We start from the raw sequence: 55,226 nt of genomic DNA, 5'->3' as shown, positions 1-55,226 counted from the left end.
TCGGCGTCGACATTGCCGCCCGACAGCACGATCGCCACGGTCTTGCCGCGGGGCTCGATCGCCCCCGACAGCAGCGCCGCCAGCGCCACCGCGCCGCCCGGCTCGACCACCAGCTTCAATTCGCGGAACAGCAACGCCACCGCGGCGCCGACCTCGGCGTCCGAGGCGGTGACGCCGCGCGCCAGCAGCCGCTGGTTGATGGAAAACGTCAGCTGCCCCGGTATCGCCGCCATCAGCGCGTCGCAGATGGTGCGCTCGGTGGCGTGATGCGCCTGCCGCTGCCCGGCCTGCAACGAGCGGGCGAGATCGTCATAGCCTTCCGGCTCGGCGCAGATGATGGTGGCCTGCGGGCAACGCGCGCGCACCGCCACGGCAGTGCCCGCCATCAAGCCGCCGCCGGACGCCGGCGCCACCACGATATCGGGCACAAGCCCCAGCGCCGCCAGATCCTCGGCGATTTCGCGGCCCACCGTGCCCTGGCCGGCGATCACCTTGAGATCGTCATAGGGCGGCACCAGCGTGGCGCCGCGGCTTTCCGCGATGCCGCGGGCGATGGCTTCGCGATCCTCGCGGTCGCGATCGTACAGCACCACCTTAGCGCCGTAGGCCAACGTGCGTTCGCGCTTCGACAACGGCGCATCCGCCGGCATCACGATGGTGGCCTGCATGCCGAGGATCTGCGCCGCGGCGGCAACGCCCTGGGCATGATTGCCGGAGGAGAACGCCACCACGCCGCCGCTGCGCGCCTCCAGCGGGATCGACGACAGCTTGTTGAAGGCGCCGCGAAATTTGAACGAGCCGGTCCGCTGCAGCATCTCCGGCTTCAGAAACACCCGCGCCCCGGTGCGCTCGTCGAGCGCCGGCGATGATAGCAACGGGGTACGCACCGCATAGGGCGCAAGGACCACGGCGGCCGCGTCGATATCCGCGGAGCTGACCGGCAGTAGCTTCAGAACATCTGTCATCGGCGATGTGTATCGCGCCGCGCAAGGCGCGAGCAAGTCTCAATCGCGCCGCAGCATCGCGCGCCGCAACATCACGCCGAGACTTGCGGGCGCCGCCACGCTCTTGCCGCCCGCCCGCTTTCCATCAGTTGCGCGGTGGCGACGTTGTCGATGAAGGCGGCGGCCGAGGCTTCCCAGGTTTGCGTCAGCGCGAATTCCTGACAGGCCTGCCGCGACAATTGCAGCGCCGACAGGCAGGCGGTGCGCAGATCGTCGTTCAACGCCCCCACCGGCGCGGTTCCGATCACGTCGCGCGGCCCGGTCACCGGAAACGCCGCGACCGGCACGCCGCTGGCCAGCGCTTCGAGGATCACCAGCCCGAAGGTGTCGGTCTTGCTGGGAAACACGAACACGTCGGCCATCGCATAGGCTTGCGCCAAGGCTTCGCCCTGCAGCGCCCCGAGAAACACTGCGTCGGGATAGCTGCGCTGCAGCCCGGCGCGCGCCGGGCCGTCGCCGACCACCACCTTGGTGCCCGGCAATTGCAGGTCGAGAAACGCCTCGAGGTTCTTCTCCACCGCGACCCGGCCGACGCAGAGAAACAACGGCCGCGGCAGATCGCAGGACACCGTGCGCGGATGGAACAGCTTGGTATCGACGCCGCGCGGCCACAGCACCACATTGCGGAAGCCGCGGCCGCGCAACTCGTCGGCCAGCGCCGGCGTCGCCGCCATCACCGCTTGGCTCAGCCCATGGAAGCGGCGCAGCCAGGCCCAGATCCAGGACTCCGGAATCGGAAACCGCGCCGAGATGTATTCCGGAAAGCGGGTGTGGAAGCTGGTGGTGAAGCGCAGGCCGCGCTTGCGGCAATAGCGCCGCGCCGCGATGCCGATCGGGCCTTCGGTGGCGATGTGGATGAAATCGGCGTGCGCCTCGCCGATCAGCCGCGCGATCTTGCCCGGGCCCGGCAGGGCGACGCGCAGGTCCGGATAGCTCGGCAGCCCGATGGTTCGGAACGATTGCGGGGTGATGAAGCTGACGTCGACGCCGAGCGACTTCGCGGCCTCGGCCATCATCGTCAGCGTGCGCACCACGCCGTTGACCTGCGGATGCCAGGCGTCGGTGGCGACCAGAATACGCATTCAGGCGGCCTGCGCGGCGACCGGCGGCGCGAGCAACGCCCGCGTCGAGGTCTCATGCGTCCAGGTGATGATTTCGAAACGGCCGTCTTCGTTCTCGGCGAGCGCGGTGCAGCTTTCCACCCAGTCGCCGCAATTCATGTAGCGCACGCCGTGGTCGTCGCGGATCGCCGCGGTGTGGATGTGGCCGCAGATCACGCCGTCGGCGCCGTGACGCCGCGCCTCGCCGGCCAGCGTCTCTTCGAACGCGCCGATGTAGTTGACGGCGTTCTTGACCTTCAGCTTGGCCCATTTCGACAACGACCAGTACGGCACCCCGAACAAACGCCGGAACGCGTTGACCAGCCGGTTCATCTTGATGGCGAAGTCGTAGGCCTTGTCGCCGAGATGGGCGAGCCAGCGCGCGTTCTGCACCACGAGGTCGAACATATCGCCGTGGATTACCAGATAGCGGCGGCCGTCGGCGCCCTCGTGCACCGCGCTCTCCACCACCTCGATGCCGCCGAAATGCGTACCGTAATAGTTGCGCAGGAATTCGTCGTGATTGCCGGGCACGTAGATGATGCGAGCGCCCTTGCGCGCCTTGCGCAGCAGCTTCTGCACGAAGTCATTGTGCGACTGCGGCCAGTACCAGCTCGATTTCAACGCCCAGCCGTCGACGATATCGCCGACCAGGTAGATGGTGTCGGCATCGTGGACGCGGAAGAAATCCAGCAGTTTGGCGGCTTGGCAACCGCGCGCGCCGAGGTGGACATCGGAGATGAATAAGGTGCGAAAGCGCCGTTCCGGACCCTCGTCGCTCATGGCGTCACGTCCCATCTGCAGCTGCTGCCGCGGTCGGCAGCGGGATGACGCTCACGCCGCCAGCGGCGCAGGCGTCCGTTCAAAACACACCAGTGTGTAGATGCCGAACGGCGCGATCTTGCGCCGCTCGACCAGAATGGCGTCCTTGTTGGACTGCGCCCAGGCCTGCAGCCGGGCGAACGGGAATTCCGGGCGCAGGCCGAGCCCGCGGGTGCGTTGCGCGGTCCAGCGCTCCACCGCGGCAGCGACGCCGACCTCGGAATACAAATGGTTGACCAGGATGATGCGGCCGCCCGGCTTGACCACGCGGTGGCACTCCGACAGCACCTTCTCCGGGTTCGCCACCAGCGTGATGACGAACTGCGCCACCACGCAGTCGAAGGTCGCGTCGGGGAACGCCATGCGGTGCGCATCCATCACCTGGACGCCCTTAACCCACGGATAGCGCCCGGTCGCCATCTTGGCGCGGGCCTTTTCCAGCATCGGCTCGCACAGATCGATGCCGGTGATCTCGGTGGTTGAGTCGTAATCGTCGAACGACAGTCCGGTGCCGACGCCGACCTCCAAGATCTTGCCGCCGAGCGAGCGCGCCTCGGCCGCCGCGGCGCGGCGGCCCTTCAGCATCACCGGCCCGCAGATCGCGTCATAGATCGGCGCCCAGCGGGCATAAGCGGTCTCAACGATGGATTTATCGAGGTCGGGAGTCATCATTTCGCAAGATCTGCCGTCGAATCGAAGTTCATTTTCATGATTTTGGGATAGCAGCCCAGTGCGACGGACAGACGACAGCGGCCGGCGCCAAGCCGGTCGCCGCCGCCGTTCAGCTCAGCAATTCGGTGGATAACGCCTAAACTTGGTCGAAGGCGTGGAAGTGGTGGATCGGGCCATGACCGTGCCCGACCTGCAGCCGGTCTCCGGCGGCGATCGCCGCGCCGACGAAGGCCTTGGCGGTGCGCACCGCGGTTTCCAGATCGGCGCCCTTGGCGAGTTCCGCGGCGATCGCCGAGGACAACGAGCAGCCGGTGCCGTGGGTGTTGTTGGTCGCGATCCTTGGCGCCGGCAGCGCCAAGGTGCCTTTGGCGGTCACCAGATAGTCGGTGCTCGACGGCCCCTGGCCGTGGCCGCCCTTGATCAGCACCGCGCCGCAGCCCAGCGCCAACAGCCGGCGGCCCTGGCCCTCGATCTCGCCGACGCTGGTGGCGACCGCCTCGTCCAGCAAAGCCGCGGCTTCCGGCAGGTTCGGGGTGATGAGCTGCGCGCGGGGCAGCAACAGGCTGCGCAGCGCCTCGATGGCCTCCGCCGCCAGCAGGTGAGCGCCGGAGGTGGCGACCATCACCGGATCGAGCACGACGATGCGCGGCGACCAGCGCGCAAGGCCGGTGACGATCGCCTCGATCGCCCCGCGTTGCGACACCATGCCGATTTTCACCGCCTTGACGTCGAGATCGTCGAACACCGCGTTGATCTGCGCGGTGATGAAATCCGCCGGCACGTCGTGCACCGCGGTCACCCCCTTGGTGTTCTGCGCGGTCAAGGCGGCGATCACCGAGGCGCCGTAGACGCCGAGCGCCGCGAAGGTCTTCAGATCGGCCTGAATGCCGGCGCCGCCGCTACTGTCGGAACCGGCAATGGTGAGGGCGATCGGTTGGGTCATCATTGGCTCGTGCGACGCGGTGGCATCAAGGGTTCCGGGGGGTCGTATCCTGCCGCGTGGGCTGCGGCAAGCTCGCTTGCCACGGGGAGTGGATTTTGGCTTGATGCGGCGGCGTCACGCCCCGGAGAGACAACGATGATTCCCTTCTTTGTGCAGTTCAAATGCAAGCTCGGCCAATCCTATGCGGTCGCCAATGCGCTGGCGGAGGCCGAGATCGCATCTGAGATCTACTCCACCGCGGGCGATTACGATTTGCTGGTGAAGTTCTACGTCGATCGCGACACCGACATCGGCCATTTCATCGCCGAAAAGGTCCAGGTGATCCCCGGCATCCAGGACACCCACACCATCATCACCTTCAAGGCGTTCGGGGGGAAATAGCCGTAAATGCCGCGAAGCCGATATGGCACTTCGCTCACCACGTCATGGCCGGGCTCGTCCCGGCCATCCACGGAAACAGCCAGCGCGTCGCTCGTGGGCGTGGATGGCCGCGACGAGCGCGGCCATGACGCGGAGAGGCCTGCGAATCTTCGAGACGCCGCCAGCGTAGGAAGCACGATTGAATTTTCAGGCAGCTCTGCGGATGACGGCTGAGCATTGCGTTCGGCGCAGCGCGCCGCAGTCCTTGGCGCGCATCCGGCTCATTCCTTCTTGGTCCGCGGCGGCCGCGGCGGGCCGTCGACCGGCGGCAGCGATTTCAGATAGACCGCCATCGCCGCGCGATCCTCCGCGCTCAATTGCGAGGTGTTGCGGATCACCCGCGCCATCGAGCCGCCGGCGGTGTCGCCCTCCGGGGTCTGCCCGGTCTCGAGGAAATAGCCGATATCCTTGTCGCTCCAGTCGGCGAGGCCCTTTTGGGTGATGTTCGGCACGAAGCCTTGGCCCTCCGGATTGGGGCCGCCGGCGAAGCGCTGCGCCGCGACGATGCCGCCAAGAAAGTTCCGCGGGCTGTGGCATTCGGCGCAATGCCCGAGACCGTTGACCAGATAGGCGCCACGATTCCATTGCGCGCTCTGCGCCGGGTCCGGCGTGAACGGCTTGCCGTCGAGGAACAGCGCTTTCCAGATCCCGACGCCGCGGCGGATGTTGAACGGAAACGGCAGCTCATGCCCGGGTGCCCGGCCGGCGACCGCGGGCAGCGTTTTCAGATAGCCGAACAGGTCGCGGACGTCGTCGAGCCTGGCGCGCTGGTAGGAGCCGTAGGGAAACGCCGGATAGTAGTGCGTCCCCTCCGGCGAAGTGCCTTTCAGCACCGCGGTGGCGAAATCGGCCTCGTTCCAGCCGCCGATGCCGTCGGCCGGGTCCGGCGAGATGTTCGGCACGTGGAAGGTGCCGAACGGCGAGGGGATCGCCAGCCCGCCGCCGAGCTTGGTGCGATCCGACTGCCCGGGCGTGGCGTGGCACGACGCGCAGCCGCCGGCGTTGAATACGGTCTGGCCGTTGGCGAGGTCGGGGCTGCGCGGCGGCAATTCGCCGGCCGGTAGCCGCGCCGGGATGGTCAGCCACCAGAACGCCGCGACACCGATGATTGCGATCGCAAGCGCGCCGCGAACGATTGATTTCCGCACCGTCATTCCGTTTCAGGAGAAACCGATCTCAGGCCGTCATGAGGCAACGCCAGCGCGTCGCGCCATGACGGCCGAAAGGTTGCCCGCCGGGTTAAGTGTTCTTCAGCCGGAACGTTTCGTGGCAGCCGCTGCATTCCTTGCCGATCGCTTGAACCGAGACCTTCAGCGTGTCGACATCCTTGATCTTGGCCTTGGCGTCGGCGACCGCCTTGGTGAAGCTGGCGATATGGGCGTCGAAATCGGCGCGGCTGTCCCAGATCTTCGGCGACGACGAATAATCGCTGTCGGCCGGCTTCAGGCCCTTGACGCTGGCGGGAAACAGCGTCGGCAGTTTCTTGGCGGTGTCTTCGAACTGCGCCAGCGCCGCATTGACCGCGGCTTGATCGTAGGGCTTCTCACCCTTGGCGATCGGCGCCAGCACGGTGGCGAGATTCTTGCCGTTGCCTTTCATCAGCATCTGGGTCTGGTTGACCAGATCCTGCTGCGCGACGACCACGCTGGCGCCGAGGACCAAGCTCCCGATCACGATGGCGGTTCGTAACATTCAATCGCTCCCTGCTGATTCCGATCGGCGATCGGACAAATTCTCGACGCGACGGCTGCCGCTCGCGTGCTCACGCGGCGACACCGCTGCGGGCGCAAGCGCTACCAGAAAACGCTCGCTCCGCCACTGCGGCGAAATGCGCGGCAAATCCTTGTCGCCCCATGATCGTACCATTGCTGTGACGATCTCGTTCAATCGTGCGTGAGCGCGAACTACAGCCGATGCTGCCGTTCGTGGTCGCGGATCGCCATCCACACCCGCTCCGGGGTCGCCGGCATGTCGATCGAATCGATATGATAGTCCCGCCACAGGCCGTCGATGATGGCGTTGACCACCGCCGGGCATGAGCCGATCGCGCCGGCCTCGCCCGCGCCCTTGACCCCGAGCGGATTGGTCTTGCAGGGCACGTTGTGGGTTTCGAACGTGATCGGCGCGCCGTCGGCGGCGCGCGGCAGCGCGTAGTCCATGAAGCTGCCGGTGATCAGCTGGCCGTCCTGCGGATCGTACACCGCCTGCTCCATCAACGCCTGGCCGATGCCCTGCATGGTGCCGCCATGCACTTGGCCGGCGAGCAGCAGCGGATTCAGCGTGACGCCGAAATCGTCGACGATGACGTAGTTGACGATGGCGATCTTGCCGGTGGCGGGATCGATCTCGACCTCGACCAGATGCGTGCCGTTCGGATAGGTGCCGTCGGCGCTGGAGAACTTGTCGCTGGTGGCGAGCTTGGCCGGATCGACGCCCGGACGTTTGGCGAGGTCGGCGAACGAAATCGAGCGGTCGGTGCCGGCGACCCGCACCGTGCCGTCGCTGATCTCGAGGTCGGCGGCGCCGGCCTCCAGCGCGTCGGCGGCGATCTCGCGCAGGTTGGCGCCGAGTTTGCGGGTGGCGCGTTCGACGGCGACGCCGCCCGACGGAATCGAAGCCGAGCCGCCGGTGCCGAGCCCGGTGGCGATCTGGTCGGTGTCGCCCTGCACGATGTGGACGCGCTCCGGCTGAAGGCCGAATTGTTCGGCGACGATCTGCGCATAGGCGGTCTGATGGCCCTGGCCGCTGGATTGGGTGCCGATCAGGATGGTGACGTCGCCATTCGAGTCGAGCCGCAGATTGGCGGTCTCCTCGCCCATGGTGCCGCAGACCTCGACGTAGGACGCGAGCCCGATGCCGCGCACCAGGCCTTGCTTCTTGGCAGCCTTGGCGCGCCGCGGGAAATCCTTCCAGTTGCCGACCTCCATCGCGCGTTTCAGATGCGCGGCGAAGTCGCCGGAATCGTAAACCTTGCCGGTGGCGGTGGTGTAGGGCATCGCGCGGGGCGGGATGAAATTCTTGCGGCGGATCGCGTCCGGCGTCATCCCGAGCTTGCGCGCCGCGGCATCGACCAGCCGTTCGATCACATAGGCCGCCTCGGGGCGCCCGGCGCCGCGATAGGCGTCGACCGGCACGGTGTTGCTGAACACCGTACGCACCCGGCAGTGAAACGTCTTGATGTCGTACAATCCAGGCAACATCCCGGCGCCGCCGAACGGAACGTAGGGGCCGAAGGTCGACAGATAGGCGCCCATGTCGCCGATCAGGTCGACGTCCATGGCGAGAAACTTGCCGTCCTCGGAAAGCGCCATCCGGGCTTTGGTGACGTTGTCGCGGCCCTGCGCGTCGCCGACGAAATGATCGGCGCGGTCGGCGGCCCATTTCACGCTGCGGCGCAGTTTTCGCGCAGCGAAGCCAGCCAGCGCGTATTCGCGATAGGGAAACAGCTTGGTGCCGAAGCCGCCGCCGACGTCGGGGCAGATCACCCGCATCTTATCGACCGGGATCTTCAGCACGGTCTGGCACAGAATGTCGCGCAGCCGATGGCTGCCCTGGCTGCCGATGGTCAGCGTCAGGTGATCGCGCTTGGCATCGTATTCGGCGACCACCGCGCGGGTTTCCATGTAGTTGGTGATGATGCGCGGGTTGACGATGTTGATCTCGGCGATGGCATGCGCCTTGGCGAACACCGCATCGGTCGCGGCCTTGTCGCCGATCGGCACGTCGAACAGCACGTTGCCGGGAAATTGCGGCCAGACCTGCGGGGCGTCGGGCTTCACCGCGTTGACCACGCCGACCACGGCGGGCAGCGGCGTCCACTCCACCTCGATCGCCTCGAGCGCGTCGCGCGCCTGGGGCAAGGTTTCCGCCACCACGAACGCCACCGCGTCGCCGACGTGGCGCACCTCGCCTTGCGCCAGGATCGGATAGTCCGGCGCCTTGAACGGATTGTCCGGCAGATTGAACAAGCAGGGCAGACCGCCGAGTTCCTTGACGTCGTCCCCGGTCAGGATGGTCAGCACGCCGGGGCGCGTGCGGGCGCGGTCGGCATCGATGGTGAACGTGGCGTGGGCGTGCGGCGAGCGCAGCATCAGCGCATAAGCGGTGGCCTGCGGCGCATGATCGTCGGTGTAGCGGCCCTTGCCGCGAAGCAGCGCGTCATCCTCCTTGCGACGCACGCTGTGACCGACGCCGAATTTGATGGGAGCCATTGTTCCTCCGGTTGGCTGCGAGGCCTTTTCGACCATATTGCAGCGGATCGTCAGGCGGCGCAAACGGCATTCGCGCCCTAGCGCAGCCAAGGCAGCCGGCAAACAAAACGGGTGTGCCGACAGCGCCGGCACACCCGTTTGGGATTCTCAATCGGCGGATCGCCTTACGGCGATCAGGCCGGCATCAATAGGGGCAGATCACCCGGCCCCAACGGCGGCTGTAGTAACAGCCCGGCCTGACGATCGGCGCGCCGTAGAAGCCGTAACCGCGACCGCGGCCCCAGCCACGTCCGCCGCCACGATAGAAGCCGCCACCGCGATAGCCGCCGCCGCGATAGAAGCCACCGCCGCGACCGCGGCCGCGCTGGGCGGATGCAGAGCTGGTGCTGGCGGCCAGCAACACCGCCGAGGTGCCGACGATGCTGACGCAATAAATGCCGACGAGCGCGATCGCTGCGAGGCAGCGCGCGAGAATGCTGCGGGGGACATTCTGAGCCATTGTTAAAATCTCCGGTCGAGCACTGGAACCGTGGTCGTCGTCCCCAACGTGAAGGCGCGAGACAGGCCGTCCGTCAGTGCATTCCAAATCAGCCTTGGTGTGTCTGTAGCCTCGCCTACCAGAGTAAGATCAAGCCGCTCCGGTGGTCAAGCTTGGATTAGACGTGAACGTTCGTTCAGACAGTTGAGAACAGTGGAACGAACCGTATCGCGGCTCGCTGTGCTATGCAGCACGATGAATGCGGCGAAAAGATTTTTTGCGATCGAGCAACCGCTGCCCAGCTTCGCGCAACCAAAGATTGGTTAGAGCGTTGCGCCCGGCGCGCTATAAGCAACGCGACGGCGGTTTTCGTCGCGCCCTCCCCTGCCCTGCAGCGAGTATGGTACTTGGCTGCCGCGGCCTTTCCTCAGAAGACGGTTCATGGCCAAGCAGCACAACTACATTCTCGGGCTCAACACCTATGACCACGACGTCAGCGCATGCCTGTTGCGCGACGGCGAGATCGTGGTCGGCATCGCCAAAGAACGGATCACCCGCGAGAAGCACGCCAGCGGCTTCTACAAGCAGGCGATCGACTATTGCCTGGCCGCCGAGGGCATCGCGCTCGCCGACGTCGATCTGGTGGTGCGCAACTGCTACATCCTGCCGGTGCCGGAAATGGAGGAGCGGCTGGCCTATCAGGACATGCCGGGGTTCCTGCCGGAATATGAGCGGGCCGAGGCCGCGGCGCATCCGTGGTATCGCAGCAAGTCCGCCAAGGTGATGACGATCTCGCACCATCTGGCACACGCCTACAGCGCGTTCGCGGTGTCGCCGTTCGACGAGGGCGCGATCATGATCGTCGACGGCGTCGGCAGCTATCGCTCCGACGTCATGGAGCCGTTCCCCGCCGCCGACACCGCGACACCCTTGGCGCGCGAATCGGAAAGCTACTACACGTTCAGCGGTACCAGGCTGGACTGCGTGAAGAAGGTCTGGATGGAGCCCGACCGCGGCTTCTTCAGCGACGAATTCACCAACATGCCCGGGCTCGGCGCGCTGTACAGCCGGGCTTCAACCTACATCTTCGGCGACTGGAACAAATGCGGCGAGCTGATGGGGCTCGCGCCCTACGGCCGCCGCGATCAGGTCAAGCCGCTGCTGCAGATCGAGGACAACGTGCTGAGCGTGCCGCGCTGGACCGCCGAACTGAACCAGCCCTATGTCGTCGACCGCCCCGGCAAGTGGGAAGACAGCCCGTCGATGCGGCATTGGGAAGACCTCGCCTGGCGGGTGCAGGACGACACCGAAAAGGTGCTGCTGGCGCGGGCGCGCTGGCTGCGCGAAACCACCGGCGCCAAGAACCTGGTGATCGCCGGCGGCGTGGCGCTGAACTGCGTCGCCAACGGCCGGCTGGCGCGCGAGGCCGGCTTCGACAATGTCTGGATCCAGCCCGCCGCCGGCGACGACGGCATCGCCATCGGCTGCGCCTATTACGGCCTGCACGCGATCCAGCAACAGCCGCGCAGCTTCGAGATGAAGCACTCCTACATTGGAAAAACCTATCCCGAGGCCGAGGTCGCGGCTGCGACGCAGCGGCTGATGGTGCGGGCGCAGACCGAGGCGGTGCGCCACGACGACATCTGCGCAGTGACGGCGAAACTGCTCTCCGAGCAGAAGGTGATCGGCTGGTTTCAGGGCGGCTCGGAATTCGGCCCGCGCGCGCTCGGCAACCGCAGCCTGATCGCCGATCCGCGGCGGCCGGAGATGAAGGACATCCTCAACAGCCGGGTCAAGCACCGCCAGCCGTTCCGACCGTTCGCGCCGATCGTGCTGGAAGAGCGCGCCGACGAGATCTTCGAGGGCAAAGGCGATTCACCATTCATGCTGATGGCGAAAACGGTGCGGCCGGAATGGCGCGACAAGATCCCGGCGATCGTTCACGTCGACGGCACCGCGCGGATCCAGACCGTGGCGGAGGCGACCAACCCGAAGCTGTATCGGCTGTTGAAGGAATTCGAGGCGCTGACCGGGGTGCCGGTGCTGGTCAACACCTCGTTCAACGTCAAGGGCGAGCCGATCGTGGAGACGCCGCGCGACGCCGTGATCTGCTTCCTTACCACCGGGATCGATCATCTGGTGCTGCACGACACGCTGGTGTCGAAGACCAAGGCGCATCGCTTCGTGGCGCCGCTGGTCAAGGTCTATATGGACGCAGCCAGCATGGTGCTCGGCAATCTGAAATAGCCGCGGCCAAAGCCGTCAGCCGCGCAGCAGCGCGCGCAGCCAGCGGGTGCCGAACAGCAACAGAATCGCCGCGCCATAGACCAGCGCGCCGACGCCGATCAACAGCGCCAGCGCGGCCTCGTCGCGCAGCGCGCTGAGCTGCGCCAGATAAGGCGCGGCGTACCGCGCGGTCGCCCACAACGCGGCACCAAGCAGCAGGCCCACGGCGACAAACTTGGCGATCGCCAGCGTCAGCGCGCGGTCGATCTCGAGATAGCCGGCGCGCACCGCGAAGCCGATCACCAGCAACAGATTAATCCAGGCGCCGACCGCGGTGGCCAGCGCGAGGCCAACCTGCGCCAGCGCGCCGACCAGCGCCACCTTCAGCGCGACGTTGACTGCGATCCCGGTCAGCGCCGCCTTCATCGGGGTCGCGGTGTCCTTGCGGGCGTAGAACGGCGCCACCGCGCTGCGGATCAGCACGAACGGCACCAGCGCGATGGCATACGCAGCCAGCGTCGCGCCGGCCGCCACCGCGTCCGCCTTGGTAAAGGCGCCGCGCGCAAACATCGCCCGCATGATGACGTCCGGCACGGTGAGGAACGCCGCCACGAACGGCACCGAGAACAGCAGCGTGAATTCGAAGGCGCGGCGCTGCGACGCCTTGGCGCCGACGTCGTCGCCGGAGGTCAGCTGCCGCGACATTTCCGGCAGCAGCACGGTGCCGATGGCAATGCCGATCACCCCAATCGGCAGCTGATTGAGCCGGTCGGCGTAGTACAGCGCCGACAGCGCGCCGGCCGGTAGAAATGTGGCGATGATGGTGTCGGCGAACAGTGCGACTTGCGTGCCCATCGAGCCCAGCGTCGCCGGCCCCAGCGCGCGGAAAAAGCCGCGGACGTCGAGATCGAGCTTCGGCATCGCAAACCGCGGCAACCCGCCATGCCGCGACAGATCGCCGGCCAGCAGGACATATTGCAGGAAGCCGGAGATCAGCACGCCCCAGGCGGCGGCGTGGCCGGCGCTGGGAAATAACGCCGCCAGCGCCAGCGTCGCCATCATCGAGATGTTGAGAAAGATCGAGGCGGCGGCCGCGGAGGCAAAGCGCTGCATCACGTTGAGCATGCCGCCATACAGCGTCACCAGCGTGATCAGCAACAGATAGGGAAAGGTGATCCGGGTCAGATCGATCGCCAGTGCCCGCTGCGCCGGATCGTCGGAGAACCCCGGCGCCAGGATGCTCATCATCTGCGGCATAAAGAACAGCGCTATCACCAGCAGCAGCAACTGCGACGCGAACAGCAGCGTGAAGATGCGGTCGGCGAACAGCCGCGCCGAAATCTCGCCGCGTTCGCCGCGGACATGCGCATAGGCCGGCACGAAGGCGGCGTTGAAGGCGCCCTCGGCGAAGATCGCGCGGAAATGATTGGGCAGCCGCAGCGCCACGAAGAACGCGTCGGCGATCGGCCCGGCGCCGAGAATCGCCGCCAGCATGATATCGCGCGCGAAGCCGGTGAGCCGCGACAACAGGGTAAAGCCGCCGACGGTGAAGATACGCCTGAGCATCAGCCGCTTCTACAGCATCAAGGGAAGATGCAAAACCGCGATTTGGGGAATATTGGAAATCCGCCTGCCAACACCATTCCGCTCGGTCAACGGGATCGGCGGTCACGCTTTGAATGCCAAGCGGATCGACGCCCCCAATATCCCCGAAAACCCGCACCCTCTCCGCGTCATGGCCGGGCTTGTCCCGGCCATCCACGGATACGGGTTACGCCTCGCTCGTGGGCGTGGATGCCCGGAACAAGTCCGGGCATGACGGGGCTAATTGCGCGCCCAAATAACTCAGTGCGCGATCTTGGCAATCGGGACTCACCCTAACCGCGCACAGCACACCAGTGACGCTACGCCAGCGCGTCGCGCACCGCGGCGATCACCCGGTCCTGGGTCGGGGCGTCGAGATAGGCGTGCACCGGCAGGCTGATGACGTCGGCGGACAGTTCCTCGGCGACCGGCAGACCGCCATCGACGACCGGATACTTCGCGTAAGCCGTCTGCATATGCATCGACTTCACGTAATACACCGCGCTCGGCACGCCCTGCGCCTTGAGCTTCGCGGCGAAGCCGTCGCGGTCGGTGCCGTTCGGCAGCCGGATGGTGTAGCAGGCCCAGATCGAGTGATTGCCCTCGGTCACGCGCGGCACGGTGACGATGTTGCCGAGGCTTTGCGCGTAGCGCTCCGCGACCTTGTTGCGGGCTGCGATCTCGTCGTCGAAGATCTTCAGCTTCTCGATCAGCACCGCGGCCTGGATGGTGTCGAGCCGGCCGGTGAGGCCGAGCCGGACGTTGTCGTATTTGTCGCTGCCCTGGCCGTGCACCCGGATGCTGCGCAAGCGCTCGGCGAGCGCGTCGTCGTCGGTGAAGATCGCGCCGCCGTCGCCGTAGCAGCCGAGCGGCTTGGCCGGAAAGAAGCTGGTCGCGGTGGCGAGCGCCAATGTGCCGATCCGCCGGCCCTGGTAGGTGGCGCCGAAGCCTTGCGCGGCGTCGTCGAGCACGAACAGGCCTTCGGCCGCGGCGACCGCGGCGATCGCGTCATGATCGGCGGGCTGGCCGAACAGATCGACCGGGATGATCGCCTTCGGCTTCAGGCCGAGCCGCTTCGCGGTGGCGATGCCGCGCTTCAGCGATTCCACGTCCATGTTGTAGGTGACCGGATCGACGTCGACGAATACCGGCGACGCTCCGGTCAGCGCCGCGGCCTCGCCGGTAGCGCAGAAGGTGAAGGAGGGGCAGAACACCGCGTCGCCGGGGCCTATGCCCTGCGCCAACAGCACCATCAGCAGCGCATCGGTGCCGCTGGCGCAGCTGATGACGTGCTTGGCGCCGGTGTAGGCGGCGAGTTCGGTCTCGAGCTGGGTGACTTCCGGGCCGCTGACGAATTGGCAATGCGTCAACACCCGGCCGACCGCCTCGTCGATCGCGGTGCCTAGCCTTCGGCGCTGCGCGCCGATGTCGATGAAAGCCACGGGGTCGGGTCGGATATGCTGATTCATGACGCCCTATTACGATTGGGGTGGGATGATCCGCGCGCCGGCGCCGATGCTGAGCAAGGCCGGCGCGCGTGTTGGCCGGTGGCGGTTAGCCGGCGGCGCGGCGCGGCGCCTTGCGGAAGGTCGCAGCGGCAGGCACGGCGCGCGACTCCAGGCACTTGATCGCGATTTCCAGGCTGGCGACGCCCTCTTCGCCGGTCACCGCGGCGGGGCCGCCAGTCCGAACCGACTCGACGAAGGCGATCAGCTCGGCGCGCAGCGGTTCGTCGTGACCGACCGGCAGATGCCGCATCGAGTAGCTGCCGTCGGGCTGGAAGCCGAAGCATTCGGTGACCTGACGGGTCAACAGATCGCCCTGCACGTATTTGCCGCGGGTGGCGATGGTGACGTTGCGCGCCTTGAACGGCGTCAGCCAGTTGGTGTTGATATGCGCCAGCACGCCGGAGGCGGTGCGGAACTGCAACAGCGCGATATCTTCGCGCTCGGCGATGGCGCTGGACAGCTGCGGCTGCACGTCGATGATTTCGGATTCGGTGAACCAGCGGATCAGATCGATGTCGTGCACCGCAAGATCGATCACCACGCCGACATTGGACATCCGCGGCGGAAACGGCCCGACCCGGGTGATGCCGATCGACAGAATATCTTCGCCTTCGATGGCGTGCTTGATCGCGGCCACCGCCGGATTGAAGCGCTCGACATGGCCGACCATCAGCGTCACGCCGGCGCGCTTGGCGGCAGCAACGATCTCGCGGCCTTCCTGCACCGTCGACGCCACCGGCTTTTCGACCAGCACATGAATGCCGCGATTGATACAGGCGATGGCGACGTCATGATGCAGATGGGTCGGCGCCGCGATGGTCACCGCATCGACGCCGGCCTCGCATAGTTCATCGAGCGTGGCGAAGGTCGGACAGCCGATCAGCTGGCTGGCGCGGTCGCGATGATCGGGCAGCGGATCGACGATCCCGACCAGCACGATGCCGGGCAAGCCGGCCAGCACCCGGCCGTGATTGGTGCCCATCACACCGGCGCCGACGACGCCAACGCGCAACGCGCGTTCCTTGCCCAAGTCGAATTCGCGGGAAATCATATCAAGCCTCGAACTAATGTGGTCGGTTCCAACGGAACCCTGCGTCCTCCTAGCACGTCGCCCGGGGCCTGGCGAATGTCGCTCAATTGTTATCATACACGTTTTGATTCAAACAATTACACGCGCGAGGGACGGCAAAATGCAACCGAATCTCGGGAGCTTCTAATCTAGCGCCGGTCAAACCTGGTAGTGATACCGATACCAGGCCGCGAATTTGCCGATGCCGTGCTCGATCGCGGTGGCCGGACTGAAGCCGACATCGCGAATCAAATCGCTTACGTCGGCGAACGTTTCCGGAACGTCGCCGGGCTGCATCGGTAGCATGTCCTTCTTGGCCTCGCGGCCGAGTTCCTGCTCCAACAGCGCCACCACGCGCATCAAATCCTCGGGGTGATGATTGCCGACATTGTAGATCTTCGCCGGCGCGGTGCCGAACGCCTCGGCGCCGGCTTGCGGCACGCGATCGATCAGCCGCGAAACCACCGCGGTGACGTCGTCGATATAGGTAAAATCGCGGCGCATCTTGCCATGATTGAACAGCTTGATCGGCTGGCCCGCGACGATCGCCTTGGCGAACAGGAACAGCGCCATGTCGGGCCGATACCACGGCCCGTAGATGGTGAAGAAGCGCAACCCCGTGGTCGGCAGCCGATACAGATGGCTGTAGCTGTGCGCCATCACCTCGTTGGCCTTCTTGGTTGCGGCGTAGAGGCTGACCGGATGATCGGTGCGGTCGGCGACCGAGAACGGCAGTTTGGTGTTGGCGCCGTACACCGACGACGACGACGCATAGATCAGATGCTGGCAGCCGTTGTGGCGGCAGCCCTCCAGCACGTTGATGAAGCCCTGCAGATTGGCGTCGACATAGGCGTACGGATGGCTGATCGAGTAGCGCACCCCGGCCTGCGCCGCGAGATGGATCACCACCGGAAATTTTTCGCGCACGAACAAATCGGCGATCGCCGCGCGGTCGGCGAGATCGGCCTGCACGAACTCGAATTGCGCGTCGGCCTGCAACAGCGAGAGCCGGGCACGCTTCAGCGCCGGATCGTAGTAATCGTTGAGGCTGTCGAGCCCGACCACATGGTGGCCGGCCGCGAGCAGTTCGCGGGCGACATGGAAGCCGATGAAGCCGGCCGCTCCGGTGACCAGGATGCTCATGCGCTCACGCTTTGCCGTTCTGCGCGCGGGCCACCAGCGTTGTGGTGGAGTGGCCCGGCAGGATGTCGACCAGCACCACCTCGCCGCCTTGCGCCGCGACGATCTCATGACCGACCACCTGCTCGCGGGTGTAGTCGCCGCCTTTCACCAACACGCTCGGCACGATCCTGGTGATCAGTTGCAGCGGCGTGTCCTCCTCGAAGATCACCACAAGATCGACGGCTTCGAGCGCCGCCAGCACTTCGGCGCGGGCGCGCTCGTCCTGCACCGGACGGCTCTCGCCTTTCAGCCGCTTCACCGAGGCGTCGCTGTTGAGCCCGACGATCAGCCGGTCGCAGGCGCCGCGCGCCGCGGTCAGCACCTTGACGTGGCCGGGATGCAGAATGTCGAAGCAGCCATTGGTGAAGCCGATCCGCAGCCCCTCGGCGCGCCATTCCACGAGATGCGGTTCGAGGTCGCCGCCGGCCGCGACGATCTTCTCTTCAGCGGCGAGCGACGCCGGCGGCAGCACCTTGCGGCGCAATTCGCCGAGCGTGACGCTGGCGGTGCCGTTCTTACTGACCGCCACCGCGGCGCCGGCATTGGCGGCGCGCAACGCCACGTCCCAATCGGCGCCGGCCGCCAGCATCACCGCCAGCACCGCGGCCACGGTGTCGCCGGCGCCGGAGACGTCGCGCACCTTCACCGGATGCGCCGGCACGTGGATCGCTTCGCCGTCGCGCGGCACCAGCGTCATGCCCTGCTCGCTTTGCGTGACCAGGATCGCCTCGCAATCGGCCACCGCGATCGCCTCGCGCGCGCTTGCGGCGATTTCTGCCTGACTGTCGGCGCGGCTACGGGTCGCCTCGGCGAATTCCTTGCGGTTCGGCGTCAGCAGCGTGGCGCCGCGATACAGCGCGAAATTTGGGCTCTTCGGGTCGACGATCACCCGCTTGTTCAACTTGCGCGCGGCGTCGATCACCTCGCGGATCAGCCGCGCGGTCAATACGCCCTTGGCGTAGTCCGACAGCAGCACGATATCGGCTGCCGGCAATTGCTGCAGGATCGCGTCGATCAGTTGCTGTTCGACCATCAGCGAAGCAGGCGCGGCGATTTCCCAATCGGCGCGCAGCATGTGGGTGGAAAAATGCGCCGACACGAACCGCACCTTGCGGGTGGTCGGGCGGCTCTCGTCGCACACCAGCACCGGCTCGATCAGCGGCTCGGCCGCCAGCGCCGCGCTGAGCGTGCGGCCGGCGGCGTCGTCGCCGATCAGCCCGACGAAAATGCAGCGCGCCCCAAGCGCTGCGATATTGCGCGCGACGTTGCCGGCGCCGCCGACATTGATCTCGCTGCGCTGTACGGCGATCACCGGCGCCGGCGCTTCGGGCGAAATCCGCGACACCTCGCCATAGACGAATTCGTCGAGCATCAGGTCGCCGACGCACAGCACGGTCTGGCGGCCGATCGCAGGCAACACCGCTTCGAAGTCGAGCATCAGTGCAAATATCCCGTTGTGGTCACCGGAAGCGGTCCTCGGCGTCGAGGAAGCCTTTGACGTAGTGCGCGACCGCGTCTTCCAGCGCGGTGAAGCCGCCATTGTAGCCGGCGGCGCGCAACCGCTCGCCTTCGCTCTCGGTGAAGTATTGGTAGCTGCCGCGAATGCTTTCCGGCATGTCGATATATTCGATGTTCGGCTTGGCGCCGAGCGCCGCATAGGCCGACAGGATCAGGTCGCGGAAGCTGCGGGCATGCCCGGTGCCGACGTTGAAGATGCCGCTGACCGACGGCGTCGCCAACAGCCAGGTCATCACCCGCACCACGTCGTCGACATAGATGAAGTCGCGGCGCTGGTCGCCGTCTTCGATGCCGGCGCGGTGCGACTTGAACAACTGCACCACGCGGCCGGATTTGACGTCGTCGAACCGCTTGGCCAGCACGCTCATCATGCTGCCCTTGTGATATTCGTTGGGGCCGAACACGTTGAAAAACTTCAGCCCGGCCCATTGCGGCGGCAACTGGTCGCCGCGCGCGGCGCGTTCGGCGACCGCAAGATCGAACAGATGCTTGCTCCAGCCATACAGGTTCATCGGCCGCAGCTGTTTCAACGCGGCGACGGATTGATCGTCCTTGAAGCCCTGCTCGCCATCGCCATAGGTCGAGGCCGACGAGGCATAGATCAGCGGCACCTTGTTGGCGGTGCACCAGTCCAACAGCCGCATCGACAGCCGGAAATTGGTCTCGATCACCAGGTCGCCGTCGGTCGCGGTGGTCTCCGAGATCGCGCCCATGTGGATAATGGCGTCGAGCCTGCGGCCCTGCAGCCAGCCCATCAGCTCGCCCGGCGGCACGACATCCGCGAGCTGGCGCTTGGCCAGATTCTTCCATTTGCCGTCGTGGCCGAGCACGTCGCACACCGCGACGTCGGCGCGGCCGGCGTCGTTCAGCGCGGCCACGACGTTCGACCCGATAAAACCGGCCCCTCCGGTCACCAGCAGCATTCCATGTCCTGACTTGATTTCGGAACTCGAGCGCGGCCAGCTTTGCCCCACTCCGCCGCGGCAGGCAACCCGAGCGGGCGCACCCCGCCGCGGCATTCACATGACGAAATCCCGGCTGGACGCCCGGCGGCGGAGGCGCTATCGGGCTGGCCCTGCCACCCCCGTGCGCAGAACCGGATTTTTAAAATAATGAACTATGCTTCATTGTTATCGGGATTGGCGACGGCGCGGGACCGGACTGAGACCAGCCCGGTGCTGCTGATCCCCTATATGTGGATCGGCGATTTCGTCCGCTGCCATACCGTGGTGCGGGTCCTCAAGGACCGCTGGCCGGATCGTCCGGTCGACGTGCTGACCACCTCGCTGTGCGCGCCGCTGGTCGATTACATGCCCGGGGTGCGCCAGGGCATCGTCTGGGACCTGCCGCGCGGCCAGCTGGCGCTCGACCAGCAGCGGGCGCTGGCGGCCCGCTTCAGGGCGGAGCATTACGGCGCCGCGTTGGTGATGCCGCGGACCTTCAAATCCACCATCGCGCCATGGCTTGCCGGTATCCCGCAACGTACCGGCTTTATCGGCGAGGTCCGCTTCGGCCTGTTGAACGACTGGCGCCGCGGCGAACGCGCGCTGCCGCGGATGATCGACCGCTGCGCCGCGCTGGCGCTGCCCGCCGGTATCGAGCTGCCGATGGATTGGCCGGAGCCGCAATTGCAGGTGCCAGCCGACGAGATCGCCCGCTGGCGGCACGGCCGCGGGCTCGGCGAGCGCCCTGTGGTGGCGCTGGCGCCCGGCGCGGTCGGCCCCTCCAAGCGCTGGAGCTATTATCCCGACGCCGCGCAAGCGCTGACCGCGCAGGGCTATGAGGTCTGGGTCATCGGCGGCCCCGGCGAAACACCGGCGGCCGAGGCGATCGTCGCCGCCGCGGGCCCGCTCGCCCGCGACCTCACCGGCAAGGATTTGCGCGACGGCATTCTGGCGCTGGCCGCCGCCGATCTGGTGATTTCCAACGATTCGGGGCTGTTGCACGTGTCGGCCGCGATCGGCCAGCCGACCATCGGGATTTTCGGCCCGACCAGCGCCTGGCATTACGCGCCGCTCAACCCGATCACCGCGGTGATCGAGACCAAGACCGAGGTGCCGTGCCGGCCCTGCCACAAGCCGACCTGCCGCATGGTGCATCACAAATGCATGCGCGACATTGCGGCCGGCGACGTCACCGAGGCGGCGTTTGCCGCGCTTGCCGAGGCCGGGCTGCCGGCGGCGCAACCATGAATGGCGTCGCACGAAAACCTGCGGCGTTTCTCGATCGCGACGGCGTCATCAATTACAACGACCATTATATCGGAACCCGCGACCGCTTCCGCTGGATGCCCGGCGTCGCCGCGGCGATCCGCCGGCTCAACGACGCCGGCTATTTCGTTTTCCTGATCTCCAACCAGTCCGGCGTCGCCCGCGGGATGTTTTCCGAGGCCGACGTCGAAGCGCTGCATGGCTGGATGACCGCGGAATTGCGCGGCCAGAACGCCCGGATCGACGACATCCGCTACTGCCCGTATCATCCGGACGGCGTTGTCGCGGCCTATCGCCGCGTCAGCGAGCACCGCAAGCCGGCGCCCGGCATGATCCTCGACCTGATGGCGTCCTGGCCGGTGATCCGCGAGCGAAGCTTCGTGATCGGCGACAGCGCGATCGACATCGAGGCCGCAAACGCCGCCGGCCTGCCCGGCCATCTGTTCAAAGGCGGCGATCTCGACGGCTTCGTCGCTCAGCTGCTCGCCGAAGCGTCCACCGCCGGCTGATCCAGCAAACGTTCCGCCGCCTCGATCGCCTGCGGCGCCGATGGCGCGCCTATCTTGCCGCCGACCACCGTCATCGGCCCGGATCCGACCGGCCCGGTCAGGCCCGGATCGGTGCTGATGAAAATCGCCACCAGCGGCACCCGATAGGCCGCCGCGAGATGCAGCAAGCCGGTGTCGACGCCGACCACGATCGCGGCGCCCGCGATGACCTGCGCGGTGCCGTCGAGCGACTGCCGCGGCAACACGCGGCTGTTCGGGATCGCCGCCGCCAATCGCTCGCTGCGCAGCCGCTCGGCTTCCGAGCCCCACGGCAGCACCAGTTCGAGCCCGCGCCGCTGCAACGCCAGGCCCAGCGCGATCCAATCCGCCTCCGGCCATTCCTTCGCCGGCCGCGAAGTGCCGTGCAGCAGCACCGCATAGGGCGTGGCGTCGCTGCGCGGCGGTCGTTGCAAGCCGTAGTCGACCGCGCCCTGCGGCTGATAGCCCAGCGCCAGCCCGGTCAGCAGCCGATTGCGCGTCACCGCATGCTGCGCGCGGCTGACCGTATGCGTCACGTCGTAAAACCGCGCGGCGATCGGCTCGCGGATGCTCTGCGCGTCGTAGCCATGGCGCTCGCCGCTGGCGACCCGCGCCATCAGCGCCGAGCGGATCAGTCCCTGGGTATCGATCACCTTGTCGAAATCCGACTCGCGCAGCTGCGCGGCGAAATTCGCCACCTCGTTCCAGGTCGCGCGTCGGAACATCTGCTTGCGCCAGCGTCGCGTCGCAACCGGAATCACCTCGGCGATCGCCGGATGCAGCCGCGCCAGCGGCGCGAACGCCTCTTCGACCACCCACGCCATCCGCAGCCCGGGATCGTTGCGCGCGGCATCGCTGACCGCCGGCATCTGGTGCACCACGTCGCCGAGCGACGAGGTCTTGATCAAGAGAATGCCGGTCATTGACGCCATCGACTACACACTTGCAACGCAAATTCGGAACTTGGATTGCCCTGAAAGGGCATCGGTCCTCGTTACAGTTTGGCAACCATAAAGTCGATTGCCGAGAGTATTCACCGGCAAACGCGGCGATGATTGGCACCGATATACCGCAATTGCATGGTTTGGCGACAATTTGTCCCGGAACAGTGCGGCGTTCGCGGCTCCGAAATGTTCACGGGAGATCGATCTCATGACCGTGCTTGTCACCGGCGGCGCCGGCTACATCGGAAGTCACATGGTGCTCGCGCTGGTTGAGGCCGGCGAGACCGTCGTGGTGATCGACAATCTGTCCAGCGGCTTTTCCGCGATGCTGCCGCAGGGCGTGCCGCTGTTCATCGGCGACGCCGGCGACGAGAACCTGGTCGAGGGCGTGATCGCCGCCCATGGCGTCAGCGCCATCATCCATTTCGCCGGCTCCGTCGTTGTGCCGGCCTCGCTGCGCGATCCGCTCGGCTACTATCACAACAACACCATGACGACGCGCAACCTGCTCAGCGTCGCGGTGAAATGCGGCGTCCGCCGTTTCATCTTCTCGTCGACCGCGGCGGTGTACGGCAATCCCGATCAGGTGCCGGTGCCGGAGCACGCGCCGACCCGGCCGCTGTCGCCTTACGGCTCCTCGAAGCTGATGAGCGAGATCATGCTGCACGACACCGCCGCCGCGCACGGCATGAACTACGTGGTGCTGCGCTATTTCAACGTCGCCGGCGCCGATCCGCAGGCGCGCATCGGCCTCGCCACGGTCGGCGCCACGCACCTGTTGAAGATCGCGGTCGAAGCCGCCACCGGCCAGCGCGCCAAGATCGACGTGTTCGGCGCCGACTATCCGACGAAGGACGGCAGTTGCATCCGCGACTTCATCCACGTCAGCGATCTGGCGCAGGCGCACCGCGCGGCGCTGGCCTATCTGCGCCAGGGCGGCGCGCCGGTGACGCTGAATTGCGGCTACGGCCGCGGCACTTCGGTGCTCGAGACGATTGAGGCGGTGCGGCGGGTCTCAGGACGCAATTTCGCGGTGCAGACCGCCGCGCGCCGGCCCGGCGACATCATGACTATGGTGGCCGACACCACCCGGATTCGCGCCACGCTGGATTGGACGCCGCGTTACGACGACCTCGACACCATCGTCGCTCACGCGCTGGCCTGGGAAAAGAAACTGCTCCGCGAGCGGCAGGGGCCCCTGCAACACGCGCTGTCAGCCTGACAGTCAAACGAGAAGCGTGCTCTTTCTGCCGCGAGACGTGCCCTCACGCGGCGCAACGCTTCTCCCATCTTGGCCGTGCCCCGGACGCAGCGCGGCGCGCCGCCCTTGCGGCGTGGCGCGCTGCAGAGCCGGGGCCGTTACGGAACGCGGCCTTCCCAGCAATCCAATCGTGACGGTCCAGACGCCTGCCTCGTAACGGTCCCGGTTCAGCGAAGCGGCCCTGCGGGCCGCGTCGCCCCCGGAACACGATCACCTCAACCGTCGCGGCTGTGACGGCGTGAGCTCACAGCCGATTTTTCTTCGCAGCGGGTCCGCTCTGGCCCTGCCGACACCGGACAACACCCGGAAGTGGCTTGAAAAAACCCGCCATCGGGGGCAAGGAGACGAGCGTTTCGCGGCGACCGCCCGGGCGTTTGCTGCTTGGCCGTCAGATGGACCGCGGATGACCGAACCCCCACGCAAGATAACCGACGATCCCTATGGCGCGATGATTCTGGTCCGCCGCCTGGTGATGGAACAGGGCGCGGTGTATTGGCGCCGCTATCTGACGGCGTTCGCCATGATGGCGGTGGCGGCCGGCGCCACCGCGTTGTCGGCCTATCTGCTCGGCGAGGTCATCAACAAAGCCTATGTCGATCGGGACGTGCGCGGCATCGCCATCCTGTCGATCGTCACCATCGTGATCTTTTCGCTGAAGGGCGCTGCGACCTACGGCCAGACCGTGATGCTGTCGCAGATCAGCAACGCCATCCTCGCCAACAATCAGCGCCGGCTGTTCGCCAAACTGATGAGCGAGAGCGTCGGGTTCTTTTCCGACCGCCACTCCTCCGAGTTCCTGGCGCGGCTGTCCGCCGGCGCCACCTCGGTAACCCAGGTGCTCAGCCTGCTGATCAACGCGGTCGGCCGCGATCTGCTGTCGCTGATCGCGCTGGTCACCGTGATGCTGATGCAGGACCCGTTCATGGCGCTGTTCGGCTTCCTGATCGCGCCGCCGGCGCTACTGGTGATCCGCAAGCTGGTCCGCCGCATCAAGGGCCTCGCCCACAACCAATTCACCGGCAATGCCGACATTCTGGAGACCATGCAGGAGAGCCTGCAGGGCATCCGCACCGTCAAGGCGTTCACGCTCGAACAGACCATGCGCGAGCGGATCGACGCCAACATCGCCGCGGTGCAGGCCACCGCCGACAAGATGGCCAAGGTCTCCAACCGCGCCAGCCCGCTGATGGAGACGCTGGGCGGCGTGGCGATCGCCGCCTCGCTGATGTATGGCGGCTACCGCGTGGTGGCGATGGGCGCCACGCCCGGTCAGTTCTTCTCGTTCCTGACCGCGTTCCTGCTGGCCTACGAGCCGGCGAAGCGGCTGGCGCGGCTCAACATCGAGCTCAATTCCAGCCTGGTCGGCGCCAAGATGCTCTTGGAGATCGTCGACAGTCCGGCCTCGGAGCCCGACGACAGCGACAAGCCGGCGCTGCGACTGACCGAAGCGCGCGTCGAACTGCGCGACGTCAACTTCGCCTATCGGCCGAACGAGCCGGTGCTGTCGCATATGAGCTTCGTCGCCGAACCCGGCAAGGTCACCGCGCTGGTCGGCCCCTCCGGCGGCGGCAAGTCCACCGTGCTGTCGCTGCTGCTGCGGCTCTATGAGTATCAGTCCGGCGACATTCTGATCGACGGCCAATTGGTGCAGTCGGTGTCGCGGCGTTCGCTGCGGCAGCAGACTGCCTATGTCGGCCAGGACGTCTATCTGTTCCGTGACACCATTCGCGGCAACATCGCGTTCGGCAAGATCGGCGCCACCGACGACGAGATCGTCGCCGCCGCGAAGGCCGCCAGCGCGCATGATTTCATCATGAGTTTTCCGCTCGGCTACGACACCCCGGTCGGCGAGCACGGCACGCAATTGTCCGGCGGCCAGCGCCAGCGCGTCGCGATCGCCCGCGCGCTGGTGAAGAACGCCCCGATCATCCTGCTCGACGAGGCCACCGCGGCGCTGGATTCGGAATCCGAAAAATTGGTGCAGGCGGCGATCGATCGGCTGTGCCAGAACCGCACCACCATCGTGATCGCGCATCGGCTGCACACCATCATGAACGCCGACGCCATCCTGGTGGTCGAGGGCGGCGAGATCGTCGAGCGCGGCCGCCACGACGATCTGTTGCGCCGCGACGGCCGCTATGCCTCGTTCTTCCGGCTGCAGCATCGCGACGCCACGCCTGTGTTACCGATCGCCGCCTCCGCGTAACTAACCGTCGTCCGCCGGCGATCGCGTTGCGCTCGCCTGATCCTGTCCCGCATCGAAAGTCCGAGCATGACCGCTTCGTCCACCGTGATCCCCGCCCCCGCGCAGCCCACCCTCGCCGTCAGCGGCGACAGCCGCGGCTTTCCGGTGCGGCGGATCTGGTGCGTCGGGCGCAACTATCTCGAACACGTCCGCGAGATGGGCAATGACGAGCGGCAGCCGCCGTTCTTCTTCGCCAAGCACGCCGACATGATCGCGCCGGACGGCGCCACCATCCCCTACCCGCCGCTGACCAAGGACATGCATCACGAGGTCGAACTGGTGGTGGCGTTGAAGAGCGGCGGCCTCAACATTCCGGCCGATCGCGCGCTGGAGTGCGTGTTCGGCTACGCCGTCGGCATCGATCTGACCCGGCGCGATCTGCAGCAGGCGTCGCGCAAGAAGGAACAGCCCTGGGAAATCGGCAAGTCGTTCGATCAGTCGGCGCCGTGCGGCGCGCTGGCGCCGGCCGCGAGCATCGGTCATCCGACCAAGGGCCGGATCTGGTTGTCGGTGAACGGCAGCGAGCGGCAGAGCGGCGATCTAGCGCAGATGATCTGGAACGTGCCGGAGATCATCGCGAAACTATCCCAGCAAGTGGCGCTCGGCGCCGGCGACATCATCATGACCGGCACGCCGGCCGGCGTCGCGGCACTCGCCCCCGGTGACGTCATCGCCTGCGGCGTCGACGGCATCGGCACGCTCGACGTCACGATCGGCAAGCCGCTGTAGCCCGGCGCGCTGAACCTTTTCACCGGCGGCCGCGACCAATCCCCGGTGGGGATCATTTGCGAGTTCGCATGACGATGAAGATCGCGCTGCTGGCAGCGCTGGGGTTGGTGCTGGGCCTGCTCGGCGGCGGCGCGGCGGGAATCGGCATCGGCGTCGCCTGGACCGAAATCGTCGATACCCCGCAGGAGGCCAGCAGCACGCTGGTGTTCTTCACCCTGATGCCGCTCGGCGCCGTGATCGGCGCGGTCGGCGGCGCGGTGCTGTTCGGCGTGATCGCCATCGGCGACGGTGAGCTCCACATCGAGCAGCGTCCGCTGAACGAACGCGACTGACCGAACTCTTCGCGTCGGCAGCCGCCTCACGCCGGATTTCCCGCCACGATTTCGCCGCGGGATTACCGCAACAAATTCTATTGCATTTTCGTCGATTGACACTAGTTCAGTGATGTAAATCAGGAATGCAGCATTTTGGTGCGGACTCAGAATGAGTCCTAAGCACCGCTGCTGATTTGAAAATCCGTATAGAAACGAGATCCGATGACAGAGCACAGTCTCTGGCGTTTTTCGCGCGCGTTGCATCGTGCCCTTAATGAACGCCAATTCGACGACCTTGCCGCGCTGCTCGATGACGACGTCGATTGGCGGATGTACGGTCCGATCGATATGTTCCCGTTCTTCGGGCCCAAACGCGGCAAGGCGGAGGTGCTCGAGGTCTGCAGCCAGATCGCCGACAACGTGCGGGTCCATCGCTTCGATCGCGAAGCGGTGATGCTCGGCGTGGATACCGCGGCTTCGATGATCCGCTATTCGCTGACCGCGCTCGATTCCAACAAGCCGATCAGCCTGCGGCTGGCGCATTTCGCGCAGTTCAAGGCCGGCCGACTGGTGAGCATGCGCATCGTGATCGACACCTTCGATTTGGTCGAGCAGGTGCTCGGGCATCCGATCGATCTGCCTCAGATCGCCTGACCGCAAACTTCCGCGCCATCGCGCATTCCATCGAATCACCGACCCGCAGCCGCAGATCGGCCGCGCTGCGGCCAAAATACCCTGGACTGATGGGCTGTTACATCGTGCGGGGGACCGCGCTCGATCAACGCAACCAGGGAAACAGCCGATGAACGCCACACCAGAAAAGCTCGAAAGCGCCGAGATCGACAACAATCTCGCCGCGGTGTCCGACGTCGAAGCCGGCATCCGCGATTTCGTGCGCAACGATGTCGCCTATTTGCGGCGGCCCACGCCCGGGCCGATCGGCGCCGACGCCGCGCCCGACGCCAGCGCCGAGGCCACCGTCAACAACGTCAACTCGCTGATCCAGCGCGTCGCCGGCACGTCGCTCACCGAAATCGAAAATCTGGTTTCCGAGCTCGAGGAGCTGCGCGATCTATTGCACGCCGAAGGCCAGCGCGTGCAGCGCGAGATCTCCGGCTACGCACAGCTCAGCCAGGCGGCGATGAAATCGACCCGGATGATCGCCGACAACGTGGCACAGTGGAAGCGCACCTCGGAAAACCTGCGTCACGACTGAGGCTGCCGTCGAGCCCGATGCGCCCGGCCGAGCGGTCCGGCGCGTCGGCAATCTCGCAGCATCATCTCCAGAACATCACACTGAAAACGCGAATGGCCGGGACAAGCCCGGCCAGTTCAGTCTCGCAATATCGGTCGGTTCGCAGCGCGAACCGGATTGGCTGCTAGCGGCTGCTCATCCGAGCCGGCACCTCGAGCGAATACGCGCCATCGGCGTAACCCTTGACCACCATTCCGGTCGTGATCATGACTGCCAACGTGACGGTGGCAAACACGAAACCTACAATCTTCAACCCCATCCGATCCGCCACCATCGTCCCCACCGTCTCGTTCATCGTCTTCATCTGTCCCACAAAGCCCGTACAAGGTTCATAACTTGTTAACGCGGCAGCCGTTCCCCTCGCGATTCCCGCGAAATGGATAGCATTTGATTAAATATCTTGATCGGTGCCGCGACGTCGGTCACGCCCCCGGTGCACGTCGTGGCACAAAAGCCGAGGCAAGAAAAGAGAAGACCAGCTCGTTGCGCTGATTGGTCCCGGTATTGCGGGCTTGCACGATTCCCCATTGCGGCCGCGACTCCGACCTGCGCAGTGATTCGGTCGTGCTGGCGAAGCTGATGCTGTCCCCCGCCAGCACCGGCTTGATCCAACGCAAGTCGCGAAATCCCGGCGACGGTCCCCACACCGCGGGGGTTTCGCCCCGCGCCAGCGCTTCGGCGGCCTGGCGCTCGCCATCGGCCACCAGCAGCTTCATACCGACCGCGCCGATATGCCAGCCGGAAGCCGCAAGCCCGCCGAACAATGATCGCTCCCCGGCGGTTTCGTCGAGATGAAAGGCCTGCGGATCGAATTGCTCGGCGAATGCCTTGATCAATTCGGCGGTAAATGTGAACGACCCCAGCTCGCGGCGCTGACCAATGACGAGGTCTTCGAAGAACTGCATGCTGCCTGCCTATGCCGCATCCGAGTCGCGACGCTTGAAAATGATGGGCGTCACGGCTTCAAGCAGGATCTGCCCGCCGGCGTTGCGCAGCCGGCAGCCGAAGGTGACGATCCCGGTGTCCGGGCGGCTGTTGGAGACCCGGCTCTGGATCACCTCGACGTCCAGCATCAATTCGTCGTCGGGCCGCAGCGGCGACAGCCAGCGCAGCTCGTTGACCCCGGGGGAGCCGAGCGAGGCGGTGCGCAACAGAAAGCCGTCGCACAGCATCCGCATCATCAGTGCGCAGAGGTGCCAGCCGGAGCCCGACAGCCCGCCCAGCATGCCGTGCTTGGCGGCTTCGTCGTCGAGATGCATCGGCTGCGGATCGTACTCCGCGGCAAAGGAGATGATCTCCTCGCGGCTGACGCGGCGCGGGCCGAAGCTGCCGAAAGGACCGGGCGGGAAATCTTCGAAGCTGAGGGTCATGTGAGCATTGCCGGCGGGGAGCCCGATTGTGGCCGTTATTCGGAGCAATCACAAGCCGCAACACGCGCGTCCGGGGCTCACCCGCGACCTCGTCTTTGATACGGCCGGGAGAACCATGAATGTTTGAGTTTCGCGATTTGTTCCAGTGGGACCGCTTCATCACCCCCACCATTATCAAGACGTTCTACTGGCTGGTGATCGTGCTGACGATGCTGTTCGGCATTTCGGGAGTTTTCTCCGGCCTGGCGGCGATGGCGGTCAGCCCGTTCGGCGGTTTCGTCCTGGTGTTGTCCAGCATCGCCAGCGTCGTCGTCGGGATCATCTTTTCACGAATCGTCGCGGAGTTCGTGCTGATCGTATTCCGGATCAACGAACACCTCGGCGCAATCCGCGATCAGGGGCAGCTGCGGTGAACCGACGGCTGCAATGGGCAGTCTTGATCAGCGCCTCGCTCTCCACGCGCACTCCGTCATCCTGAGGTGCCCGAGCGAAGCGAGGGCCTCGAAGGATGGGCCACCGGCACTTGTCGCTGTCATCCTTCGAGGCGCGCCACGATAGACTGTGATTCGTGGCCACGCTGAAATCGGCGCGCAGCTCAGGATGACGGCCGCGGATGTAGTTAAGAGACGCGGCGCCGATGTCTTAAGTATTAAACCGGAAGTGCATCACGTCGCCGTCGGCGACGACGTACTCTTTGCCTTCGAGACGCAGCTTGCCGTTGTCGCGGGCGCCGGCCTCGCCGCCGAACGCGATGTAGTCCTCATAGGCGATGGTCTCGGCGCGGATGAAGCCTTTTTCGAAATCGGTGTGGATCACGGCTGCGCCCTGCGGCGCCTTGGTGCCCTTGGTGATGGTCCAGGCGCGGGTTTCTTTCGGCCCCACGGTGAAATAGGTGATCAGATGCAACAGCTCGTAGCCGGCGCGGATCAGCCGGTCGAGGCCGGCTTCGTGCAACCCCAGCGTATCGAGGAAATCCACCCGCTCCTCGCGCGACAAGGTGGCGATCTCGGATTCGATCTTGGCGGAAATCACCACCGCGACCGCGCCTTCTTCCTTGGCGCGCGCCATCACCGCCTGCGAGAACGCGTTGCCTTCGGCGGCGGAGCCTTCCTCGACGTTGCAGACATAGAGCACCGGCTTCGAGGTCAGAAGGCCGAGCATGCCGAAGGCGCGTTCCTCTTCCGGCTTGCGCTCGAGAAACCGCGCCGGCCGGCCGTCGCGCAGCAGCACCAAGGCGCGGTTGACCAGCTCGAGCTGTTCCTTGGCGTCCTTGTCGTTGCCCTTGGCCTTCTTGGTCAGATTGTCGACGCGCTTTTCGAGAGATTCCAGATCGGCCAGCATCAGCTCGGTCTCGATGGTCTCGATGTCGTTGATCGGCGCGATCTTGCCCTCGACATGGGTGATGTCGTCATCGACGAAGCAGCGCACCACATGGGCGATCGCATCGGTTTCGCGGATGGTGGCGAGGAACTGGTTGCCGAGGCCTTCGCCCTTGGAGGCGCCCTTCACCAGCCCCGCGATGTCGACGAAGGTCAGCCGCGTCGGGATGATCTGCGCCGATTTGCCGGCGGCGGCGAGCTTGTCGAGCCGCGGATCCGGCACCGCCACTTCGCCGACATTCGGCTCGATGGTGCAGAACGGATAGTTCGCCGCCTGCGCTGCGGCGGTTTCGGTCAGCGCGTTGAACAGCGTGGACTTACCGACATTCGGCAGCCCGACGATACCGCATTTGAATCCCATGACCTGTCCTGAAATCCGTTGCTTCCGACCGGCGCCGCGCTACGCAGCGCTCCCGTCGTTGTTGTCCAAAAATCCCTTGGCCTGCAGCGCCAGATGCACCTTGTTCTGGAACGTGGAGTCGCGGCCATCGACCAGCAAGCCGGCGTGTTCGACGATCGCCTCGATCATCGCCTCGACCCACGGCCGCTCGCTTTTGGCGAAATCGTTCAGCACGTGGCCGTGCACCAGTTCCTTGGCGCCGGGGTGACCGACGCCGATCCGCACCCGCCGATAATCGTTGCCGACATGCGCCGAAATCGAGCGCAGCCCGTTGTGTCCGGCGATGCCGCCGCCGACCTTGACCCGCAGTTTGGCCGCAGGCAGCTCGATCTCATCGTGCACCACGGTGATATCGGGCAGGCCGAGCTTGAAGAAACTCGCGGCGTCCTGCACCGCGCGGCCGGAGTCGTTCATGTAGGTGAGCGGCTTCAACAGCGTGACGCGTTCGCCGCCGATGCTGCCGTCCGCGGTCTCGCCCTGAAAGCGACGGCGCCATGGTGAGAAACCATGACGCCGCGCCATCTCGTCGAGCACCATGAACCCGATATTGTGCCGGTTGCCCTGGTACTTCGCGCCAGGATTTCCGAGGCCCACCAACAGGCGCATGATGCGGCGGTCCGTGCCGCCTTACTTCTTCTTCGCCGCCGGAGCCGCCGGAGCCTTGGCACCAGCTGCCGGGGCCTTGGCACCCGCCGCGGGCGCCTTGGCGCCAGCCGCCGGAGCCGCCGCGGGCGCAGCAGCACCAGCCGCCGGGCCGGCCGCAGCCGCCTTGAGTTCTTCGGCGTAGCCGGACGGCGGCACGATGGTCACCAGCGTGAGGTCCTCGCGCGACAGCGTCTTGACGCCCTTCGGCAGCACCACGTCCGACAGATGCAGCGAGCTGCCGATGTCGAGCTGGCTGACGTCGGCTTCGATGAACTGCGGAATGCTCTCGGCTTCGGCTTCGAGCTCCACGGTGTGGGTGACGATGTTGACGGTGCCGCCGCGCTTCACGCCCGGCGCGCCTTCGGCGTTCTTCAGATGCAACGGAACGCTGACCCGGATCAGGGCGCCTTCACCGAGCCGCAGGAAGTCGACATGGATCGGGAAATCGCGCACCGGATCGAGGTGGAAGTCGCGCGGGATCACGCGGTGCTTCTGGCCGTCGAGTTCGACGTCGAAAATCGTGGTGAGGAAGCGGCCGGCCAGAATGCGGGCGCGCAGTTCGGTGTCGTCCACCGAGATCGTCACCGGGGGCTTGTTGTCGCCATAGATCACTCCGGGCACTCGGCCGGCGCGACGCTCTGCCCGTGCGGCCCCCTTGCCGCCTGCCGGACGCGCGGTCGCCTTCAATTCCTTGACGGTCGCCATCGTATAAGTCCTTGTTTAGGTGAACCGTTTCCAAGCGCGCCGAGACCGGTCGCGGATTTCGAAAAACGGCTCTGGTTCAAATGCGAAAGGCCGCAAAGCGGCCCATGTTGCACGGCGCAGCAAGCCTCCAGGGGTGCGGGGGCTGCGGACGTGCCGGGCTTTTAGCGCCAAAGCCCCTGAAACACAAGGAAACCGGCGGGGATTTCTGGGGGCGGCAGCTCACTTGGTGAAGTTCGCAGAGGCTTTGCACCCCAATGCACCCCACCCCCGACCCCTCCCCGCAAGGGGGAGGGGAGCGCGCCGCGTTACGCGGCCATGACGGCGATCATCAAACACGCTGGAGAAAGAGGACAATCAGAGACGCTGGTGAAAGAAGCGTCTGAAGGCACGTTGTCGGAGGCCCCCGCTCAATCATCGCAGTTGAGACCGCAATTGAGAGGGTACCGCGTCAGCTCCGCGGACAGCCTGCTCCCCTCCCCCTTGCGGGGAGGGGTCGGGGGTGGGGGTCCACATCGCCAGCTGTCGCCGTTGAACGATGAGGGGCGCCGCGCGCTCAGGCGGTCGGCGCGCCGCTGCCGAGCTTGGCTTCCAGCGCCGCGATGCGGACCTTCAGCGCCTCGTTTTCCTCGCGGGCGAGCCGCACCATGTCCTTCACCACGTCGAATTCCTCGCGCTTGACCAGATCGAGGTCGCGCAAAAATTTCTCTGCCTGGGTGCGCACGACGGTATCGACCTCGCGCTTGACGCCCTGGGCGGCGCCGGCGGCGTCGTTCATCAGGCGTCCGATCTCGTCGAAAAGCCGGTTGTTGGTCTGAGTCATGTCGTACTCCGGTGCTATGCGAAATGGCCGCGGTGACCTGACAATGGCGATGCCGGGGCCGCCCCGCAAGGCCGCGCCGACAGGCCGGCACCCTGCCACGTTTCGCGCCCCTTGTAATCGTGACCACGCCATTGGCAAGACCATCGCCCCGCACCCGCGTCCCCCGAAACCCGCCCAGCGCCCTAGCCCGGCGCCGGCTTTCATCGTAAGTCGGACCGATGCCATTCCTCACCCTCGCCTTTCCCGTGTTCGACCCGGTCGCCGTGGCGCTCGGCCCGATCGTGATCCGCTGGTACGCGCTGGCCTATATCGGCGGCATCGTGATCGGCTGGTTCTATGCCCGCGCGCTGCTCAAGAACCAGCGGCTGTGGGGCGGGGCGTCGCCGATCCCGCTGATCGCCTGGGACGATTTCATCCTGTGGGTGACGCTGGGCATCATCCTCGGCGGCCGCACCGGCTACGTGCTGTTCTACAATTTCGATTTCTTCATCCAACACCCGGCCGAAATCCTCGAAGTGTGGAAGGGCGGCATGTCGTTCCACGGCGGCTTCATGGGCTGCGTGATCGCGGTGCTGGCGTTCTGCTGGAAGCGGCAATTGTCGGTGCTGTCGCTGGGCGACATCACCTGCGCGGTCGGCCCGATCGGGCTGTTGCTCGGCCGCATCGCCAATTTCATCAATGGCGAATTGTGGGGCCGCCCGGCCGACGACAGCGTGCCGTGGCGCATGGTGTTTCCCAATGGCGGGCCGCTGCCGCGGCATCCCAGCCAGCTCTACGAAGCGGCGCTGGAAGGCGTCGTGCTGTTTACGGTGCTGGCGCTGATGATTCGCTTCGGCGCCCTGAAGCGGCCCGGCCTGATCCTGGGCAGCTTCATCGGGCTCTACGGGGTGGCGCGGATCGTGGGCGAATTCTTCCGCGAACCAGACCCGCAGCTCGGCTTCCTGTGGGGCGGGCTGACCATGGGCATGTTGCTGTCGGTGCCGATGGTGATCGTCGGCGGGATCGTCGCGCTTTGGGCCTGGCGTCGCGCGGCGTTGACCGAGACCGCGGCGGCGCGTCAAACTCTCAGCTGAACCGGAGTCCGCCGTGACCGAGCCGTTCTCGCTTCAGGATGTCATCAAGAAGCTGATCAAATCCGCCGGCCCGATGCCGGTGTGGCGCTATATGGAACTGTGCCTCACCCATCCGGAGTTCGGCTATTACGTCTCCCGCGATCCGCTCGGCCGCGAGGGCGACTTCACCACCGCGCCGGAAGTCAGCCAGATGTTCGGCGAATTGCTGGGATTGTGGGCGGCGTCGGTGTGGCGCTCGATCGGCTCGCCGCAATTGGTCCGGCTGATCGAGTTCGGCCCCGGGCGCGGCACCATGATGGCGGATGCGTTGCGCGCGCTGCGGGTGGTACCGCCGCTGTTTCAGGCGCTGCACGTCCACCTGATCGAGATCAACCCCGTGCTGCGCGAGAAACAGAAGGCGACGTTGGCGGGAGCCCAGAACCTGCATTGGCACGCCAGCCTCGACGAGGTGCCGGGCGGCAGCACGATCATCTTCGCCAACGAATATTTCGACGTGCTGCCGATCCACCAGATGGTGCGCGGCGAACATGGCTGGCACGAGCGCACCGTGGAGATCGACGCCGCCGAGCGGCTGGTGTTCGGCGTGGCGCCGGAGCCGGTCCCGCATTTCGAGCAGTTGCTGCCGCCCTTGGTCCGCGCCGCGCCGCAGGGCGCGGTGTTCGAATGGCGGCCGGATGCCGAGATCATGAAGATTGCCAGCCGGGTGCGCGACGAAGGCGGCGCGGCCTTGATCATTGATTATGGCCATCCGCGCAGCGACGCCGGCGACACCTTCCAGGCGATCGCCCGGCACAGCTTTGCCGATCCGTTGCAGAACCCCGGCCGCGCCGATGTCACCGCCCATGTCGATTTCCAGGCGCTGGCGCGCGGCGCGCAGGATGTCGGCGCCAGGGTGCACGGGCCGGTGACGCAGGGCGAATTCCTCAAGCGGCTCGGAATCGAGAACCGCGCGGTGGCGTTGATGGCCAAGGCCAGCCTCGAAGTCTCAGAAGACGTCGCCAGCGCGCTGAAGCGGCTGGTCGAGGGCGGCCGTGGCGGCATGGGCTCGATGTTCAAGGTGATGGCGGTGTCGGAACCCGAGATCGAGCAGATCGCGGGCTTGAGCGACCAGCCCGAAGCCGCGCGGACCGCCGCGCAATGACGATCACCTCGCCGCTGCTGTCGGCCGTGCCGGGCCTGCGTCACGCCTTCTTCACCCGCGAAGGCGGCGTCTCCGAGGGGATTTACGCCGGACTCAACGCCGGGGTCGGGTCGCAGGACGACCCCGCCCACGTCGCGGAAAACCGCCGCCGCATGGCCCAGGTAATGGGCGTCGCGCCGGAGCGCTTTCTCACCGCCTACCAAATTCATTCGCCCGACGTGGTGGTGGCGGAAGCGCCGTGGGACAGCGCGTCACGGCCGCGGGTCGATGCGATCGTGACCCGCGTCGAGGGCCTGGCGATCGGAGCCACCGCCGCGGATTGCGGCCCGGTGCTGCTGGTCGATCCGGACGCGCGGGTGATCGGCGCTGCTCATGCCGGCTGGAAAGGCGCGCTGACCGGCGTCGTGGAATCCACCGTCGCCGCGATGCAGAACCTGGGAGCGTCGCGGCAAAACATCCGCACCGCGATCGGGCCGCTGATCCGGCAGCAGAGTTATGAGGTGGGCAGCGAATTCGTCGAGCGCTTCGTCGCCGCCGATCCCGGCTATGCGCGGTTTTTCATCGCCTCGTCCCGCGCGGGCCATGCCATGTTCGATCTCGCCGGGCTGATCCGGCTGCGGCTCGAGCAGGCCGGCGTCGGCGCGATCGACGACATCGGCCTCGATACCTATCCGAACGAGAAATTTTTCAGCTACCGCCGCTCTGTCCACCGCAAAGAGCCGGATTACGGCCGTCACGTCCACGCCATCGCGCTCCACGCGCGGCCGGTCTAAGCGCTTCAAATTCAAATCAAATTGGCTGCGCGCCGGCAGCCCCCTGGTGAGCTTGCCGGGCCGCGGTGGTTTGCCCGCCCTAGACCTTAACGGATTTTAACGATATCGCTGGCGCCCGACGTCGGGACCACGTCCCGATCCTCACCAGTGATTCGGACAGCATGAGATTTCAACTTCCGACAGCAAATCTGACGCCCGCCCGATTGGCGCGGAGCGCGCTCCTCCTGGTGATGCTGTGCGGGCTCGGCGGCTGCGTCTCCGACGGCGCCAGTAACGGCGGCCCCAGCGCGGCCTACGCGCAGATGGGCGGCGGCACAACCATCACGTTTGAATCGATCGACGGCCCGCCGCCGCAGGTGTTCGACCGCATGGTCACCCTGCTCGACAGCGAATCCAAGCTGCGCAACGTCGCCGTGGTGTCGCGCGAAGCGCCGGCGGCCTATCGGGTGCGCAGTTACCTGGCGGCGCAGATTCGCGGCGGCCGCACCACGATCGCCTGGGTCTGGGATGTGTACGATCGCGACCAGCAGCGGGCGCTGCGATTGAGCGGCGAAGAGCCGGCCGGCAAGCCCGGACGCGACGCCTGGGCGCAGGCCGACGACCTGGTGTTGCGGCGGATCGCCCAGGCCGGGCTCAGCGGGCTCAGCGGCCTGATCAATACAGCTCCTGGCGAATCGCAGCCCGCTCCCGCCGCCACGCCCGACCGCGGCCCGGCGATCGCCAGCGTCGAGGATGTCTCCACGGGGTCGAACGCGCTCGGCTTTGCCGCCGAGAGCCTCGCTACGCGTTAACAATTCGGACAGGTCAAACCACAAAGCCGGATTTTGCGCGTCAAAGCGGCAGCCAACGGGTTGCCACCCCCGGCGTGTCCTTGTTATGACCTCGCTCGCCCGTTTAGACCAGTTTCAAGAGTAAACCGATATGTTGAACGTTGTATCCGCCAAGTCACGGGGAGAGGCGTCGATGTCGGGCAAGAACGGCTCGATCAAGCTGGTGGCCGGCAATTCCAATCGCGCGCTGGCGCAGGAAATTTCCAACTGGCTCGGCCTGCCGCTGACCAAGGCCGTGGTGCGGCGCTTCGCCGACATGGAAATCTTCGTCGAGATCCAGGAAAACGTCCGCGGCTCCGACGTCTTCGTGATCCAGTCGACCTCGTTTCCGGCCAACGACCATCTGATGGAACTGTTGATCATCACCGATGCGCTGCGCCGGGCTTCCGCGCGCCGCATCACCGCGGTGATCCCGTATTTCGGCTACGCCCGGCAGGACCGCAAGGCCGGCCCGCGCACCCCGATTTCCGCCAAGCTGGTCGCCAACCTGATCACCCACGCCGGCGCCGACCGGGTGATGACGCTCGACCTGCACGCCGGCCAGATCCAGGGCTTCTTCGATATCCCGACCGACAATCTCTACGCCTCGCCGGTGATGGTGCGCGATATCCGCGATCGCTTCGACCTCGGCAAGGTGATGGTGGTGTCGCCCGACGTCGGCGGCGTGGTGCGCGCCCGCGGCCTCGCCAAGCGCATCAACGCGCCGCTAGCGATCATCGACAAGCGCCGCGAACGCGCCGGCGAATCCGAAGTGATGAACGTGATCGGCGAAGTCGAGGGCTACACCTGTATCCTGGTCGACGACATCGTCGACTCCGGCGGCACGCTGGTGAATGCCGCCGACGCGCTGCTCGCCAACGGCGCGGTCGAAGTCTACGCCTACATCACCCATGGCGTGTTGTCCGGCGGCGCCGCGACGCGGATCATCGGCTCCAAGCTGAAAGAGCTGGTGATCACCGATTCGATCCAGCCCACCGAAGCGGTGCGCACCACCACCAACATCCGCACGCTGTCGATCGCCTCGCTGATCGCCGAAGCGATCGGCCGCACCGCGTCCGAAGAGTCGGTGTCGAGCCTGTTCGACTAAATCAATGCCGTCATTCCGGGGCGCGAGCAACGCAAGCTGCGAGCGAACCCGGAATCTCGCAGAATGTAGGGTGGGCAAAGCGCAGCGTGCCCACTGCAATTCGTCGAACGGGATGTTGGTGGGCACGGCGCAAGCGCGCCTTTGCCAGCCTACGATTGCTGAATTCTCCCACACGACCTGACCGTCATCCTGAGGTGCTCGCCGTCTTCGGCGAGCCTCGAAGGATGACGCGACGGGACCCGCGGCCATCCTTCGAGGCGCGCCCGGACGGCGCAAGCGCCGTCCGGGCGCGCACCTCAGGATGACGTCGCGGCTGTGGGGCCGCCGCGAAACGACAAAGTCCCAGGCGCCCTACACGATCCCCGCCGCGACCTGGCCGCGCAGCCGCTCGAAGCTAAGCAAGGTGTCGGCGCAGGCCTGCGCCACCTCGCTGCCCTTCGCGGCGAACAGTTCCAGGAACTCATCGAATTGCGGCGCGGCGTCGTCGAACATTTGCGGCGTCAGCACCGCGGAGAATACCGGCACGTCGGTGCGCAGCTGCACGTCCATCAGCGCCTGGATCACGGTCGGCGCGACGAAGCCGGTCAGCCCGCCGTCGACCACCAGGCCCGCCGCGACGATCGCGGTGTAGCGCCTGGTCTTGGCCAGCGTCTGCACGTGCAGCGGAATCTCGAACGCGCCCGGCACCTCGAACAGATCGACCTGCGACGACGCAATGCCGCGGACCTCGATCTCGGCCAGGAACGAACTCCGGCACGCCGCCACCACGTCGCGGTGCCACGACGACTGCACGAAGGCGACGCGCTGCGGCTTGGCGAAGCGCGGCCGTTCAGCCTCCGGCGGCGCGACAGCGGCGGACGGATCGCTTAAAGACTCGGTCATTGTCTTGGACTTTCGTAGTCGGCATCTGGGATTGGAACTATGCCGAAAGCCGTCACGCCCAGCAAGGCGGCGCGCCGCGCGTTGCCCCCGCGATGCAAAAGTTAACGCCGCCGCCGGACTCGGCAAAGGTTAACAAATCGGCCCGGACTCGCATGACGCGAAATCCGATTCCGTTTTGTTCTGCAAATCGTACGATCAACTGTGGACGGCGCCCGCTTTGCCTGTGGATGGGCCAGCACCCCGGTTGCGCCGATTCCGCAAATCACATCATTTCATGCTTGCAAGCCTCGGATTGTTACCGGCTCGCTCAGTCAAGCGATCTGCACAGCGCACCCTGCTCGCGCTTGTGGGCCTGCCGCGTGCGTATCAACACATTCAAACGTAAGGTCGAGACGGCATGCCCATGCTCGAAGGCGTCATCGATTCCGGGAACAACCCGCTCGCGGTGGTCGAAGATATCGCCGCGACGAACGACTGGTCGTTCGAGCGCTCCGGCGAAGACGAGATTACCATTGTCTCCAAGGGCAACTGGACCGACTATCAACTCTCCTTCACCTGGATGAACGAGATCGAGGCGCTGCATCTGGCCTGCGCCTTCGATATGAAGATCCCCTCCGCGCACCGCCCCGAAGTGCAAAGGCTGATCGCCGCGATCAACGAGCAATTGTGGATCGGGCATTTCGATATCTGGACCCACACCGGCATGATCATGTACCGTCAGGCGCTGGTGCTGCCGGGCGGGTTGTCGGCCACCACCGCGCAATGCGAGTCGATGCTGGTCAGCGCGATCCACGCCTGCGAGCGCTACTACCCGGCGTTTCAGTTCGTGGTGTGGGCCGGCAAGTCGGCCGCCGAGGCGATGACCGCGGCGATGTTCGACACCATGGGCGAAGCATAAGCTACGTCGGAGCGGGAGCGAGGCCCTCTCCCGTCATCATCCTCGGCGCCGTCATCCTGAGGTGCCCGAGCAACGCGAGGGCCTCGAAGGATGCGGCCGCGAGACGCGGCGGCCCGCAACTTTCTTGTAGCCCATCCTTCGAGACGCCCGGCTTCGTCCTTCGGACTTCGCCGGTCTCCTCAGGATGACGGCGGGATGCGGAGCACCAAGCCATCATCCGATGCATCGCGGCCCCCGCATAAACGCGCGCGCGACTCCAGACGCGGTGATATGGTCCCGCATCTTGTAATCTGGGACATCGTGATGAGCATTTCCAAGAAACCACCGCTGGCGCAAATGACCGGCACCATCGTGCTGGCCGGCGCCGGCAAGATGGGCGGCGCGCTGCTGACCGGCTGGCTGGCGCAGGGGCTGGACGGCTGCAACGTCGCGGTGCTCGAACCGCATCCGTCCGACGAGATCGCAGCGCTCACTGCCCGCGGCGTGCGCTTCAACACCTCGGCGCAGGATCTCGGCGCGGTGGCCGCGCTGGTGATCGCGGTAAAGCCGCAGATGTTTCGCGACGCCGCCGCCAAACTGAAAACCTTTGTCGGACCCGGCACGCTGGTGGTGTCGATCATGGCCGGGGTGACCACCGCGGCGATCGCCAAAGCCTGCGGCGGCAGCGTGGTGCGGGCGATGCCCAATACCCCGGCGGCGATCGGCCGTGGCATCACCGTCGCGGTGCCGGGCCATCACGTCAATGCCGAGCAGCGTGCCACCGCCGACGCGCTGTTGCGCGCCACCGGGGCGGTCGAATGGGTCGACGACGAGTCCCTGATTGACGCAGTGACCGCGGTATCGGGCTCCGGACCGGCCTATGTGTTCCTGCTCGCCGAGGAACTGGCCCGCGCCGGCGTCGAAGCCGGACTGCCGGAACAATTGGCGACCAAGCTCGCCCGCGCCACCGTGGCGGGCTCCGGCGAATTGCTGCATCGCTCCGAACTCGACGCCGCGACCCTGCGCAAGAACGTCACGTCGCCGGGCGGCACCACCGCGGCCGCACTCGACGTGCTGATGGCAGCGGATGGCTTTCAGCCGCTGCTCAGCCGCGCGGTGGCGGCGGCCAAGCGCCGCTCGCAGGAACTGGCGAAGTAATCCTCTCCCTCTCCCTCTCCCGCTTGCGGGTGAGGGTGCCCGAGCGAAGCAAGGGCGGGTGGAGGCTTTGCGCCAGAGGCAGCTTCAATTGAAGCCAGAGTCTGGCCAGAAGAAGTGCCCTCCCCACCCCTCCCCCCTTGCGGCCGCAAGGGGGGAGAGCTCGCGGCAGGTGCGTTTGAATAACGCGCGAGCACGCCAGCGCGTTGCGGCCGCCCAATCCCGAAGAGATCGGGGCCGGTGACGATGTTGTCGCCGGCCTGCCGTACGCGACCTAACCAAACCCTCAAAACTTCAGATTCGCGAACGCCCGTACGCCTAAGCCCGGCATCAGCACGTCGTCCTTGCTGTAGGACACCGAATTGCGGATCGGTTCGTTGAGCAGGTTGTTGCCGACCAGCCCGACCAGCATTTCGCGGGCGCCGAACCAGCTTTGATTGAGCTTGGTATTGTAGCTGATCTCGGCCTTCAGCAGATTGTAGCCGGGCGTCGGCGTCTCGGCGATCGCCGCGATGTCGTTATGCGCGAAGGCGTGCAGTAGGTTGATCCGGGTCAGCCAATTGGCGTCGCGCCAGAACAGCCCGCCGCCGGCGCGCACCGGCGGAATCCGCGGCACGTTGCTGCCGTCGGTGAAGGTGGCGCGCACCACGTCGAACTGGGTCTCGACGCCCCAGGTGCCGCCATACAACTGCGCGACGTCGAGCTGGCTCTGAAACTCGCCGCCCTTGAAAATCGCGTCGCGCTGCGAATACACCGCCTGGCGGCCCTCGTTCTCCGGATCGCCGTTGCCGCAGGAGTCGAAATCCTCGCCGCACATCACCCCGGTCAGCCGCCGATAGATGAAGTTGTTGAACCGCGTGTAGTAGGCGGTGGCCTCGAAGCGCAGCGGCCCCGTGGCCTTGCGCAGTCCGATCTCGACGGTCTTGGCGGTCTCGATGGTGAGGTTCGGATTGCCGATGTCGAAGGTCGCGGTGGCATCGTGGGGGCCGCGCGAAAATAATTCCGCGGGCTTCGGCGCGCGCTCGACATATTGCGCGGTGATGCTGCCGACCAGACCGCCGGGCAGATCCTGCAACAGCCCGAGGCTGCCGCTCTTTGGCGTGTAGTTGAGGTGGCGGTCGCTGGAGAACTGCGCGCTGCCGTCGGGCAGGAAGTCGGCCGGAAAGTCCGGCGTGCTGCCGCTCAGTTCGACGTGCTCGATGCGGCCGGCGAGTTGCGCGCGGGTCGCGGCGCTGAACGCGAATTCGTTGAACACATAGCCGGCGATGCGGCTGTTGTGGTTCGGATTCCACAGCCCGTTGTACAGCGCGCCCGGATCGTCCGGGCTCGGCGCGGTCAATTCCTGATGGCCGGCCTGCAGGCCGAACGCGGTGGTCACCGTGGCGAAGCGGGCGTTGAACGGCATCATCTGCAATTCGACGCGGGCTTCCTGCTCCTTGTTGGTGAAGGTCTGCCGCACCCCGTCGGTGGTCGGATCGCTGGTGTCGGCCAGCCCGATCTCGTTGTGCTTGTAGTCGGTGGCGCCGGCCCAGAACCGGATCGCCTCGATCGCCGCTGAGTCAGGGCGATACTCGCCCTTGGCGGTGAATTTGGTCTGCCGCGCATCGATCCGGGTCTGGTGGTCGGCGCCGTCGCGGCCAGGGATGTGATACAGCGCGTCGTTCTGCGTCACCGCGGCGCCGATGAAGCCGCCGTCGAACAGATACGAGCCGCCGAGCGAGACGCCGTCGCCGCGCGCCGCCGAATTCGGCTGCCGGCCGGGGTTGACCGACGGATCGCCAAGATAGGGCGCGCCGGGGATGTCGTAGTCGCCGGCCCGTCGGCCGTAGGCGTCGGCGTGCAGCGCGACATTGCCGCCGCCGGCGTCGAGCAGGATGGCGCCTTCGATGCCGCGATCGACCGAACTGAACGCGGTGCGGGTCTCGGCATTCATGCAAGAAGGCTGCCCGAGGTTTGCCACAGGCGCTTTGACCGGCAGTCCGTAGCTCTGGAACGGCGCCGCGGCGCAGGCCGGCAGCGCCTCAGGAATCCGGTTGTTGGTCGTGCTGACCACGCCGCCGATCGAGGTCGAGCCGTAGCGCAGCGCCGCCGGTCCGCGGATCACTTCGATCTGGTCGGCGGCCAATGGATCGACCGGGACGAAGTGATCTTCACCGAGATCGGACGCGCCGCCGGCGCCGGTGCCGTTCTCGAGGATGCCGACGCGATTGACGTCGAGGCCGCGGATGATCGGCCGGCTCGAGGCACCGGGCGCAAAGCTCGATCCGGTGATGCCGGGCTTTGAGTTCAACAGATCGCCGAGCGTGGCGCCGCCGGCGCGGCGGATTTCTTCATTCGGCACCACGGTGACGGTGGCGAACTGATCGGTGACGATGGGGAGCACGCCTTGCTGCAGCGCTGCCGGCTCAGGGACCCGTGCGGGAGCCGGCGCCGTGCGCGCGACCCGAGATGATGCGGGCGCCGCCGCCGGCTTGCGCTTTACGATCGGACTCGGCGCGGTGACCCTGATCTCCGGCAGCGTATTGGCGGGCACTGCGTCCTGCGCCATCGCGGTGCCGCCGAGGCTTAAGGCGAAAAGCGAGGCCGACGAGACAAACGAGCAGACGAGCAACGCGTGTTGCGAGGGACGAAATGACATGGAGCCCGATCCTGATGCGCCCGGTGTCGCCATCCTTGGCGAACGACTGCGGGCGGGCCGTCGGATGATCGACGGCGCGTTCAAATGGCCGCGGCGGATCCGTCACGCATCGTGACGATCATCGTGGCGTTGCAGGTGTTTCGAGGTCAGGCGGTGGGCGGCGCGCGCGGCTGAAAGCCGCGGTGCGGTTGGCTTTGAATCGCCACTGCTGCGGCGGCGGCGCGCACGCTCAAGGCGTGCGCGCCGGGCAGTGGCAACAGCGGCGGCGACGGCGCGATCAGCGCCTGCGCCATCGCCATGACGGCGCAGATCGCGCAGCCGTCATCGTCGGAATCCTGTTGCGGCGTAGGCTGCGGCGCGCCGTTGGCCGGGGCCGCGACCGCTCCATGAACTGCCGCAACATCGCTGCCCGGAAGCTGCGACGCATGGACATGCCCGAACGCCAAGCCGAACTGCAATGCCAGCGCGATCAGCGCCAGCCGCACGCCCGTTCGGATGTTGGAGCGAAACCAGTCCACAGCGGCAAGTACTCGGTGGTCGCGTTGATCTGTTAATGCAATGTTATAACGTAACATCGCAGGTCGGCGCGGTCCTTGTCAATGGGAGGCGATCGTTGGGGTGACTTGTGCAGCGGATCTGCGGGTGCGCAGAAAGGTGAGCGCAGAAAACCGAGCGGCCCTGGGCACGCGCCGATCAGCGCAACGCCGACGCTGCCGCGCGACGAGCGATGCCAGAGCTAGAGCAGGATGACGTTTCTTCGAATCGTCATCCTGCTCTAGCTTTTTGATTGAGCATGATCTTTTCCGAAAACCGGGATCCACTTTTCGGGATCATGCTCTAGCGCGGCAGCAGGCCCTTCAGCTTGTCGATGTCCTTGATGTTCATCTTGAAGCCTCCCGGCATCATGATGTCGCCCGGCTTCTGATCGGATTTGCAGGCGCCGAGCCATTTGGCCTGCAGCGTCATCGCGGTGTCGGGCGGCACCCCGGCCGGGGCGCCCTCATTGTGCGAGGTGATCTTGACCGAATAGGCGGCGTTGAAATCGCCGGTGAGCTCGGAATGCGAGGTGGTCTGCATACCGGCGACGCTGCAGACCGAATCGGTGCTGTAGCCGGTCGCGGTCTTGATCGTCTCGTTCTTGCTGCAGGCCTGCTTGGCCATCGGCGAGAACGACGAACTCATCTGCTTGTCGGTTGTCTCGTCGGTGCAGTGCTGCATCGTCATGTTCGGCGCGGTCTCGCCGGCTGGCAGCAGCGACAATTCCCACAGTCCGGCCTTGCGGGTCGGCAGTTCGACCGCGGGCTCCGCCCAAGCCGGCGGAATCGTGAGCAGCGCGGCCAACAGCCCGACCGCCGGAAACGCGCAGCGCACTCGCGTCATGTCGTCCTCCCGATACGGCGTTGCCCGCCGCCTGGTTTTTGTTCGCGCAACAGTCTGGCGGAAAGCGGGATCCGCTTTCCGGAATCTCGATCTAGTAGGCGGCGCGCAGCGGCCGTTCGTTGGCGCCATACGGCACCCAGCGACAGGCGAACGAAATGTAGCCGCCATAGGTCGCCTGCACGCCCGTCAGCTTCACCACCTTGCCGTAGCGGGCGCAGTGATCGACCGCGATGGCGCGGATGTCGGTCTGGCCGACCAGCGAATAGGCGATGATGCCGCCGGTGTCGTTGCCCTGGAACGGCGCCACAGTATCCGCCTGCGACGCGCCCGAGGCCAACAGCCCGCCGATGATGGCCAAAGCCCCGATCATTCGCATCGCAATCTCCCTTGCCTTGAAAACCGGCCGGCCTCGGCCGCGCGGCGTCACCGCGTGCGGCGCGGCCAACATATCTAACTGTAAAGCGCCGCGGCGGCGATGGAAAGAACGCGGCGCCCGGCGCGGCCGAGTTGTCAGCGGGTGTTGCCGCGGTGCACTTGACCTTGCGCAGGCTTCGCGGCACCGTCCGGCCAGCAAACTCCGGCGGAAAATCCATGCGCGACCTGATGTCCTCGTTGAAACTGCCCGCCCTTGGCCTTGGCACTGCGCTCGGGCTGTTGGCCTTGGCACCGGCGGCGCAGGCCGCCAATCCGCTGGAACTGAATTTCTGGCTGTCCGGCCCGCGCTATGACGGCGACCTGCCGGCCTGCGAGGCCGGGCTGTCCTCGATCACCTCGCAGTTCGCCGAGAAGGAACGGACGTTCTGGAATTCCGACCTCGTAATCACCGGCTATTACGGCGTGCACGAAACCGCGTTCCGCCCCTGGCAGTCCGACAACATCCCGCGGCGGTTTTGCACCGCCGATGCGATGCTGAGCGACGGCAAGCCGCGTCAGGTGCATTTTTCCATCATCGAGGACGGCGGCATTGCCTCGTTCGGTCATGGCGTCGAATTTTGCGTCGTCGGACTCGACCGCAATTGGGCCTTCAACCCGGCCTGCAAGGCCGCCAAGCCCTGATCCGGCCACCGTTTTCGCCCACCGCTATCGATTGATTGCGTTCTTGAAGTGTTCCGACCGCCTCGTTAGGCTTCGCGCTGGGTAGGGGACACATCGCGATGATCGATCGAGGGGCTCGGACTTTTCGGATTTTGCTGGCGCTCATTGCCGCCATCACGCTGGCGACCGCCGGCGCCGCAGGCGCGCAGGACCATCGGCAGAGCGCGCCGGGCGAATTCGACTTCTACGTGCTGGCGCTGTCGTGGTCGCCGTCGTTCTGCCAGGAGGCTGCCGAGCGCGGCCGTGCCGGGCGCTCGCAAGACACTCAGTGCGGCGGCGAGCGGCCGTATTCCTTCGTGGTGCACGGGCTGTGGCCGCAATATGAGCGCGGCTTCCCGGACTACTGCCAGCGGCCGGCGCCGCGGCTCGACCGCAACCTGATGGCGTCGATGCTCGACCTGATGCCGGCCCCGGGGCTGATCTACAACGAATGGGACAAGCACGGCACCTGTTCGGGGCTCGGCGCCCGCGGCTATTTCGAGACCGTCCGCAAGGCCCGCGCCGCGGTGAAGATCCCGCCGGAATTTCTCGACCTTGCCGCGGAAAGGACCGTGGCGCCCGACGAGGTCGAGGCGGCCTTCATCAAGGTCAATCCCGGCTTGAGCAATTCCGCGATCGCCGTGACCTGCTCGCGGTCGCGGCTCAGCGAAGTGCGGATCTGCATGAGCAAGGATCTGCAATTCCGCGCCTGCGAGGAAATCGATCGCCGCGGCTGCCGCCGCGACCAGGTGGTGATGCCGCCGCTGCGCGGCGGCTAGCCGCGAGCCCCACGAGTCGGGGCTTTCCCCTGCTTGGCCCGCGAGTTGCAAGCACTGGACCGCAGATGCTTGACTTCGCCAGCGGCTCCGCGTCAGGTCCCGCCCTCACCCACATCGACTGAATGAAATCCGACAATGACGATTGGTTTTGCCGTTATCCGCGACACCACACCCGCGGCCGCGATCCCCAAGGGCGCGGTGGTGGCGATGGGCAATTTCGACGGCGTCCATCTCGGCCATCGCGCCGTGATCGGCGCCTGTCTGGAGATGGCGAAAAAGCATCGCAAGCCGGCCTTGGCGGTGACCTTCGAGCCGCACCCGCGCAGCTTCTTCAGCCCGGAGAAGCCGCAATTCCCGCTCACCGACGTCACCGCCAAACTGCGGCTCTTGGCCGGCGCCGGGCTCGACGGCGCGGTGGTGCTGAGCTTCGACGCGGCGCGCGCCGCCACCTCCGCGCAGGATTTCATCCGCGACGAATTGCACGGCCGGCTCGGCATCACCGGCATCGCGGTCGGCTACAATTTCCATTTCGGCAAGGGCCGGGGCGGCTCGCCGAGCCTGCTGGCCAGCGAGGCGCCGAAGCTCGGCATCGAGGTCGACGTGCAGCCGCATGTCGATGTCGGCGAGCATCCGGTGTCCTCCAGCGCGATTCGCCAGGCCCTGACCGAGGGGCGGATCTTCGACGCCACCACGATGCTCGGGGCGCCGTGGTTCGTCACCGGCGAGGTGGTCCACGGCGACAAGCGCGGCCGGCTGCTCGGCTATCCCACCGCCAATATCCGGCTCGACCCGCATTGCGGGCTGAAGCAGGGCATCTACGCGGTGCGGGTCGGCATGAACGGCCGGCATCTCGACGCGGTGGCGAATTTCGGCCGCCGCCCGACCTTCGACAACGGCGCGCCGTTGTTGGAAGTGTTCGTGTTCGACTTCCAGGGCGACCTTTATGGTGCCAAACTGGACGTCGCGTTCATCGACTTCATTCGCCCGGAGGCCAAATTCGACTCCGCCGAGGCGTTGATCCGGCAGATGGACGATGACAGCCTGAAGGCCCGCGCGGCGCTGGCAGCGGCGCCCGAGGCGTTTCCGAAGCTGGGAGAGATCGGCTGAGCAAAACCGAAAAACAGAAGATGCTGGCGGGCGAATTGTATCGCCCCGGCAACCCGGAATTGCAGGCCGACGAGGCCGCCAACAAGGCCTGGCTGGTGCGCTACAACGCCGCCGCCGGCCGGCCGGCGTCGGAGCGCCATGCGCTGCTCTCCGAACATCTCGGTGCGGTCGGCCAAGGCGCGGTGATCCGGCCGCCGTTCCACTGCGACTGCGGCTACAACATCCGGCTCGGCGCCGGCGTGTTCCTGAATTTCAACTGCGTCATCCTCGACGTGGTGCCGGTATGGATCGGCGACCGCACCCAGATCGGGCCTGCGGTGCAGATCTACACCGCCGACCATCCGCGCGACGCCGCCACCCGGGCCGAGGGGCTGGAATTCGGCCGCCAGGTGCGGATCGGCTGCGACGTCTGGATCGGCGGCGGGGCGATCATCTTGCCGGGCGTGACGATCGGCGACGGCGCCATCATCGGCGCGGGTAGCGTCGTCACCCGCGATGTGATGCCGGGCCAGACCGTGGCCGGCAACCCGGCGCGGCCGATCAAGCCTTCGGGGCCGTAGCGCTCATCCCTCGGGCAGCAGGCGCGGATCGAACGGCGCTTCGATAATCTCGGCAATTGTGATCGCGCCGGCGTCGGGATGCGCTGGATTGAGCAGGACATTCCAGGCCTGCGGGACGATCACCGACGGCACCTGCAGCAAGGCGCTTGAGGAGCGGTCAAGCCATTGATCGCCGAGGTCGCGGGTTGTGGCCGGCCGATGCTGCCAGTCCGAAGCTAAAGCCTCAGCGTCGATCCGGTCAACGGCGAGCCTCTCGGGTGTGAGGACACGCAGCAGCCGATAGCTCGCGGGCAACAGGTCGCGGTCCATATGGACCAGCATTTCCAGCAGCGCGCTGGCCGGGTGGTCGGCCAGATAGACGATCCGCTTGCCGCGACTATGCCACCGGCCGCTCGCCCGCAACCCGCCAAGGCCTGACAAATCCGCATAATTCGAGATCCGCCACAGCTCCATCGACGGATCTCAGGCGAAGATTCCGTGGTCGATCTGTTCCAGCGTTTCGCGGACCACGGCGGCACCGAGTTGGTCTTGCATCAGGTCGATGGGACGCTGTCCTGACATCGATGCATTGGGGCGCTCCAGCCAAGCCTCGGCCTTGGATTCGTCGCCGAACACGCGGTCGGCTAGGGCGTAGATTTCGAGCGCCATCATGCTGGCTGCTGACGTCATAGACACACCGTGGAGCGGTCGGCCCGATGTTGTCGGGGTGAGCGCCTCGCCGGCCTGTTTGCCGCGACGGCGACGTTCCTTTAGATCCTCATAGATTTCCGCGCGCGTGGTCGGGGCCATGAATTTCCCTCCGCATTCTCAATAGATTAGTGCGAGCGGCCGGAAGCGCAACCGCAAAACGCCTTAAGGATGACGGCCAAGACCCTGGCAGGGCTTTGCGATCCGCCCCCCGCCTGCTATTGAGGGCCGATGTCTGCACGGCGCCCCTTCATCAGCATTAGCGGCCCGGCTTCCGCCTGAGCTTCGCTCGGCGCAAGACCGGGATCGTTGCAGTTTCATCGCGATTTCGTCGCGTTTTCCGCGCCCATTGAGCCGAGCCAGAATCCTCATGTCCGACACGCCTGTAAAATCCGCCGCCAAAGACGCCCAAAAAGACGGCAACGACTATTCCAAGACCCTGTACCTGCCGCAGACCGAGTTTCCGATGCGCGCCGGGCTGCCGAAGGCGGAGCCCGAACTGCTGAAGCGCTGGGAGGAGATCGACCTCTACGGCAAGCTGCGCAAGGCCGCCGCCGGCCGGCCGAAATTCGTGCTGCATGACGGCCCGCCCTATGCCAACGGCAACATCCATATCGGCCACGCGCTGAACAAGATCCTGAAAGACGTGGTGACCAAGAGCCAGCAGATGCTGGGCTTCGATTCCAACTACGTGCCGGGCTGGGACTGCCACGGTCTGCCGATCGAATGGAAGATCGAGGAGGAGAATTATCGCTCCAAGGGCAAGCCGAAGCCGAACTTCAAGGATAGCGCGGCGATGGTCGCGTTCCGCAAGGAATGCCGTGGCTATGCCGGCAAATGGCTGAACGTGCAGCGCGAGGAGTTCAAGCGGCTCGGCGTGATCGGCGACTGGGCGCATCCCTACGCCACGATGGACTTCTTCGCCGAGGCGCAGATCGCCCGCGAACTGATGAAATTCGCCGCCAACGGGACCCTCTATCGCGGCAGTAAGCCGGTGATGTGGAGCGTGGTGGAAAAGACCGCGCTGGCCGAGGCCGAGGTCGAGTATGAGGACTACACGTCGGATACGGTGTGGGTGAAGTTTCCGGTTGTTACGCATGTCCCCGACACTCACGTGACTCGGACGGGGAAGGTGCCCGTTGTCGACGGATATGATGATGGTCGTCTCGCGGGTTCATCAGTTGTCATCTGGACCACGACGCCATGGACGCTGCCGGGAAACCGCGCGATCAGCTTCTCATCCAAAATCAGCTACGGCCTCTACAAAGTCACAGACGCTGCGGCTGATAACTGGGCAAAACCCGGCGATTTGTTGATCCTCGCCGACACGCTTGCAGACGCCGTGTTCAAGCAGGCGCGCGTCGTGAGCTATGAGAAGGTCAACACAGTTCCCGCGGACGTGCTGAAGTCATTGCAATGCGCCCATCCGCTGTTCGGCTTGGCCGGCGGCTATGAATTCTCCGTGCCGCTGCTCGACGGCGATCACGTCACCGACGACACCGGCACCGGCTTCGTCCACACCGCGCCGGGCCACGGCCGCGAAGACTTCGACATCTGGATGCACAATGCGCGCAGCCTAGAGGCGCGCGGCATCTCCTCGGCGATTCCCTACACCGTCGACGAGAACGGCGCGCTGACCGATCACGCGCCGGGCTTCGTCGGCAAGCGGGTGATCACCGACAAGGGCGAAAAGGGCGACGCCAACGAGGCGGTGATCAAGGCCTTGATCGACGCCGGCATGTTGCTGGCGCGCGGCCGCTTGAAGCATCAGTACCCGCATTCCTGGCGCTCCAAGAAGCCGGTGATCTTCCGCAACACCCCGCAATGGTTCATCGCGATGGACAAGGACATCGTCGACGACGGCAAGGCCAAGCCGGGCGATACCCTGCGCCATCGCGCGCTCGAGGCCATCAAGGTCACGCAATGGGTGCCGGCCGCCGGGCAGAACCGCATCAACGGCATGATCAACACCAAGCCCGACTGGGTGATCTCGCGGCAGCGCGCCTGGGGCGTGCCGATCGCGGTGTTCGTGCGCGAGAAGGGCGACGGCTCCGCCGAAATCCTGATCGACGAGACCGTCAATCTGCGGATCGCGGAAGCCTTCATGAGCGAGGGCGCCGACGCCTGGTATGCCGAAGGCGCGCGTGAGCGCTTCCTCGGCGAGCGCGCCAAAGAGGAATGGAAGAAAGTCGACGACATCTGCGACGTCTGGTTCGACTCCGGCTCCACCCACGCCTTCGTGCTCGAAGACCGGCAGAACTTCCCGGGCCTCGCCGGCATCCGGCGCAAGGTCGATGGTGGCGACGACACCGTGATGTATCTCGAAGGCTCCGACCAGCATCGCGGCTGGTTCCAATCGTCGCTGCTGGAAAGCTGTGGCACCCGCGGCCGCGCGCCCTACGACATCGTGCTGACCCACGGTTTCACGCTCGACGAGAACGGGCGCAAAATGTCCAAGTCGATCGGCAATACCGTCGAGCCGCAGAAGGTGATCGCGCAATCCGGCGCCGACATCTTGCGGCTCTGGGTGTGCGCCACCGACTATGCCGACGACCAGCGCATCGGCGCGGAAATCCTCAAGACCACCATCGAGACCTATCGCAAGCTGCGCAACTCGATCCGCTGGATGCTCGGCACGCTGGCTCACTTCAAGCGGGCCGACGCCGTGGCGTTCGACGATATGCCCGAACTGGAAAGGCTGATGCTGCACGCGCTGGCGGCACAGGATGCCATCGTGCGCAAAGCCTATGAGGAGTTCGACTACAAGACCGTCGTCGCCTCGCTGGCCAACTTCATGAACACCGAATTGTCGGCGTTCTATTTCGACGTCCGCAAGGACACGCTGTATTGCGACGCGCCGTCGTCGCTGACGCGCAAGGCGGCGCTGACCGCGATCGACATCATCTGCGATGCCATCCTGAAATGGCTGGCGCCGGTGTTGTCGTTCACCGCCGAGGAAGCCTGGCGGCTGTATCGGCCGGACGCCGAGCCGAGCGTGCATCTGACGCTGTTCCCGGAGGGCCTCGCGCCATTCCGCGACGATCAACTCGCCGCGAAGTGGGAGACCATCCGCAACGTCCGCCGCGTCGTCACCGGCGCGCTGGAGGTCGAGCGGGCGGCGAAGCGGATCGGCTCCTCGCTGGAAGCCTCGCCGCTGGTCTATGTGTCGGATCAGGCGATCTTCTCGACCTTGTTCGACATCGATCTCGCCGAAGTCTGCATCACCTCGAATGCCATGGTTTCGAACGCCGAGGCCCCGGCCGAGGCGTTTCGGCTGCCCGACGTTCCCGGCGTCGCGGTGGTGGTGGAGAAGGCCCAGGGCCAGAAATGCGCGCGCTCCTGGAAGATCCTGCCCACGGTCGGCGACGATCCGGACTATCCCGACGTCTCGCCGCGCGACGCGCAGGCGCTGCGCGAATGGCAGGCGCTGGGGGTCACAGTATAAACCTCTCGTCGTCCCCGCGCAGGCGGGGACCCATAACCCCTGGCGTTCGATTTTGTTGGTGGACTCCCATGATTACGGCCGCCTTGCTTGAGCTGAACCGACACGGCGTATGGGTCCCCGCCTGCGCGGGGACGACGCCTCGTTGTGGTGCGGTGGCGTTCGGTCCCTTCGGAAGCCGGGCACCATGAGCCGCCACCTCCGCGCCGGGCTGATCGCCGCCGTCGCCGCGCTGGCGCTCGACCAGGCGGTGAAGCTGTGGCTGCTCTATGGCTACGAGCTCGGCCGCCGTGGCGCGGTCAGGCTGGCGCCGTTCTTCGACATGGTGCTGGCCTGGAACACCGGCATCAGCTACGGCTGGTTCTCCGAGACCGGGCCCACCGGGCAGGCGATCATGCTGGCGTTCAAGGCGGTGGCGGTGGTGGTGCTGGCGATCTGGATGGCGCGCTCGGGAACCCTGTTGGCGACCATCGCGCTGGGGCTGATCATCGGCGGCGCGATCGGCAACGGCATCGACCGGCTGGCCTATGGCGCGGTGGTGGATTTCGCGCTTTTGCACCTCGAAATCGCCGGCAAGACCTACAACTGGTACGTGTTTAACCTTGCCGACGTGGCGATCGTTGCCGGGGTCGGAGGCCTGCTGTATGACTCCTTCTTCGGCCAACCCGCCGTAAAAGCGCCCTGATCCCGGCTGATACGACAGCCATCAGGATGCTGCACGGCAGGCGGCGCCGCCATCGTCGGCCTGCCGGCGAACAGATCGCCATGATAAACGGGATGAACGCAATGCGGGTAATCGACCCCAGCGCTTGGAGTGTGCGTCCGTCAGCCCGGATGCTGTTGCGCAGCCTGCGGCTTGCCGCGGTGGTGGCCGGCATCGGCCTGGTGATGGCGTCGGGCATGGCCCGCGCCGAGGACCCCGAAGAGGACGAGGACGCCACCTTCGAAGACAAGCTGATCAAGAACATCATGACCGGGATCGGCGGCACCAATATGGACAATCGCGGCATCACCTACCGCGAGCGTTCGCCGCTCGTGGTGCCGCCCAAGCTCGACCTGCCGCCGCCGGAAACCGGCAAGACCGCGGTCAATCTGCCGAACTGGCCGAAGGATCCCAGCGAGGCCGAGCGCAAGCGGATCAAGGAACTCAACAAGAAGAGCAAGGTTTCGGGCATCGAGAGCGCCCGGCCGCTGACGCCGAGCGAACTCGCCGCCGGCAAGACCGCGGCGACCACCCCGACCGAGCCGATGACGCCCGGCAACAGCGCCAACAACCCGATTCTCAGCCCGTCGCAGCTCGGCTACACCGGCGGCATCTTCAGCACCATGTTCGGCGGCTCCTCGGTGGAGACCGCGCCATTCACCGGCGAACCGAGCCGCGAAACGTTGACCCAGCCGCCGGTCGGCTATCAAACGCCGTCGCCGAATTACGCCTATGGCACCGGTCCGAAGGAATCGCTGAACAATCAACACACCGACATCATGACGGGCAAAGAGATCAAGAATTGAGCGCGGCATCGGGCGGCGATCCGCGTCCCGTGCTCGGCGTGACACATCATGAGGGCTCTTGGCTGCATAAGGGCTTTTGGCTGCGGCGCTGCGCCGCCGGCGTGATCGCGGCGGCGGTGCTGACGGTGGCGGCCTTGACGCTGCCGACGCCGGCCGGCGCGCAGACCGTCACCTCGGATCCGCCGGCCACCTTTACGCTCGGCAACGGGCTGCGGGTGGTGGTGATCCCGGACCGCCGCACCCCGGTGGTCACCCAGATGATCTGGTACAAGGTCGGCTCCGCCGACGAGACGCCGGGCAAATCCGGGCTGGCGCATTTCCTCGAACATCTGATGTTCAAGGGCACCGCCAACCATCCGGCCGGCGAGTTCACCCAGACCGTGCTGCGGATCGGCGGCAACGAGAACGCCTTCACCTCGACCGACTACACCGGCTATTTCCAAAGGGTGCCGCGCGAGCAGCTCGGCCGGATGATGGAGTTCGAAGCCGACCGGATGACCGGGCTCATTCTCAAGGACGAGAACGTGCTGCCGGAGCGCGACGTGGTGCTCGAAGAATTCAACATGCGGGTCGCCAACAATCCCGACGCGCGGCTGACCGAGCAGATCATGGCCGCGCTGTTTCTCAACCATCCCTACGGCCGGCCGGTGATCGGCTGGCACCAGGAGATCGAGAAGCTCGGCCGCGAGGA

57 protein-coding genes (2 of these 57 running past the window's edge) are annotated in these 55,226 nt (G+C 66.0%); 27 read left to right on the top strand and 30 right to left on the bottom strand.

Annotated elements, in window-relative coordinates:
* The 5 genes from RPC_RS07280 to thiD all read right to left on the bottom strand — a co-directional run.
* Positions 1-965 carry the 5' portion of a threonine ammonia-lyase gene (locus RPC_RS07280; RefSeq protein WP_011471914.1) on the bottom strand. Its footprint begins 28 nt before the window's first position, so 965 of the gene's 993 nt are visible here — the first part of the coding sequence; the start codon lies at positions 963-965; its stop codon lies beyond the left edge, outside the window.
* Positions 966-1,036: 71 nt separating this feature from the next.
* Positions 1,037-2,086 carry a glycosyltransferase family 4 protein gene (locus RPC_RS07275; protein ID WP_011471913.1) on the bottom strand — a complete coding sequence of 350 codons (1,050 nt, stop codon included), beginning with the start codon at positions 2,084-2,086 and terminating at the stop codon, positions 1,037-1,039.
* Entirely contained in the window at positions 2,087-2,902 is an 816-nt protein-coding gene (locus RPC_RS07270; RefSeq protein ID WP_208855636.1) for a UDP-2,3-diacylglucosamine diphosphatase, read from the bottom strand.
* 36 nt (positions 2,903-2,938) lie between these two features.
* Positions 2,939-3,595, bottom strand: a complete 657-nt coding sequence (locus RPC_RS07265; RefSeq protein WP_041802554.1) for a class I SAM-dependent methyltransferase — start codon at positions 3,593-3,595, stop codon at positions 2,939-2,941.
* Between the two features lie 139 nt (positions 3,596-3,734).
* Complete coding sequence (gene thiD / locus RPC_RS07260) at positions 3,735-4,541, bottom strand: bifunctional hydroxymethylpyrimidine kinase/phosphomethylpyrimidine kinase (RefSeq protein WP_041802552.1); 807 nt, start codon at positions 4,539-4,541, stop codon at positions 3,735-3,737.
* 135 nt (positions 4,542-4,676) lie between these two features.
* Between thiD and RPC_RS07255 the strand changes: the two genes are divergently transcribed.
* On the top strand, positions 4,677-4,922 hold the full coding sequence (locus RPC_RS07255; protein ID WP_011471909.1) for an Lrp/AsnC ligand binding domain-containing protein: 246 nt from the start codon (positions 4,677-4,679) through the stop codon (positions 4,920-4,922).
* Positions 4,923-5,182: 260 nt separating this feature from the next.
* Here RPC_RS07255 and RPC_RS07250 read toward each other — a convergent pair whose 3' ends face one another.
* The 4 genes from RPC_RS07250 to RPC_RS07235 form a co-directional block, all read right to left on the bottom strand.
* Positions 5,183-6,115 carry a c-type cytochrome gene (locus RPC_RS07250; RefSeq protein ID WP_011471908.1) on the bottom strand — a complete coding sequence of 311 codons (933 nt, stop codon included), beginning with the start codon at positions 6,113-6,115 and terminating at the stop codon, positions 5,183-5,185.
* Positions 6,116-6,200: 85 nt separating this feature from the next.
* The gene (locus RPC_RS07245) at positions 6,201-6,653 is read right to left on the bottom strand and encodes a c-type cytochrome (protein WP_011471907.1); all 453 of its coding nucleotides are present in this window, start codon (positions 6,651-6,653) and stop codon (positions 6,201-6,203) included.
* A 212-nt stretch (positions 6,654-6,865) separates the two neighbouring features.
* Positions 6,866-9,172, bottom strand: a complete 2,307-nt coding sequence (locus RPC_RS07240) for a xanthine dehydrogenase family protein molybdopterin-binding subunit (protein ID WP_011471906.1) — start codon at positions 9,170-9,172, stop codon at positions 6,866-6,868.
* 184 nt (positions 9,173-9,356) lie between these two features.
* Positions 9,357-9,671, bottom strand: a complete 315-nt coding sequence (locus RPC_RS07235; protein ID WP_041801501.1) for a hypothetical protein — start codon at positions 9,669-9,671, stop codon at positions 9,357-9,359.
* Between the two features lie 420 nt (positions 9,672-10,091).
* Between RPC_RS07235 and RPC_RS07230 the strand changes: the two genes are divergently transcribed.
* Positions 10,092-11,897: a carbamoyltransferase family protein gene (locus tag RPC_RS07230; protein WP_011471904.1), complete on the top strand. Its 1,806-nt coding sequence runs from the start codon at positions 10,092-10,094 to the stop codon at positions 11,895-11,897.
* A gap of 15 nt (positions 11,898-11,912) precedes the next feature.
* On the opposite strand, the gene murJ is transcribed toward RPC_RS07230, so the two are convergent.
* The 6 genes from murJ to rfaD all read right to left on the bottom strand — a co-directional run bounded on the left by murJ (position 11,913) and on the right by rfaD (position 19,660).
* Complete coding sequence (murJ, locus tag RPC_RS07225) at positions 11,913-13,442, bottom strand: murein biosynthesis integral membrane protein MurJ (RefSeq protein WP_011471903.1); 1,530 nt, start codon at positions 13,440-13,442, stop codon at positions 11,913-11,915.
* Positions 13,443-13,780: 338 nt separating this feature from the next.
* A complete protein-coding gene (locus RPC_RS07220) occupies positions 13,781-14,929 on the bottom strand; it encodes a DegT/DnrJ/EryC1/StrS family aminotransferase (RefSeq protein WP_011471902.1) in 1,149 nt (382 codons plus the stop codon).
* Positions 14,930-15,014: 85 nt separating this feature from the next.
* Positions 15,015-16,019 (bottom strand): Gfo/Idh/MocA family oxidoreductase, encoded by a 1,005-nt coding sequence (locus tag RPC_RS07215; protein ID WP_011471901.1) that lies wholly within the window; start codon positions 16,017-16,019, stop codon positions 15,015-15,017.
* Between the two features lie 177 nt (positions 16,020-16,196).
* A complete protein-coding gene (locus RPC_RS07210) occupies positions 16,197-17,180 on the bottom strand; it encodes an NAD-dependent epimerase (protein ID WP_011471900.1) in 984 nt (327 codons plus the stop codon).
* Positions 17,181-17,184: 4 nt separating this feature from the next.
* On the bottom strand, positions 17,185-18,657 hold the full coding sequence (rfaE1, locus tag RPC_RS07205) for a D-glycero-beta-D-manno-heptose-7-phosphate kinase (RefSeq protein ID WP_011471899.1): 1,473 nt from the start codon (positions 18,655-18,657) through the stop codon (positions 17,185-17,187).
* 22 nt (positions 18,658-18,679) lie between these two features.
* Complete coding sequence (gene rfaD / locus RPC_RS07200; RefSeq protein ID WP_011471898.1) at positions 18,680-19,660, bottom strand: ADP-glyceromanno-heptose 6-epimerase; 981 nt, start codon at positions 19,658-19,660, stop codon at positions 18,680-18,682.
* A 189-nt stretch (positions 19,661-19,849) separates the two neighbouring features.
* Here rfaD and waaF point away from each other — a divergent pair, with 189 nt between their 5' ends.
* Both waaF and RPC_RS07190 read left to right on the top strand, forming a co-directional pair.
* Entirely contained in the window at positions 19,850-20,929 is a 1,080-nt protein-coding gene (waaF, locus tag RPC_RS07195; protein ID WP_011471897.1) for a lipopolysaccharide heptosyltransferase II, read from the top strand.
* Entirely contained in the window at positions 20,926-21,456 is a 531-nt protein-coding gene (locus tag RPC_RS07190) for a D-glycero-alpha-D-manno-heptose-1,7-bisphosphate 7-phosphatase (RefSeq protein WP_011471896.1), read from the top strand. Before waaF ends, RPC_RS07190 begins: the two co-directional genes overlap by 4 nt.
* Here RPC_RS07190 and waaC read toward each other — a convergent pair.
* Positions 21,423-22,397 carry a lipopolysaccharide heptosyltransferase I gene (waaC, locus tag RPC_RS07185; RefSeq protein ID WP_041801498.1) on the bottom strand — a complete coding sequence of 325 codons (975 nt, stop codon included), beginning with the start codon at positions 22,395-22,397 and terminating at the stop codon, positions 21,423-21,425. The two genes, RPC_RS07190 and waaC, sit on opposite strands and share 34 nt — an antisense overlap.
* 229 nt (positions 22,398-22,626) lie before the next feature.
* Between waaC and galE the strand changes: the two genes are divergently transcribed.
* From galE to RPC_RS07155, 6 genes are all read left to right on the top strand, one after another.
* On the top strand, positions 22,627-23,640 hold the full coding sequence (galE, locus tag RPC_RS07180) for a UDP-glucose 4-epimerase GalE (RefSeq protein WP_011471894.1): 1,014 nt from the start codon (positions 22,627-22,629) through the stop codon (positions 23,638-23,640).
* 442 nt (positions 23,641-24,082) lie between these two features.
* Positions 24,083-25,885, top strand: coding sequence for an ABC transporter ATP-binding protein (locus RPC_RS07175; RefSeq protein ID WP_011471893.1), 1,803 nt, complete (start codon positions 24,083-24,085; stop codon positions 25,883-25,885).
* A gap of 66 nt (positions 25,886-25,951) precedes the next feature.
* Positions 25,952-26,653, top strand: coding sequence for a fumarylacetoacetate hydrolase family protein (locus RPC_RS07170; RefSeq protein ID WP_011471892.1), 702 nt, complete (start codon positions 25,952-25,954; stop codon positions 26,651-26,653).
* Between the two features lie 68 nt (positions 26,654-26,721).
* A complete protein-coding gene (locus RPC_RS07165; protein WP_415914807.1) occupies positions 26,722-26,985 on the top strand; it encodes a hypothetical protein in 264 nt (87 codons plus the stop codon).
* 204 nt (positions 26,986-27,189) lie between these two features.
* The gene (locus RPC_RS07160) at positions 27,190-27,621 is read left to right on the top strand and encodes a nuclear transport factor 2 family protein (protein ID WP_011471890.1); all 432 of its coding nucleotides are present in this window, start codon (positions 27,190-27,192) and stop codon (positions 27,619-27,621) included.
* A gap of 148 nt (positions 27,622-27,769) precedes the next feature.
* A complete protein-coding gene (locus tag RPC_RS07155; protein WP_011471889.1) occupies positions 27,770-28,183 on the top strand; it encodes a hypothetical protein in 414 nt (137 codons plus the stop codon).
* Positions 28,184-28,346: 163 nt separating this feature from the next.
* On the opposite strand, the gene RPC_RS07150 is transcribed toward RPC_RS07155, so the two are convergent.
* The 3 genes from RPC_RS07150 to RPC_RS07140 form a co-directional block, all read right to left on the bottom strand.
* Entirely contained in the window at positions 28,347-28,517 is a 171-nt protein-coding gene (locus RPC_RS07150; protein WP_011471888.1) for a hypothetical protein, read from the bottom strand.
* A gap of 127 nt (positions 28,518-28,644) precedes the next feature.
* Entirely contained in the window at positions 28,645-29,127 is a 483-nt protein-coding gene (locus tag RPC_RS07145) for a MaoC family dehydratase (RefSeq protein ID WP_011471887.1), read from the bottom strand.
* 9 nt (positions 29,128-29,136) lie between these two features.
* Positions 29,137-29,592 (bottom strand): MaoC family dehydratase, encoded by a 456-nt coding sequence (locus tag RPC_RS07140; protein ID WP_011471886.1) that lies wholly within the window; start codon positions 29,590-29,592, stop codon positions 29,137-29,139.
* A 119-nt stretch (positions 29,593-29,711) separates the two neighbouring features.
* Here RPC_RS07140 and RPC_RS07135 point away from each other — a divergent pair, with 119 nt between their 5' ends.
* The gene (locus RPC_RS07135; RefSeq protein ID WP_011471885.1) at positions 29,712-30,005 is read left to right on the top strand and encodes a DUF4282 domain-containing protein; all 294 of its coding nucleotides are present in this window, start codon (positions 29,712-29,714) and stop codon (positions 30,003-30,005) included.
* A gap of 229 nt (positions 30,006-30,234) precedes the next feature.
* On the opposite strand, the gene ychF is transcribed toward RPC_RS07135, so the two are convergent.
* The 4 genes from ychF to RPC_RS07115 all read right to left on the bottom strand — a co-directional run bounded on the left by ychF (position 30,235) and on the right by RPC_RS07115 (position 33,541).
* A complete protein-coding gene (gene ychF / locus RPC_RS07130) occupies positions 30,235-31,332 on the bottom strand; it encodes a redox-regulated ATPase YchF (protein WP_011471884.1) in 1,098 nt (365 codons plus the stop codon).
* A gap of 39 nt (positions 31,333-31,371) precedes the next feature.
* A complete protein-coding gene (gene pth / locus RPC_RS07125; protein ID WP_011471883.1) occupies positions 31,372-31,977 on the bottom strand; it encodes an aminoacyl-tRNA hydrolase in 606 nt (201 codons plus the stop codon).
* A gap of 21 nt (positions 31,978-31,998) precedes the next feature.
* On the bottom strand, positions 31,999-32,721 hold the full coding sequence (locus tag RPC_RS07120; protein ID WP_011471882.1) for a 50S ribosomal protein L25/general stress protein Ctc: 723 nt from the start codon (positions 32,719-32,721) through the stop codon (positions 31,999-32,001).
* Between the two features lie 553 nt (positions 32,722-33,274).
* Positions 33,275-33,541 carry an accessory factor UbiK family protein gene (locus RPC_RS07115; protein ID WP_011471881.1) on the bottom strand — a complete coding sequence of 89 codons (267 nt, stop codon included), beginning with the start codon at positions 33,539-33,541 and terminating at the stop codon, positions 33,275-33,277.
* Between the two features lie 218 nt (positions 33,542-33,759).
* Between RPC_RS07115 and lgt the strand changes: the two genes are divergently transcribed.
* The 5 genes from lgt to RPC_RS07090 all read left to right on the top strand — a co-directional run bounded on the left by lgt (position 33,760) and on the right by RPC_RS07090 (position 38,445).
* Positions 33,760-34,614: a prolipoprotein diacylglyceryl transferase gene (lgt, locus tag RPC_RS07110; protein ID WP_011471880.1), complete on the top strand. Its 855-nt coding sequence runs from the start codon at positions 33,760-33,762 to the stop codon at positions 34,612-34,614.
* A 13-nt stretch (positions 34,615-34,627) separates the two neighbouring features.
* Positions 34,628-35,755, top strand: a complete 1,128-nt coding sequence (locus tag RPC_RS07105) for a class I SAM-dependent methyltransferase (RefSeq protein WP_011471879.1) — start codon at positions 34,628-34,630, stop codon at positions 35,753-35,755.
* Positions 35,752-36,528, top strand: coding sequence for a peptidoglycan editing factor PgeF (gene pgeF / locus RPC_RS07100; RefSeq protein ID WP_011471878.1), 777 nt, complete (start codon positions 35,752-35,754; stop codon positions 36,526-36,528). The genes RPC_RS07105 and pgeF overlap by 4 nt, the downstream gene beginning before the upstream one ends.
* A gap of 161 nt (positions 36,529-36,689) precedes the next feature.
* A complete protein-coding gene (locus tag RPC_RS07095) occupies positions 36,690-37,319 on the top strand; it encodes a hypothetical protein (RefSeq protein ID WP_011471877.1) in 630 nt (209 codons plus the stop codon).
* A gap of 172 nt (positions 37,320-37,491) precedes the next feature.
* Positions 37,492-38,445 carry a ribose-phosphate pyrophosphokinase gene (locus tag RPC_RS07090; RefSeq protein WP_011471876.1) on the top strand — a complete coding sequence of 318 codons (954 nt, stop codon included), beginning with the start codon at positions 37,492-37,494 and terminating at the stop codon, positions 38,443-38,445.
* Between the two features lie 351 nt (positions 38,446-38,796).
* Here the strand turns inward: RPC_RS07090 and RPC_RS07085 are convergent, their stop codons facing one another.
* Complete coding sequence (locus RPC_RS07085; protein WP_011471875.1) at positions 38,797-39,327, bottom strand: 6,7-dimethyl-8-ribityllumazine synthase; 531 nt, start codon at positions 39,325-39,327, stop codon at positions 38,797-38,799.
* 397 nt (positions 39,328-39,724) lie between these two features.
* Between RPC_RS07085 and RPC_RS07080 the strand changes: the two genes are divergently transcribed.
* Complete coding sequence (locus RPC_RS07080; protein ID WP_011471874.1) at positions 39,725-40,225, top strand: YbjN domain-containing protein; 501 nt, start codon at positions 39,725-39,727, stop codon at positions 40,223-40,225.
* Between the two features lie 303 nt (positions 40,226-40,528).
* Positions 40,529-41,362, top strand: coding sequence for a pyrroline-5-carboxylate reductase (proC, locus tag RPC_RS07070; protein WP_041801493.1), 834 nt, complete (start codon positions 40,529-40,531; stop codon positions 41,360-41,362).
* A 283-nt stretch (positions 41,363-41,645) separates the two neighbouring features.
* On the opposite strand, the gene RPC_RS07065 is transcribed toward proC, so the two are convergent.
* Positions 41,646-43,907 carry a TonB-dependent receptor gene (locus tag RPC_RS07065; protein WP_415914836.1) on the bottom strand — a complete coding sequence of 754 codons (2,262 nt, stop codon included), beginning with the start codon at positions 43,905-43,907 and terminating at the stop codon, positions 41,646-41,648.
* Between RPC_RS07065 and RPC_RS26740 the strand changes: the two genes are divergently transcribed.
* Complete coding sequence (locus RPC_RS26740) at positions 43,792-44,112, top strand: hypothetical protein (RefSeq protein WP_415914853.1); 321 nt, start codon at positions 43,792-43,794, stop codon at positions 44,110-44,112. The genes RPC_RS07065 and RPC_RS26740 overlap by 116 nt on opposite strands.
* A 31-nt stretch (positions 44,113-44,143) precedes the next feature.
* On the opposite strand, the gene RPC_RS07060 is transcribed toward RPC_RS26740, so the two are convergent.
* The 3 genes from RPC_RS07060 to RPC_RS07050 all read right to left on the bottom strand — a co-directional run bounded on the left by RPC_RS07060 (position 44,144) and on the right by RPC_RS07050 (position 45,753).
* Complete coding sequence (locus RPC_RS07060; protein WP_041801490.1) at positions 44,144-44,515, bottom strand: DUF2946 family protein; 372 nt, start codon at positions 44,513-44,515, stop codon at positions 44,144-44,146.
* A gap of 319 nt (positions 44,516-44,834) precedes the next feature.
* Positions 44,835-45,377, bottom strand: coding sequence for a DUF3617 domain-containing protein (locus tag RPC_RS07055; RefSeq protein ID WP_011471870.1), 543 nt, complete (start codon positions 45,375-45,377; stop codon positions 44,835-44,837).
* Positions 45,378-45,468: 91 nt separating this feature from the next.
* On the bottom strand, positions 45,469-45,753 hold the full coding sequence (locus tag RPC_RS07050; protein ID WP_011471869.1) for a hypothetical protein: 285 nt from the start codon (positions 45,751-45,753) through the stop codon (positions 45,469-45,471).
* A 215-nt stretch (positions 45,754-45,968) separates the two neighbouring features.
* On the opposite strand from RPC_RS07050, the gene RPC_RS07045 reads away from it, so the two are divergent.
* The 4 genes from RPC_RS07045 to RPC_RS07030 all read left to right on the top strand — a co-directional run bounded on the left by RPC_RS07045 (position 45,969) and on the right by RPC_RS07030 (position 48,897).
* Positions 45,969-46,433: a hypothetical protein gene (locus tag RPC_RS07045; RefSeq protein WP_041801488.1), complete on the top strand. Its 465-nt coding sequence runs from the start codon at positions 45,969-45,971 to the stop codon at positions 46,431-46,433.
* A 98-nt stretch (positions 46,434-46,531) separates the two neighbouring features.
* A complete protein-coding gene (locus RPC_RS07040) occupies positions 46,532-47,230 on the top strand; it encodes a ribonuclease T2 family protein (RefSeq protein WP_011471867.1) in 699 nt (232 codons plus the stop codon).
* Between the two features lie 135 nt (positions 47,231-47,365).
* Positions 47,366-48,337: a bifunctional riboflavin kinase/FAD synthetase gene (locus RPC_RS07035; protein ID WP_011471866.1), complete on the top strand. Its 972-nt coding sequence runs from the start codon at positions 47,366-47,368 to the stop codon at positions 48,335-48,337.
* Positions 48,334-48,897 carry a sugar O-acetyltransferase gene (locus RPC_RS07030; RefSeq protein ID WP_041801487.1) on the top strand — a complete coding sequence of 188 codons (564 nt, stop codon included), beginning with the start codon at positions 48,334-48,336 and terminating at the stop codon, positions 48,895-48,897. The genes RPC_RS07035 and RPC_RS07030 overlap by 4 nt, the downstream gene beginning before the upstream one ends.
* 3 nt (positions 48,898-48,900) lie before the next feature.
* On the opposite strand, the gene RPC_RS07025 is transcribed toward RPC_RS07030, so the two are convergent.
* Positions 48,901-49,350, bottom strand: coding sequence for an RES family NAD+ phosphorylase (locus RPC_RS07025; protein WP_011471864.1), 450 nt, complete (start codon positions 49,348-49,350; stop codon positions 48,901-48,903).
* A 9-nt stretch (positions 49,351-49,359) separates the two neighbouring features.
* Positions 49,360-49,686: an antitoxin Xre/MbcA/ParS toxin-binding domain-containing protein gene (locus RPC_RS07020; protein WP_011471863.1), complete on the bottom strand. Its 327-nt coding sequence runs from the start codon at positions 49,684-49,686 to the stop codon at positions 49,360-49,362.
* Between the two features lie 268 nt (positions 49,687-49,954).
* On the opposite strand from RPC_RS07020, the gene ileS reads away from it, so the two are divergent.
* The 4 genes from ileS to RPC_RS07000 all read left to right on the top strand — a co-directional run.
* A complete protein-coding gene (ileS, locus tag RPC_RS07015) occupies positions 49,955-53,029 on the top strand; it encodes an isoleucine--tRNA ligase (RefSeq protein WP_011471862.1) in 3,075 nt (1,024 codons plus the stop codon).
* Between the two features lie 184 nt (positions 53,030-53,213).
* A complete protein-coding gene (lspA, locus tag RPC_RS07010; protein ID WP_041801485.1) occupies positions 53,214-53,711 on the top strand; it encodes a signal peptidase II in 498 nt (165 codons plus the stop codon).
* 101 nt (positions 53,712-53,812) lie between these two features.
* Positions 53,813-54,535 (top strand): hypothetical protein, encoded by a 723-nt coding sequence (locus RPC_RS07005; RefSeq protein WP_049766187.1) that lies wholly within the window; start codon positions 53,813-53,815, stop codon positions 54,533-54,535.
* A 101-nt stretch (positions 54,536-54,636) separates the two neighbouring features.
* Positions 54,637-55,226: the 5' end (the start) of a M16 family metallopeptidase gene (locus RPC_RS07000; protein WP_415914835.1), read on the top strand. Its footprint extends 775 nt past the window's final position; the window shows 590 of its 1,365 coding nt (coding positions 1-590); its start codon is at positions 54,637-54,639; its stop codon lies beyond the right edge, outside the window.

It is taken from the genome of Rhodopseudomonas palustris BisB18, assembly GCF_000013745.1.
In the GTDB taxonomy this organism is placed as follows: Bacteria; Pseudomonadota; Alphaproteobacteria; order Rhizobiales; family Xanthobacteraceae; genus Rhodopseudomonas_A; species Rhodopseudomonas_A palustris_F.
Note: the sequence above shows the minus strand (reverse complement) of the source record. Positions and strands in the feature narration are given on the sequence as shown.

Excerpts from the sequence above, each read along its gene's own strand:
- RPC_RS07275 (WP_011471913.1), bottom strand. The coding sequence starts at position 2,086 with ATGCGTATTCTGGTCGCCACCGACGCCTGGCATCCGCAGGTCAACGGC.
- RPC_RS07270 (WP_208855636.1), bottom strand. The coding sequence starts at position 2,902 with ATGGGACGTGACGCCATGAGCGACGAGGGTCCGGAACGGCGCTTTCGC.
- RPC_RS07265 (WP_041802554.1), bottom strand. The coding sequence starts at position 3,595 with ATGACTCCCGACCTCGATAAATCCATCGTTGAGACCGCTTATGCCCGC.
- thiD (WP_041802552.1), bottom strand. The coding sequence starts at position 4,541 with ATGACCCAACCGATCGCCCTCACCATTGCCGGTTCCGACAGTAGCGGC.
- RPC_RS07255 (WP_011471909.1), top strand. The coding sequence starts at position 4,677 with ATGATTCCCTTCTTTGTGCAGTTCAAATGCAAGCTCGGCCAATCCTAT.
- RPC_RS07250 (WP_011471908.1), bottom strand. The coding sequence starts at position 6,115 with ATGACGGTGCGGAAATCAATCGTTCGCGGCGCGCTTGCGATCGCAATC.
- RPC_RS07245 (WP_011471907.1), bottom strand. The coding sequence starts at position 6,653 with ATGTTACGAACCGCCATCGTGATCGGGAGCTTGGTCCTCGGCGCCAGC.
- RPC_RS07240 (WP_011471906.1), bottom strand. The coding sequence starts at position 9,172 with ATGGCTCCCATCAAATTCGGCGTCGGTCACAGCGTGCGTCGCAAGGAG.
- RPC_RS07235 (WP_041801501.1), bottom strand. The coding sequence starts at position 9,671 with ATGGCTCAGAATGTCCCCCGCAGCATTCTCGCGCGCTGCCTCGCAGCG.
- RPC_RS07230 (WP_011471904.1), top strand. The coding sequence starts at position 10,092 with ATGGCCAAGCAGCACAACTACATTCTCGGGCTCAACACCTATGACCAC.
- murJ (WP_011471903.1), bottom strand. The coding sequence starts at position 13,442 with ATGCTCAGGCGTATCTTCACCGTCGGCGGCTTTACCCTGTTGTCGCGG.
- RPC_RS07220 (WP_011471902.1), bottom strand. The coding sequence starts at position 14,929 with ATGAATCAGCATATCCGACCCGACCCCGTGGCTTTCATCGACATCGGC.
- RPC_RS07215 (WP_011471901.1), bottom strand. The coding sequence starts at position 16,019 with ATGATTTCCCGCGAATTCGACTTGGGCAAGGAACGCGCGTTGCGCGTT.
- RPC_RS07210 (WP_011471900.1), bottom strand. The coding sequence starts at position 17,180 with ATGAGCATCCTGGTCACCGGAGCGGCCGGCTTCATCGGCTTCCATGTC.
- rfaE1 (WP_011471899.1), bottom strand. The coding sequence starts at position 18,657 with ATGCTCGACTTCGAAGCGGTGTTGCCTGCGATCGGCCGCCAGACCGTG.
- rfaD (WP_011471898.1), bottom strand. The coding sequence starts at position 19,660 with ATGCTGCTGGTGACCGGAGGGGCCGGTTTTATCGGGTCGAACGTCGTG.
- waaF (WP_011471897.1), top strand. The coding sequence starts at position 19,850 with ATGAACTATGCTTCATTGTTATCGGGATTGGCGACGGCGCGGGACCGG.
- RPC_RS07190 (WP_011471896.1), top strand. The coding sequence starts at position 20,926 with ATGAATGGCGTCGCACGAAAACCTGCGGCGTTTCTCGATCGCGACGGC.
- waaC (WP_041801498.1), bottom strand. The coding sequence starts at position 22,397 with ATGACCGGCATTCTCTTGATCAAGACCTCGTCGCTCGGCGACGTGGTG.
- galE (WP_011471894.1), top strand. The coding sequence starts at position 22,627 with ATGACCGTGCTTGTCACCGGCGGCGCCGGCTACATCGGAAGTCACATG.
- RPC_RS07175 (WP_011471893.1), top strand. The coding sequence starts at position 24,083 with ATGACCGAACCCCCACGCAAGATAACCGACGATCCCTATGGCGCGATG.
- RPC_RS07170 (WP_011471892.1), top strand. The coding sequence starts at position 25,952 with ATGACCGCTTCGTCCACCGTGATCCCCGCCCCCGCGCAGCCCACCCTC.
- RPC_RS07165 (WP_415914807.1), top strand. The coding sequence starts at position 26,722 with ATGACGATGAAGATCGCGCTGCTGGCAGCGCTGGGGTTGGTGCTGGGC.
- RPC_RS07160 (WP_011471890.1), top strand. The coding sequence starts at position 27,190 with ATGACAGAGCACAGTCTCTGGCGTTTTTCGCGCGCGTTGCATCGTGCC.
- RPC_RS07155 (WP_011471889.1), top strand. The coding sequence starts at position 27,770 with ATGAACGCCACACCAGAAAAGCTCGAAAGCGCCGAGATCGACAACAAT.
- RPC_RS07150 (WP_011471888.1), bottom strand. The coding sequence starts at position 28,517 with ATGAACGAGACGGTGGGGACGATGGTGGCGGATCGGATGGGGTTGAAG.
- RPC_RS07145 (WP_011471887.1), bottom strand. The coding sequence starts at position 29,127 with ATGCAGTTCTTCGAAGACCTCGTCATTGGTCAGCGCCGCGAGCTGGGG.
- RPC_RS07140 (WP_011471886.1), bottom strand. The coding sequence starts at position 29,592 with ATGACCCTCAGCTTCGAAGATTTCCCGCCCGGTCCTTTCGGCAGCTTC.
- RPC_RS07135 (WP_011471885.1), top strand. The coding sequence starts at position 29,712 with ATGTTTGAGTTTCGCGATTTGTTCCAGTGGGACCGCTTCATCACCCCC.
- ychF (WP_011471884.1), bottom strand. The coding sequence starts at position 31,332 with ATGGGATTCAAATGCGGTATCGTCGGGCTGCCGAATGTCGGTAAGTCC.
- pth (WP_011471883.1), bottom strand. The coding sequence starts at position 31,977 with ATGCGCCTGTTGGTGGGCCTCGGAAATCCTGGCGCGAAGTACCAGGGC.
- RPC_RS07120 (WP_011471882.1), bottom strand. The coding sequence starts at position 32,721 with ATGGCGACCGTCAAGGAATTGAAGGCGACCGCGCGTCCGGCAGGCGGC.
- RPC_RS07115 (WP_011471881.1), bottom strand. The coding sequence starts at position 33,541 with ATGACTCAGACCAACAACCGGCTTTTCGACGAGATCGGACGCCTGATG.
- lgt (WP_011471880.1), top strand. The coding sequence starts at position 33,760 with ATGCCATTCCTCACCCTCGCCTTTCCCGTGTTCGACCCGGTCGCCGTG.
- pgeF (WP_011471878.1), top strand. The coding sequence starts at position 35,752 with ATGACGATCACCTCGCCGCTGCTGTCGGCCGTGCCGGGCCTGCGTCAC.
- RPC_RS07095 (WP_011471877.1), top strand. The coding sequence starts at position 36,690 with ATGAGATTTCAACTTCCGACAGCAAATCTGACGCCCGCCCGATTGGCG.
- RPC_RS07090 (WP_011471876.1), top strand. The coding sequence starts at position 37,492 with ATGTCGGGCAAGAACGGCTCGATCAAGCTGGTGGCCGGCAATTCCAAT.
- RPC_RS07085 (WP_011471875.1), bottom strand. The coding sequence starts at position 39,327 with ATGACCGAGTCTTTAAGCGATCCGTCCGCCGCTGTCGCGCCGCCGGAG.
- RPC_RS07080 (WP_011471874.1), top strand. The coding sequence starts at position 39,725 with ATGCCCATGCTCGAAGGCGTCATCGATTCCGGGAACAACCCGCTCGCG.
- proC (WP_041801493.1), top strand. The coding sequence starts at position 40,529 with ATGAGCATTTCCAAGAAACCACCGCTGGCGCAAATGACCGGCACCATC.
- RPC_RS07065 (WP_415914836.1), bottom strand. The coding sequence starts at position 43,907 with ATGGCGCAGGACGCAGTGCCCGCCAATACGCTGCCGGAGATCAGGGTC.
- RPC_RS07055 (WP_011471870.1), bottom strand. The coding sequence starts at position 45,377 with ATGACGCGAGTGCGCTGCGCGTTTCCGGCGGTCGGGCTGTTGGCCGCG.
- RPC_RS07050 (WP_011471869.1), bottom strand. The coding sequence starts at position 45,753 with ATGCGAATGATCGGGGCTTTGGCCATCATCGGCGGGCTGTTGGCCTCG.
- RPC_RS07045 (WP_041801488.1), top strand. The coding sequence starts at position 45,969 with ATGCGCGACCTGATGTCCTCGTTGAAACTGCCCGCCCTTGGCCTTGGC.
- RPC_RS07040 (WP_011471867.1), top strand. The coding sequence starts at position 46,532 with ATGATCGATCGAGGGGCTCGGACTTTTCGGATTTTGCTGGCGCTCATT.
- RPC_RS07035 (WP_011471866.1), top strand. The coding sequence starts at position 47,366 with ATGACGATTGGTTTTGCCGTTATCCGCGACACCACACCCGCGGCCGCG.
- RPC_RS07025 (WP_011471864.1), bottom strand. The coding sequence starts at position 49,350 with ATGGAGCTGTGGCGGATCTCGAATTATGCGGATTTGTCAGGCCTTGGC.
- RPC_RS07020 (WP_011471863.1), bottom strand. The coding sequence starts at position 49,686 with ATGGCCCCGACCACGCGCGCGGAAATCTATGAGGATCTAAAGGAACGT.
- ileS (WP_011471862.1), top strand. The coding sequence starts at position 49,955 with ATGTCCGACACGCCTGTAAAATCCGCCGCCAAAGACGCCCAAAAAGAC.
- lspA (WP_041801485.1), top strand. The coding sequence starts at position 53,214 with ATGAGCCGCCACCTCCGCGCCGGGCTGATCGCCGCCGTCGCCGCGCTG.
- RPC_RS07005 (WP_049766187.1), top strand. The coding sequence starts at position 53,813 with ATGCGGGTAATCGACCCCAGCGCTTGGAGTGTGCGTCCGTCAGCCCGG.